The organism is Alteriqipengyuania flavescens, assembly GCF_030406725.1.
Classification (GTDB): domain Bacteria; phylum Pseudomonadota; class Alphaproteobacteria; order Sphingomonadales; family Sphingomonadaceae; genus Alteriqipengyuania_B; species Alteriqipengyuania_B flavescens.
The window spans coordinates 1332518-1386977 of sequence record NZ_CP129107.1 but is presented as its reverse complement, the minus strand read 5'-3'; the positions used below and the strand labels follow the sequence as shown (position 1 = coordinate 1386977).

Here is a 54460-nt window from a genome sequence, read left to right as displayed (position 1 = left end):
GTAGCAGGGTGGAGACATTTTCCTTCAGCGCATCGGCAACAGCGGCCTCCGGCCCCAGCTCGTCGCGGATCCAGCTGCGCACATAGGGCGCGGAAACGTCCCACATATTGATTTGAGGATTGAGCTGGGTGGCGATACCTTCGACCATCACCATCGTCTTCTGGAGCAGCAGCAGGTGCGGCTGGGTCTGCATATCGAAATCGCGGGTGATGGCGAACAGCCCGTCGAGCATCTGGCCGACCGACAGCTCGCTTACCGGCTTGCCGCGCATCGGTTCGCCCACGGCGCGCAGGGCGGTGGCGAATTCGTCGACCGAATGGTGCGAGGGGACGTATTGCGCCTCGAAATGGATTTCGGCGACGCGGCGGTAATTGCCGGTGGTGAGGCCGTAGAGGATTTCGGCGAGCCACTGCCGCGCCTGCCGGTCGATCCGGCCCATGATGCCGAAATCGATCGCCGCAATGGTTCCGTCCGCTTCCACGAACAGGTTCCCCTGGTGCATGTCCGCATGAAAGAAACCACTGTCGATCGCCTGGGTCAGGAAAGCGAGCACCAGCCGCTCGGACAGTTCCTCAAGGTCGTGCCCGGCTGCGCGAAGGTCGTCGCGCCGGCTGATCTTGATCCCGTCGATCCATTCGACCGTCATCACCCGGCCGTTGGTGCGGTCCCAATCGATATCGGGCACGCGGTAACCTTCGTAACCGCGCATCGCCTGCGCCAATTCGCTGGCGGCGGCGGCTTCGCGGCGCAGGTCCAGCTCGGTGTTTGACCAGCGCTTGAAATTGGCGATGGTGAGGCGCGGGCGCAGGCGAGCCGCTTCCCCGCCCAGCGCTTCCAGGTGGGCCGCAGCCCATTCATAGGTCGCGATATCGCGGGCGAACCGCTCGCGCACGCCGGGGCGCAGCACCTTGACGGCGACGGTGCGCCCGTCGGTCGTCACCGCCTTGTGCACCTGCGCGATGGAGGCGGAGCCGACCGGCTCTTCCTCGATGCTGGCGAAATAGTCGCTCCACGGCGCGGCGAAGCTGCGCTCTATTTCGGCGCAAATGGCGCTGAACGGCACTGGCGGCAGGTCGTCCTGCAGGCTGAGCAGGTTCTGCGCCGCTTCCTCGCCCACAAGGTCTGGCCGCGTCGCGAGCGACTGGCCGAGCTTGATTGCGGCCGGGCCGATATCCTGGAATGCGCCGGCATAGTCCGGCACGGCAGGCTGGATCGTCCCGAAGCGCGCGATGCGCACCATCCGGCGCACCGGCGGCGGCGTGTTGGGATCGCGCTCGATACCCCGCAACGCACCATGCTTCGCCGCGGTCCGGCCCCACTTCAGGAGCCGCCAGATATGCGTGCGCGGCGCGGTCATGCGATCAGATTTTCCACCCGGAGTGGATCGCAACCGCCCCGCCCAGGATCGCCTCGACCTTCGTCTGCTCGAAACCCGCACGGCGGATCATCGCTTCGAATTCGCCCATCCGCGGGAAGCGGCGGATGGATTCGGCGAGATAGCGATAGCTGTCCTCGTCCTTGGCGATCACGCGGCCCATCTGCGGCATCACCTTGTGCGAATAGACGTCGTAGATTTCGCGGAAGCCGGGCCATTCGGTGGTCGAGAATTCCATGCAGAAGAAGCGCCCGCCCCGCTTGAGGACACGGTAGGCCTCGCCCAGCGCGCGGCCGATATGCGTCACGTTCCTGATGCCGAACACGATGGTGTAGACATCGAAACACGCGTCGGGATAGGCAAGTTCCTCCGCGTTCTGGCGGCTCCAGACGAGGCCGTCTATCCCGCGCTCCATCGCGCGTTCGACGCCGACGTCGAGCATGTCCTGGTTGATGTCCGCCACCGTCACGTCCGCGCCGCGCGCCGCCATGCGGAAGGCGATGTCGCCGGTGCCGCCCGCCATGTCGAGGATCGCCTCGCCCGGCTGCGGCTTGACCCGCTTGACGAAGCGGTCCTTCCACAAGCGGTGCATCCCGCCCGACATCACGTCGTTCATCACGTCGTAGCTGGTCGCCACACTGGAAAAGACGCCGCCGACCCGCGCGGTCTTTTCTTCCGCGCTGACCTCTTCATAGCCGAAGGAAACCCGGTCGTTCATCGTGTCGTTCATGGGAAGGGGCCTTAGGGGAGTTTCTGACTTGCGCAAAGGCTGTTACGGGCTTGGGCCATGCCTGAACTTCCCGAGGTAGAAACGACCGTGCGCGGGCTGGCGCTCTATCTCGATGGCGCGCGGATAGAGCGTGTCACCGTCAACCGGCCCGGCATGCGCCGCCCCTTCCCGCCCGACCTGATGCAGGCGCTGACCGGGGCGACGGTGACGGGCCTTGGCCGCAGGGCGAAGTACGGGCTGATCCATACCGACCGCGCGCGCAGCGTCGTGTTCCACCTGGGCATGAGCGGGCGCTGGCGGATCGATCCGGCAGAGCCCGACCGCCACGATCATGTGGTCATCGACACCGCGACGAACCGCTTCGCGCTCAACGATCCGCGCCGCTTCGGCTGGCTCGACCTTGCCGACGAGGCCGCGCTCGAAAGCTGGGGGCCGTTCGCGGCGATGGGGCCCGAAGCGCTGGGAGAGGCGCTTTCGGCGCAGCACCTGCGCGCTGCCTTCCGGGGGCGAAAGCAGGCGGTGAAGCTGTGCCTGCTCGACCAGCGGATCGTGGCCGGGCTCGGCAATATATATGTGTGCGAGGCGCTGTGGCGCGCGCAGATCCATCCGCGCAAGGCCGCCGGCAAGGTGACCGGACCGCAGCTTGCCCGCCTGGTCCCGGCCATTCGCGACGTGCTGGGGGAATCGATCGCGGACGGGGGCAGCACCTTGCGCGACTATGCCCAGCCCGACGGTAACCTCGGCTATTTCGCCACCCGCTTCGATGTCTACGGTCGCACCGACGCGCCCTGCCATCGCTGTCATGAGACGCTGGGCGGGATTGTCCGCCGCATCGTGCAGGGCGGCCGCAGCACGTGGTTCTGCCCCAAATGCCAGAAATGAGGATACGCCCATGAGCACCCCCAAACTCTACAGCTACTGGCGCTCCACCGCGTCCTATCGCGTCCGCCTGGCGCTGGCGCTGAAGGGCGTCGGTTACGACCAGCAGCCCATCGACCTGCGCGCCGGCGACCAGCTGGACGAGGGCTTCGTCGCCATCAACCCGCAGGCGCAGATCCCGGTGCTGGATATCGACGGGGTGCGGCTGCACCAGTCGATGGCGATCATCGACTACCTGGAGGCGACGCGCAGCGATGTGCCGCTGCTGCCCACGGACCCGCAGGCCGCGGCGCAGGCGCGCGCCTTCGCCCTCACCATCGCGGCCGATATCCACCCGATCCAGAACCTGCGCGTGCTCAAATACGTGAAGAAAGAATTCAGGCAGGACCAGGACGGCGTCGACGCTTGGGCGCGGCACTGGATCGCGCTCGGCTTTGCGGCGCTGGAACGCATGGCGAGCCCGCGCGGAACCGCCTATGCCTTCACCGACGAGGCGCCGGCCTATGCCGAGTGCTTCCTTGTGCCGCAGGCCTATAATGCGGCGCGCTTCGGTGTCGACATGGCGCCCTTCCCGACCCTTGCCGCCATCGTGGAGCGCTGCGCCGACCATCCCGCCTTCGTCGCCGCGCATCCTTCGCGCCAGCCGGATGCGCCGGCGGCGGAGTGAGAACGCACCTGCGCGCTTGACGATTCGCGCCCACCGCCCTATGTGGCGCGCTTTCCGGCGGCCCTGGAGGCTGCCCATCCTGCTGACCGACAGAAATTTTGGGCCGATCCGGCAGGACGGCCGACAAGGGAACGAACGTACGATATGGCCAACACGCCGCAAGCCAAGAAGCGCATCCGTCGCAACGAGCGCCGCGCCGAAGTGAACACCGCGCGCACCAGCCGCATCCGCACCTTCATCAAGAAGGTCGAACTGGCGCTGGAAGGCGGCGACCAGAAGGAAGCCGCCGAAGCGCTGCGCGCCGCGCAGCCGGAAATCGCGCGCGGCGTCGCCAAGGGCGTGCTCCACAAGAACACCGCGGCTCGCAAGATGAGCCGCCTGAGCAAGCGCGTCGCTTCGCTCTGATTCGCCGATTCTCGCCGCTCGGCTATGGCCGGCGCGGAACGGATTGGGAACGCCAACGGAAACGGGCCGGTGCATTTTGCGCCGGCCTTTTTCGTCTTCGCGGCAGGCCCGCATGGTGCGCTGCGAAAACTCCAGTAGATTCCGCGATTCGCTCAGGCAATCAGCGTAAACCACTCATTAGACACACTATTAACGCAAGTCCGCGCCATAGACCCGAGTCAAGGCGGTATATTTCAAAAAAGTTACGCGGGCCCACTGGACAGCATCGCTCGCGTCTTCTTATTACTTCTCACGTCGAGGCGAGAGGGCATCGGCACCCGAAAATCGCGATCGCAAGATTGGCCCATCCGGATCGGGGGGGATTCCGGATGTCGGGAGAGCTGACTCTCGCCTCCACGGGACAACAACAGCCATCGGTGTCCACCGGCGCCGGCAACAAAGCAGACGGGGCTTAAATGATCAGGATGGGACCTCATGCCGAGCTTTCGGGCCAGGTACGAAAGCAGGCGGAAGACGACATGACCAATGAGGAAAAGGAAGCCATCGATCTCGCCGCAGACTGGGCGGACATAAGCCAGGGCCTGCGCAAGGACCTGGGCCACCAGCTGCACAGCCAGTGGATCAAACCGATCCGCCTCGGCAAGTTCTGCAAGGAGACCGGCACCCTCGATCTCTACCTGCCGACCGAATTCTCCGCCAACTGGGTGCAGGACCGTTTCCACGACCGCCTGTCGCTCGCCTGGAAGATCGCGCGCGGCGAAGTGCGCCAGGTCAATGTCGCGGTCCACCCGGGCCGGCGCCAGCTGGGCGACCTGCCGATGGGCCAGGCCGGCGGCCAGCGCAGCGCCGCGAACGACGGCGCGCCGATCATGCTCGGCGGCGGCATGGTGGAAGATGGCTTCACCAGCTCGGTCGGCCTCGACCCGTCGCTGACCTTTGCCGCCTTCGTCACCGGCAGCACCAACATCCTCGCCTGTAACGCTGCCCAGCGCATGGCCGCGCCGGAACAGCCGCAGTTCTCGCCGCTATATCTCAAGGCCGCGACGGGCCAGGGCAAGACGCACCTGCTGCACGCCATCGGCCACGCCTATCTCGCCAGCCATCCGCGCGCGCGCATCTTCTACTGCAGCGCCGAACGCTTCATGATCGAATTCGTGCAGGCCCTGCGCGAAAACCAGATGATCGAATTCAAGGCCCGGCTGCGCGGTTTCGACCTGCTGCTGGTGGACGATATCCAGTTCATCATCGGCAAGGCGAGCGCACAGGAAGAGCTGCTCTACACGATCGACGCGCTGCTGGCCGAAGGCAAGCGGCTGGTCTTCGCCGCCGACCGCGCGCCGCAGGCGCTGGACGGGGTCGAGCCGCGCCTGCTCAGCCGCCTCAGCATGGGCCTCGTCGCCGACATCCAGCCGGCCGATATCGAATTGCGCCGCGCCGTCCTGGAAGCCAAACTGGCCAAGTTCGCCCCGCTCGACGTGCCGGGCGACGTGATCGAGTTCCTCGCCCGCACCGTCAGCCGCAATGTCCGCGAACTGGTCGGCGGGCTCAACAAGCTGATCGCCTATGCCCAGCTGACGGGTCAGGAAGTCTCGCTCAACCTCGCCGAAGAGCAGCTGACCGATATCCTGTCGGCCAACCGCAAGCGGATCACGATCGACGAGATCCAGCGCACCGTGTGCCAGTTCTACCGTATCGACCGCAGCGAGATGTCGAGCAAGCGCCGCGCCCGCGCCGTGGTTCGCCCGCGACAGGTCGCGATGTACCTCGCCAAGGTGCTCACCCCGCGCTCCTATCCGGAGATCGGGCGCAAGTTCGGCGGGCGCGATCATTCCACCGTGATCCACGCGGTGCGCCTGATCGAGGACCTGCGCGAACGCGACGCTGACATGGACGGCGACGTGCGCAGCCTGCTCCGCCAGCTCGAAAGCTAGGGTCCCCCGCAGCTACGGGGACTATCGACAGGCCATCCACAGCCTGCCAACAGGCTTACCCATGGCCCTGACACCAGTCCCGCTTACCCCGGCCCGCATCGAGCGCTTCCAGCGCCAGATCATCGTGCCCGAAATCGGCGGTGCGGGGCAGGCGGCGCTGGCGGGGAAGCGCGTCGCCATCGTCGGGCTGGGCGGCATCGGCAGTCCGGCGCTGCAATATCTCGCCGCAGCCGGGATCGGCGCCCTGACGGTGATCGACGATGGCGACGTGGAGCTGTCCAACCTCCAGCGCCAGACCATCTATGCGCAGCGCGACATCAGCCACGGCAAGGCCGTGTCCGCCCGCCGCTGGCTCGCCAATTTCGATGCCGCGATCGACGTCGCCGTGCACGACGCACGGATCGATGCGGGCAATGCGAACACGTTGCTGCAAGGCCACGACCTCGTGCTCGACGGGACGGACAATTTCGCCACCCGGCTTGCCGTCTCCGATGCCTGCGTGCGTGGCGGTGTGCCGCTGATGAGCGTCGCCGTCGGGCGCTTCCAGGGGCAGGTGGGCGCCTTCGCAGGGCATCTCGAAGGTCAGGCGTGCTACCGCTGCTTTGTGGGCGATGCCTTCGACACCGACGACTGCGACACCTGCGCGGACGACGGCATGCTGGGCGCCATGGTCGGCTGGGCAGGCACGTTCGGCGCGCTGCAGTCTATCCGCGTGCTGCTGGCCGGCCACGCCACCCTCGGCGCGCCCGACTGGGGCCGGGTCTTCCTCATGGACGGCCTGAAGGGCGACATGCGCAACTTTGCAATCGCGAAGGACCCCGCCTGCAAGGGGTGCGGCACTCCGGGCTAGAAGCTTGCCCCGTCGATGAAGCGGCGCGGCAGGTCCTGCCATAACGACGGATTGAACATCCTCAGATTGACGCCCATCCGGTCGTATTCCAAATCGATGGACGTCCAGTGCGTCGTGCATCCGCACATGCCGCAATGCCACGTGGTGATCATGCAATCACCCTGAACGTAGCCCTCCGCATCGCCTTCCACTGTGACAAGTGAGGGCGAGCAATAGTGCCAGAGCCCGCCCGTGCGGCGGCACAGCGAACAGTCGCAATCGCCCGCTTCCTCCGGTTGGTCCCGCAGCGTCAGGCGGATGGCCCCGCAATGGCAACTGCCCTGGTGCTCGCTCATCGCAATATTTCCTCCACCCAAGCCGGCACCAGCTCGCCGGCCCGGCCCTGTCGCGATTCGTGGAACCAGTGGGAGCCCTCGCTGCGTTCGAGGTTTAATTCCAGTGTATGCGCACCCATTTCGCGCGCATCGCGTACGAAGCCTGCCGCAGGGTAGACCGCGCCGCTGGTGCCGATGCTGACGAACAGGTCGGCAGCGCGCAGCGCGGCGTAGATGCGGTCCATCTCGTACGGCATCTCCCCGAACCAGACGACATCGGGGCGCAGGCTGCGCGATTCGCACATCGGGCAGGCGGGCCGCTGACGCATCGTGCCCTCGAACGGCGTGCGGCGTTCGCAGATCCGGCACAGGGCGCTCTTCAGCTCCCCGTGCATGTGCAGCACGCGGCGGGCACCCGCGCGCTCGTGCAGGTCGTCGACATTCTGCGTGACGATCAGCAGCTCGCCATCGAATTCGGCGTCCAGTCGGGCGAGCGCTTCATGCGCCGGATTGGGCGCAACCGTCGCCAGCGCGGCGCGGCGCATGTCGTAGAAATTGAGCACCAGGTCCGGGTCGCGTTCGAAGCCTTCCGGGGTCGCGACATCCTCGATCCGGTGCTGTTCCCACAGGCCGCCCTCGGCGCGGAACGTGTCGATGCCGCTCTCCGCGCTGATTCCGGCACCGGTCAGGATCACGATATTGCGCGGGGCAGCCATGTCGCCCATGAAGCACGCAACACGAGGGGGTGGCAATGGCCGAAGACGGACTGCGCATTGGTATCATCGGGAGCGGGGGGCGCATGGGGCTGGCCATCCGCGCGGTCCTGGACGCGGGCGAGCACGCATTTGCGGGCGGGGTCGACCACGGCGAGCAGCCCGGCCCGCTGGCGACCGAATGCGATGCGCTGGTCGATTTCTCCGCGCCCGATGCGCTTGCCGCAAATATCGCCGCCGCCCGCGTCGCCGGCATCCCGATCCTGATCGGCACCACCGGGCTCGGCAAAGAGCATGACCGGATGATCGACGAAGCAGCGGGCGTGCTGCCCATCCTGCAGACCGGCAATACCTCGCTGGGCGTCACGCTGCTGGCGCACCTGGTCGAGGAGGCGGCGAGCAGGCTGGGGCCGGACTGGGACATCGAGATCGTGGAAATGCACCACCGGATGAAAGTCGATGCCCCCAGCGGCACGGCGGTGCTCTTGGGCGAAGCGGCCGCAGAAGGTCGCGGCATCGAGCTCGCCGCCAATCGCGAGAGCGGGCGTGACGGGCACTCGGGCAGGCGGGCCAAGGGCGCAATCGGATTTGCCGCCCTGCGTGGCGGCACGGTCGCCGGGGAACACAGCGTCATCCTGGCCGGGGAGCAGGAGCGCATCACCCTGTCCCACAGCGCCGAAGACCGCGCGATCTTCGCCCGCGGGGCCGTGGCCGGCGCGGCATGGCTCGTGGGCAAGCCTGCCGGCCGCTACACGATGAACGACGTGCTGGGGCTGTCCTGAGCATGGGCAAAGCCGCATGACCAAGGACCAGATCTTCGAGTTCTTCCGCAGGCTTGCAGAGGACAACCCGAACCCGGAGACCGAGCTTGAATACGGGAACTGCTACCAGCTCGTCGTCGCGGTGGCCTTGTCGGCGCAAGCGACGGACGTCGGGGTCAACAAGGCCACGCGGCGCCTGTTCGCCGAAGTCGAAACGCCGCAGCAGATGCTCGACCTCGGCGAAGAGGGGCTGCGCGAGCACATCAAGACCATCGGCCTGTTCAATTCGAAGGCCAAGAACGTCATCGCGCTCTCGCAATTGCTGGTCGACGAATATGGCGGAGAGGTGCCGGACACGCGCGACGACCTGGTCCGCCTGCCGGGGGTCGGCCGAAAGACGGCGAATGTCGTGCTCAATTGCTGGTTCCGGCAGGAAACCTTCGCCGTCGACACCCATATCTTCCGCGTCGGCAACCGCACCGGCCTCGCCAAGGGCAAGACGCCCGAAGCGGTCGAAGCGAAGCTGGAAAAGAGAGTGCCGCAGCCATTCAGGCTCGATTCGCACCACTGGCTGATCCTGCACGGCCGCTATGTCTGCAAGGCGCGCACGCCGGAATGCTGGCGCTGCAAGGTCGCCGACCTGTGCAGCTTCCGCAAGAAGACCCCGGAACCCAAGAGCCGCGCCAAGGCTTGATTAAGGTGGGCGCGCACAGGATGATGCCGCTTATGAGGAGACCGGCCATGATCCGCACCGCACTTGCCCTTTGCGCCCTACCCGCCCTTGCCGCCTGCGCCGCGCAGGCTGGCATGGAGGAGGAGCCCGATATCCGCGCCCCGCTGGCGGTCGCGACGGGAGAGGCGCAGCGCTGCCTGCCGAACGGGTCAATTACCCGCCAGACCGTGCATGACGACTATACGATCGATTTCCAGGTCGGCGGCAGGCTGTATCGCTCGACCCTGCCGCAGCGCTGCCCGCGCCTGGGTTTCGAGAAGGCGATCACTTACGAGGTGCGCGGCGGCCAGCTGTGCACGCCGCAGATCTTCTACGTCCTCGACGGCGTCGGCGGCGGCTTCCAGCGCGGCCCGGCCTGCGCCTTCGGCGACTTCGTGCCGATCGAGCTCTCCGAGGACGGCGTGACCAAAGCTGGCGACGCCCCGCGCATGATGGGAGCTGATTAGTTCGCCTTCTACAGACAATCCTTATTGAATGCACACGCTGCCCAAATGAGGACGAAGAGGACACCTGCTGACGCTAATGGGACGTAAATAGCCGTAAGGATCGCCTTTGTCGTCCGCCAGAGTGGCATTATCTCTATCCCGGCCAGTCCGGGCACCAAGCAAATCAGCAACAACAAGTACCAAGGTAGATCGACCGCCACTTCGCCGGACGCCGAGCCGATTGCCATAAATGCGCCGATTACAAGAGCCGGTCCGAAGAGAGCAAGCGCAATGCCCGCCCAAATCCGGCGGGACGCATACGGCTCCGGCTCGGCTCCGTCTTCAGACATCGTCCGCGCTGATCATCTCGGCGCGGTCGATCTCGTTCGTCAGGACCGCCACGGTCGTTGCCACGGCGGCATCTCCGCTGACATTGGTGGTGGTACGCATCATGTCCATGATCCGGTCCACCCCGGCGACGAAGGCGATCGTTTCCAGCGGCACGCCGACCGCGCCGAACACCAGCGCCATCATGATGAGGCCTGCGCCCGGTATGCCGGCCGCGCCCACCGCGCCCAGCGTACCGAGGATCGAGATCAGGAAATACTGCGCCCACGACAGTTCGACGCCGAAAATCTGCGCCCCGAACAGCGTGGCAAGGCCGAGATACATCGCGGTGCCGTTCATATTGATCGTGGCGCCGAGCGAGATGACGAAGCTCGCCACCGAATTGCTAACCCCCAGGTTCCGCTCCGCGCAGCGCAGCGTGACCGGCAGCGTGGCGTTGGAACTGGCGGTGGAATAGCTCACCGCGATCGCATCGATGATCCCGCGGAAGAAATCGATCACCGGCAGGCGCGCGATGAACTTGATCATCGCCGAATACATCACCCCGATGATCAGCAGGCAGCCGACGTAGTTCAGCAGCACCAGCTTGCCGAGCGCGGCGAGCGCATCGAGCCCCAGCGTGCCGGCCACCCATGCCATCAGCGCGAAGACGCCGAAGGGGGTCAGCTCCATCACGACGATGGTCACTTTTTGCATGATGACCGCGCCTGAATCGAAGATCTTCTGGACCGGCTTGCCGTCCTCTTCCGCCATCAGGATGCCGATGCCGATCAGCAGGGCGAAGACGATCAGCGGAAGGACGTTGACGTCGGCCATGACCTGCACCGGGCTTTGCGGGATCATGCCCATGACCATGTCGCGCCAGCCGGTCTCGTTCGGTTCGGGGATCGCCCCCATCTCGATGGCCGAGGTGTCCACGCCGACGCCGGGCTGGATCACCGTGCCGAGGAACAGGCCGAGCCAGACCGCGATCTGGCCGGTGACGACGAACAACAGCAGCGCCCGCCAGCCGACGCTGCCGAGCTTGCGCAAATCGCCGATCGCGGCGATCCCGGCGACCAGGCTGAAGAAGATCAGCGGGACCACCAGCATCTTGATGAAGGCGACGAACACGTCGCCGATGATCTTGATGCTTTCCGCGCCCGGCCCCCACAGCCAGCCGGTCAATATGCCGAGGACCAGCGCGGCGATGACGCGCTGCCACAGCGGAATGCGGAACCAGGTTTTCATGCGCGGCCCCCTATCGCCCTTATGCCTTCAGCGCCGCCTCGGCGATGCGCCTGTAGATGCGGCTTAGCGTATCGAGGTCGGCGATGGCCACAGCTTCGTCGCGCTTGTGCATCGTCGCGTTGACGAGGCCGAATTCGATCACCGGGCACACGGCGCGCAGGAACCGCGCGTCGGAGGTACCGCCGGTAGTGCTGGGCTCCGGCTCGACGCCCGTTTCCGCCTTTACCGCCGCCGCGACGATGTCGGAGAACGTCCCCGGCGGGGTCAGGAACGGCTCGCCGCTGATTATCGGCTTGGCGATGCCCCCGTGCTTTTTGGCGATTGCCATGATCTTTTCGGACAGCGACGCGCCCGAATGCGTGTCGTTGAAGCGGATCGAAATGCGCGCCTTGGCGAGCGCAGGAATCACGTTGTGCGCGCGGTTGCCCACCTCGATATCGGTAATCTCGAGGTTCGAGGGCTGGAACCAGTCGGTCCCTTCGTCGAGCACGAGCGCGTCAAGATCGGCCAGCATCGCGACGAGCCGGGGGATCGGGTTGTCGGCAAGGTGGGGGTAGGCGACGTGGCCCTGCGTGCCCTCCACCTCCAGCCAGATGTTGACCGAACCGCGGCGCCCGATCTTCATCATGTCGCCCAGCCGGTTCACGCTGGTCGGTTCCCCGACGAGGCACAGGTCCGGCCGCTCGCCCACTTCGGCCATGTGGTCGATCAGCGCGCGGGTCCCGTGGAGCGCAGGGCCTTCCTCGTCGCCGGTAATGATGAAGCTGATGGTGCCGGCGTCGGCAGGCACATGGGCGACCGCCTCCACCATGCAGGCGATCGCGCCTTTCATGTCGACGGCACCACGCCCGTACAGCAATTCGCCGCGCTCTTCCGGCGCGAACGCCCCGCTCGACCAGCCTTCGCCCGGCGGCACCACGTCGAGATGCCCGGCAAAGGCGAAATGCCTGCTGCCTTCGGGTCCGCGGCGGATGGCGAAAAGGTTCTCGACCGCTTCTTCGGGCGAGCCCTCATCCCCCTCGCCGCGCGTGAAGCGATGGATTTCGAAGCCCAGCGGCGCGAGCATCGCCTCCATCGCATCGAACACGGCCCCGCGTGCCGGGGTCACGCTCTCGCAGGCGATCAGGCGCTTGGCATGGTCGAGCGCGCTCATCGGGCAGGCTCCGGCAGGGGTCCCGGCGCGAAGGCGGCGTCGAGATATTCGGCCATGCGAATACCGGCCTGGCGGATGCGGCGATTGGCCACTGGTGCCGCCGCCACGATGGCGCGCTGGGTCAGGACGGTGCTGTCCGGCAATTCCTGCCCGCAGGCATCGTCTACCTCGAAGGCGTTGGGATAGACAATCTCGCGCGCGATGGACCAGCTTTCCCGGCCCCATTCCGCGCTGTCGCCGCCGCCGAGTGCCGCGCGCTCTTCCGCCGTGTAGCGCCGCACCACGTTGTCGCGCGTGTCGGTGATGGCGCGTTCGGCCAGCGGCCCGTCCCACACCCAGTGAAGGTTCAGGCCCGGGACGATGCCGTATTGCGCCGCGCGGTCGTTGCCGCCGCGATCGTCCTTGTCGCCCGAGTGCAGCGGCATGTGCACGTCGCCGATAAAATGGACGAGGAAGGCCATGGCCTCCAGCCGCACGTTGGCGGGCAGGCTCTCGTCGGCAAGGATGCGCTGGTTGCGCTCGATCTGGGCGAGGATACAGTTGCCGCCGCTGCAATTGGCGCGCGGGTTGTAGGCCTCGCAGATCGGGGCGGTGCGGTAATGCCAGGCGAAGGTGTAGCCCCAGCGCCAGCCGTCGCGGCGCAGGCAATCGGGCCAGTAGCTCGCGTCGGCGAGGGTGCGGATAGCGCAATCCGGCGTGCCGAGTTGGCTGCTCGCCTTGACGAGGTCGAAGATGCCGGCGCGCGTCTGCGGCTGCACGTTGGCCCAGGCGATTTCGCCGGTGGTGCGATGGCCGAATTCGCCCCAGGCTGCCGCGGGCTGCGGCGCCAGCATGGCGAGAAATGCGATCAGGGGAAGGAGCAAGCGCAAGGCGATCATCCCGTCAGCGCCGTGTCGTATTGCGCGATGGTCCATTCCTCGTCCTCCGCCGCGTTGATCCATGCCTGCATCCAGTCGTGCTCCCACACCGCTTCCATATAGGCTTCGGCAAAGCCCGGCACCTTGACGCCGTAGGTGACGAAGCGGCTGACCACCGGGGCATAGAATATGTCGGCGGCGCAGAAACTGCCGAACAGGAACGGTCCGCCCTTGCCGAAGCGCGCGCGGGCTTCCGCCCACAGGCCGAGAATGCGAACGATGTCGCTGCGGGTGCGGGCGCTGATGGTGGCGCCTTCGACCCGGCGGCGCACGTTCATCGGCAATTCCTGCCGCAGGTCGGCATAGGCGCTGTGCATTTCGGCCACCAGCGAGCGCGCCATGCCGCGCGCGACCGGATCTTTCGGCCAGAACCGGTCCGCGCCCACCTTGTCGCCGAGATATTCGAGGATGGCGAGGCTGTCCCACACCACGACCTCGTCGTCCCACAGGATGGGCACCTTGCCGCTGGAAGGCTGGAGGTCGTCCTCGTCCTTCTGCGCTTCCCAGTTCTCGCCGAACAAGGGGACGATGATTTCCTCGAACGAGAGGCCGGATTGCTTCGCCGCGAGCCAGGCGCGCAGACTCCAGCTCGAATAGTTGCGGTTGCCCAGAATCAATTTCATCGCGCTGCCCCTGCTGAATGGTCCGCGCCTAAGCGTTCAGGGATGCGCTGTCGAGACTGAACGGACGGCGCCGCCGCCTAGAGTTCCACATCGGATAGGATCGCGGCCCGCAGGTCGTCGATCCCCATGCCCTTCTCGCTGCTGGTGACGTGGATTTCGGGAAATGCGGCCGGATGCTTGCGGGCGGCCTCGGCCACTTTCTCGCGCATTTCGGTGAGCGCGCTCGCCTTGATCTTGTCGGCCTTGGTGAGAACGACGCGGTAGCTTGCCGCCGCCTCGTCAAGCATCTTCATCATCTCGATATCGACTGGCTTCAGCCCGTGGCGGCTGTCCACCAGCACCAGCGTGCGCTTCAGCACCGCGCGGCCGCGAAGGTAAGTGCGGACCAGCTGCTTCCACCGCTCGACCACCTTCACCGGCGCCTTGGCAAAGCCATAACCCGGCATGTCGACGAGGCGGAACTGCGTCGGCTCGCCCACCTCGAAGAAATTGAGTTCCTGCGTGCGACCCGGCGTCACCGAGGTGCGGGCAATCGAGCGTCGTCCGGTAATGGCGTTGAGCAGCGAGGACTTGCCGACGTTCGAGCGGCCACAGAAGGCGATTTCCGGCACCGTCGGTTCGGGCAGGAATTTCAGCTGCGGCGCCGAAAGGAGGAAGTCGACCCGGCGCGAGAACAGCTTGTTCGCCTTGTCGACCAGCTCCTGTCCGATCTCTCCGTTCGCTCCTTCCATGGCCTTACGACTTGCCCTTCGCTTCGCGCGCGGCGGCACGTTCCGCGTCGGCCTTGTCCTTGTCGGCCTGGGCCTTCAACTGCGGATGGCGCGAATAGAGGAACCACTGCTGCGCGATGGTGAGGATGTTCGAGGTGGCCCAGTAAAGCAGCAGGCCGGCCGCGAAGGGTGCCATGACGAACATCAGGATCCATGGCATGAACATGAAGATCTTCTGCTGCGCCGGGTCCATCTGGCTCGGATTCAGCTTGAACTGCAGATACATGGTGATGCCCAGGATCAGCGCCAGCACGCCGATGCCGAAGAAGAACATCAGGAAGCCCGGAACGGTGACCCCGATAGCTTCCATCAGATTGGCCAGGTTCGCCGGATCGCGCGCGGACAAGTCCTTGATCCAAAGTGCAAACGGCTGGTGGCGCATCTCGATGGCCAGGATCAGCACTTTATACAGTGCGAAGAAGATCGGCATCTGGATGATCAGCGGCAGGCAGCCGGCCAGCGGGTTCACCTTTTCCCGCTTGTACAGCTCCATGATTTCCTGCTGCTGCTTCTGCTTGTCGTCCTTGTAGCGTTCCTGGATCGCCTTCATCTTCGGCTGGATGGCACGCATCGCGGCGAAGCTCTTGAACTGCTTCTGTGCGATCGGGAACATCAGCCCGCGGATGATGAAGGTCAGCGCAATGATCGCGACGCCGAAGTTGCCGAACAGGTAAAACAGCTGGCGCAGCACCCAGAAGATCGGCTTTTCGAACCAGCGGAACCAGCCCCAGTCGATGGCGAGTCCGAAATTGGGAATGCCCTCCGCCTCGTACATGTCGAGGACTTCGGTTTCCTTGGCCCCGGCGAACAGCTTGGTGGTGCGGCTGACCTGCCGGCCGTCGGCCACAGTTACCGGGTCGTAGATCATGTCGGAGCGGAACATGCCGTTGCCGAGACCGCGGAAGCTCGCCTCGGTGCGGGCTCCGCTTTCGGGCACCAGCGCGGAAAGCCAGTAGACATCCGTGAAGCCGAGCCAGTCGGCGCGGCCTGCGGGCCTGACCTGCCCAGCCTCGGCCACGTCGTCGTAATCGTTGCCGAATTCGACCGAGCCATCGAAGGCACCGATGGGGCCGGAATGCACCAGCCAGAGATCCTGGCTGGCGCTCGCGCTGTCGCGATTGATGGTGGCATAGGGCCGCAGCACGATCGAGCCGCCCGATATGTTGGCGACCGTTTGTTCGGCCGTGATCATGTAATGCTCGTCGATCGCGAGCGCGATGGTGAAGAGCAGGCCCTGGCCGTTGTTCCAGCGCAGCGTTACCGGATTGCCGGGCGCAAGCGTGCCGCCCTCCGCCGTCCACACGGTCTGCCCGTCGGGCACGCGAACGCCTTCGCCTACCCAGCCGAACTGCGCGAACTGCTGCGCAGGCGTGCCGGCGGGCGCGAACAGGCGCACCGGGCCGCTGTCCTTCTCGACCTCCTGCCGGTGGGTCTTGAGCGAGATATCGTCGATCCGCGCGCCAACGGGGTTGATCGAGCCCGTGACCTCCGGCGCATCGATCCGCACCCGGCCCGCGCTGCCGAGCGCCTGGCTGAGGTCGACCGGTGCGGCCACCGGCGTGCTGCCCACATCCCCTGTATCGGTGTTGGCCGCGGCCCGCTCCACCGGCGTGTCGGCGCGGCCTTCTGTCGCCGTCACTTCGGGCTGGGGATAGAGCCGCTGCATGACCAGGTCCCAGCCGAGCAGCAGGGCCGCGCATAGCGCGATGGTCAAGAACAGGTTACGCTGGTTGTCCACTTCGGGTCCTTCGAATTCGGTCGATCGCGTGCGGGGTACGGGGCCGGTCGCTGCCGCGTGCCTTACGGCACCGGGTCGTGGCCTTGTCCCCCCCAGGGATGGCAGCGCCCTATACGCTTAAGCGCCAGCCATCCACCCTTGATCGCGCCATATTTGCGCAAGGCCTGGATGGCGTATTCGCTGCAGCTGGGGGCATAGCGGCAGCTGGGCGGCAGGATGCGGCTGGGGCCGATCTGCCAGAACCGCGCGATCAGGATGAAGACCTGCTTCATGCGCGCCTGCTGCGCGGTTTCGTGCGGCGGCGGCGGGGCGGATCGGGACGGCCCGCCTTCATCCGCTCAAGCGCGGCCACGAGCTCACAGCGCAGCGCGTCGAAATCCCGCTCGACCCCGCCGTCGCGGCCGATGAGGATATGGTCGTGATCGTCCAGGCCGTTATCCGGCAGGAGCTCGCGGGCGACGGCGCGGAAGCGGCGCTTCATCCGGTTGCGCACCACCGCATTGCCGATCTTCTTGGTGACGGTGATGCCCAGCCGCTTGCCGCGCTCGCCATTGGGTTTCGCCAGCAGCACGAAGCCTGGCCGCGCGACCCGCATGCCCGAATTCGCGGCAAGAAAATCGCTGCGCTTGGTAATTGTGGTGAGGCTGTCGGGCACGATTACCCCTCATACGACAACGGGCCCCCCGATGGGAGCCCGCAGGGGCCGACCGGCCCGTGGTGCCAAATGCGGGAAGGAATCATCCCGCCAAATACCGGCACCGGTAAGCGCGCCGCTCAGGGCGCGCGGGAAATCAGGCGCAGAGGTTCTTGCGGCCGCGGTTGCGGCGGGCGCGCAGGACCTTGCGGCCACCCGGGGTTTTCTTGCGGGCGAAGAAACCGTGGCGACGGGCGCGGACGAGGTTGCTGGGCTGGAAAGTACGCTTCATGATTGCCTCTGATCGAAAACTTCGAAAGTGCCCCGGCATGGCCGATGCGCACCAATAAAAAGGGCCGCCCGCGAAGGCAGCCGCCTGTATGGACCGCGCGGTTAGGGCAGGCCCTTGCGCGAGTCAAGCCGTTTAGAGCGCGGCATAGGCGATCTGCGGCGCGTTGTCGGCCTCCCCTTCCAGCCCGAGCCAGCCGCGCATTTCCGACGCATCGAGCCAGCGCGGGGCTTCGAACGGGGCGGCATTGGTCATCGCGTAGAACGCCTGCGCCTGCGCCGGATCGAGGCCCATTTCGGCATAATAGGCGAGGTACTTGTGATGCTCCGGTGCGTCGGCGGCATAATCGGACGCGCCCTGCCCCAGGTCGTCCTGCCACGCGTGGACGGCGAATTCCGCCCCTTCGTCGATCCGCCACGCGGTTCCGGCGAACACCAGCTCGACCGCGCCCGACCGGACCGAGCCGCCTGCCGGCACGTGGGTTTCCAGCCCTGCTGCACGGATCATCCGCCCCAGTGCAAGGTTCGCGCGGTCATCGTAAGTGCCCGGCGCCTCGACCAGCCGGAGCACCTGCAATCCCGGATAGGCTGCCATCATCGCGCCGAACGCCGCCGGGCTCGCCTCGTCGGTGACGCCGACCAGCGCTGCGTGCTTGCCGTCGATAACGCGGAAGGGACCGAACGTGTCGATCGGCGCAGGGGCGAGGTCTACCCCCAAATTCTCTGGCGTGACGAAGCGTGTGGCCGGCACTTCCACCCATTCCTCGACGATGACCGTCCCGGTCTCCCGCTCGTCGGCCCGGGCAGGCGCGGCGATCAGGACCAGTGCGGTGGCGAGCACGGTGAAGATGCGGGCGAATTCCTTCATCGAACGCCGGTGTGGAGCCCCGCGCGCTACCGCCTCGCAAACAGAAAGCGTTACTTTGGAGTGAATCACTCGACATCGCGGCGCGGGCCGCTAAGCCTCTCGGCCACAGGGGGAATTCGTACGTGGTCGCACTCGTCAGGACGGTCGCCTATCTCGGGCTCGATGCGCGCAGCGTGGAGGTGCAGTGCCAGCTCGCGCCCGGACTGCCGCGCTTCAATATCGTCGGGCTTGCCGACAAGGCCGTCGGCGAAAGCCGCGAACGCGTGCAGGCCGCCCTTGCCGCGATGGGCCTCGCGTTACCGCCCAAGCGGATCACCATCAACCTCTCGCCGGCGGATTTGCCGAAGGAAGGCAGCCATTACGACCTGCCGATCGCGCTCGCCCTGCTGGCGGCGATGGGCGTCACCGATGCGGAACAATTGGAAGATTACGTCGTGGTGGGCGAGCTCGCGCTCGATGCGCGGGTGGTGCCCTCGCCCGGCGTCCTCCTCGCCGCGATCCATGCGAGCGAGGCGGACAAGGGCCTGATCTGCCCGGCAGCGCAGGGGGCGGAGGCGAAATGGGCGAGCGACGTGCCGGTCCTCGCCGCGCCGGACCTGCTTGCCCTGCTCAACCACCTCAAGGGCGAAACGCAGCTGGCGCAGCCCGAACCGGGCGAAATCGACGAACCCGCGCCGGGGCCGGACCTCAAGCGCGTGAAGGGGCAGGAAACCGCCAAGCGCGCGCTGGAGATCGCGGCGGCGGGCGGCCACAACCTGCTTATGCTGGGGCCGCCGGGTTCGGGCAAGAGCCTGCTGGCAAGCTGCCTGCCGGGTATCCTCCCCCCGCTCACACCGGGCGAGGCGCTGGAAACCAGCATGATCGCCAGCGTCGCAGGCACGCTGGAAGGCGGCCGGATCAGCCGCGCGCGGCCGTTCCGCGATCCGCACCATTCGGCGAGCATGGCGGCGCTGACCGGCGGCGGGCTGAAGGTCAAGCCGGGCGAAGTCAGCCTCGCGCACCTGGGCGTCTTGTTCCTCGACGAATTGCCCGAATTCCAGCGCGCCGTCCTCGATTCCCTGCGCCAGCCGCTCGAAACGGGCGAAGTCAGCGTGGCGCGGGCCAATGCGCATGTGACGTTCCCGGCGCGCGTGCAGCTGGTCGCGGCGATGAACCCGTGTCGCTGCGGCCACCTCGGTGACCCAGCGCTGGCGTGCAGCCGCGCACCGCGCTGCGCCGCCGATTACCAGAGCAAGGTATCGGGCCCGCTGCTCGACCGGATCGACCTGCATGTCGAAGTCGACCCGGTCAGCGCCGCCGACCTCTCCTTGCCGCCGCCTGCCGAAGGAAGCGCCGAAGTTGCAGCCCGCGTCGCCGCCGCGCGCGCCGTGCAGACCGCGCGTCTCGAAGGCATTGGTGCGCGCACCAATGCGGAGATGGACGGCGACACGCTGGAAGCCCACGCCACGCCCGACGAGGCGGGCCAGAAGCTGCTGCTGCAGGCCGCCGACGCGATGCGCCTATCTGCGCGCGGATATACCCGCATGCTCAGGGTCGCCCGCACCATCGCCGATCTGGCCGGAGCGCAGCAGGTCGGCCGCATCCACGTGGCCGAAGCGCTCAGCTACCGTAGGCAACCGCCGAGGGCTTGAAACCATCGCCGAATACGGCGGTTAGGGACCTATGACGGACTATCTCACACCAAACACCCTGGCCTGGACCGACGCCCTTATCCGGATCGGGGCTGCGACTTTCCTGCCGTTCCTGATCGGATTGGAGCGTTTCCTCCGGAACAAGCCCATCGACTTCCGCCCTTTCATCATCATCTCGGTGAGTGCGGCAGGCCTGCTCATGTCGGCAGTCGAGCTGCTGTCGGCGTCGACGGATTCGAACACGCAGATCGACCCGACCCGGGTCATCGAAGGTGTCATCACCGGGATCGGCTTCCTAGGCGCAGGTGCCATGTTCCGGCAGGGTAATTTCGTCCAAGGCGCCGGTTCGGCAGCATCGATCTGGAGCGCGGGAGCCATCGGCCTCGCTTGCGGAATGGGCGAGATATGGCTCGCGATCCTCATGGCGCTGGTCGTCCTGATCGTGCTGGTGTCGAGCGGTCCTTTTACTGCCAAGTGGGATGCCCAACACGGCCCGGACGAGGGCGATGGTAGCGGTTAGCTTCGGCACCGGTCACTTCGCGTAAGGCGTATTCTCCACCATCTTGCGGTTGTAGTCCGGCGCGGAGTCGGTCCACCAAACGGGGCCGCGTTCGCCCAACGCTACCTTCGCTGCATGGACATCGACCCGGGCAGCCTTCAGCACCGCATCGTCGCCCGAAGCCTTGGCGGCCTTCACGGCGCGGCGGGCGTCCATCAGCGTGTCGACGAGGCGCTGGCGCTCTTCTTCCGGCAGGTTCGGATTGGCGGCGCGCCACAGGCGGCCCCTTACGATGATATAGCGACCGTCCGGCGTTCGCTCCGGGCCGCCGTCTGACTGTCCGGCCAATCTATTCGGCCGCCTCGGCGACGTCATCGCCCCCGTCTTCGGGCACGATGCCGATGCAATCGCAATCCTGCAACCACAGGTCTTCGTGCGTGAGTTCGCGCCCGTCATGCGCGGTGATGATAACGGGGCCGATGGGCAGGCGGTCGCGCTTGTCCACCAGCACCGGGTTCTCGCTGAACTCCGCGCCGTATTTCATGCCCCACTGGCGCAGCGCGAGCATGGCGGGCAGCAGGTCGAAGCCCTTCTCGGTCAGACGGTATTCGATCTTGCGTCGGTCGTCCGGGCACGGCGTGCGCGCGAGAATGCCATGCTCGACCAGCTTCGTCAGGCGACTCGAGAGGATGTTGCGGGCGATGCCCAGTTCGTCGAGAAATTCCTCGAAATGATGCACGCCGTTGAAGCTGGCGCGCAGGATCATGAAGCTCCAGCGTTCGCCCATCACTTCCAGTGCACCGGGCAGGCCGCACGCCGCAAGCTCGCCCAGGGGTTCTCTCAACTCGCCCATAAAATTCCTTTCCCGGGCCGCGATATAGCGCGCAAAGCGCCGGGCTGCACAATTATTCCAGTTTTAGGTTGCAACTTAAAATCTATTGAAATAGGTAGCGGTTCGCAACTGGAAATTGCGGTCGACGCAGAATCGGCCGGAGGACCGGTTGGCGCCCTCTCCAAAACCCTCTTTCAGGGAGCTGACCATGACTGCATCGAAGATTTTTCGCCCCACCGCCGGCCTGGCCATCGCCGCGCTATATACTGCCGCCAGCTTCGGCATCGTGACCACGCCCGCCGAAGCCAAGGCCCCGGAGGTGTTCTACCGCGCCGAGCTGGCACAGCCGGTTTCCGAAGGCCGCACCGAAATCGTCCGCGGCGTAATGTGGCGCTGCGAAGGGACCAAGTGCATCGGCACGCAGGGTCGCTCGCGCGCGGTGATCGATTGCGAGCGGTTCGCCCGCGAATTCGGCGAAGTGACCGCGTTCTCCGCGAAAGACGAAGCGCTGGATGCCGCCGACCTGGCGCGCTGCAACGGCTGAGCCGCTTCCATCTCCGCCGCGCCTCCCTCTCTCGCGCGGCGACCTCGTGGCCCCTCGCTGGCAGATCGCCGGCGAGGGGCTTTTTCTATGCGGACAGGAATCCGCGCGCGACGAGGTCCGCTTCCAGAGTGTCCGCATCGGCGAACAGGTGGCCGGTCCAGCCCCGCGCCTCGGCAGCGGCGATGTTCGCGGCATTGTCGTCGATGAAGAAGATGTCCGCAGGCGCGCGGCCGCTGCGCTGCTCGACGATGCGGTAGATCGCTTCCTCGGGTTTCGCGACCCGTTCGGTGCCCGAAACGATGATGTCCCGGAAGCGGTCGAAGATCGGGGCGGTCGGGCGGAAGTCGGCCCAGAATTCCTCGCCGAAATTGGTCAGCGCGAACAAGGGGACGCCCGCCGCGTCCAGCCGCTCGACCAGCTCGTGCGAGCCTTCCACCGGGCCCGGAATGGTTTCGTTGAAGCGCGTCGCGTAGGCGTGGAGCGCGTCCTCGTATTCGGGGAATTCGGCGATACGCTGCGGCACCATGTCGGCCAGCCGCTCGCCCTGGTCGGCGCGGAAATGCCATTCCTCGGTGACGACATGCTCCAGCGCGAAGGCGAGGCGCACGGGATCGTCCACCACCTTTTCGAGCAGGCCCGAAAGCTGCCAGCGATACAGCACCCGCCCGACATCGAAGACCACCGTGTTTGGCTGGCTCATATGCACTCTCTCCAAACACAAAAAGCCCCCGCACGCGCGGAGGCTCTTCGTTCAACCATCGCCGCGACGAACGCGCGGCGGGCGTCGGTCAGCCCTGGCGGGCCTTGAAGCGGCGGTTGGTCTTGTTGATCACATAGGTCCGCCCGCGACGACGAATCACGCGGCAATCGCGGTGGCGGTTCTTGAGCGACTTGAGGCTATTGCGGATTTTCATGGTCTTTTTCCAAAAAGTTACGCGCCAGAAATGGGGTCCGGCGCGTCAAATTCAAGGCGGGCTGCTAAGGTCCGGTCGCGGATAAGTCAACCGGAAGAGCGAATATCGGCGAGTTTGCGTTCCCACTGCAGCGCATGGGCGACGATGGTTTCGAGGTCGTCGTGCTGCGGACGCCACGGCAGCGTTGCCAGGATGCGCGCATTATCGGCGGTGAGCGCGGGCGGATCCCCGGCCCGGCGCGGCTGCATCCGCCGCTCGGTCCTGGAATTGGTCACGCGGTCCACGGCGTCGAGAACCTCCAGCACGGAAAACCCGCGCCCATACCCGCAATTCATCGTCAGCGAGCGGCCGGGCTGCGCCAGCAAAGCCTCCAGCGCATGGACATGGGCGGCGGCAAGATCGCTGACATGGATGTAGTCGCGCACCCCCGTCCCGTCGGGCGTGTCGTAATCGGTCCCGAACACGTCGACCCCGTCGCGCTGGCCGAGCGCAGCCTCCACCGCCACCTTGATCAGGTGCGTCGCGCCCGCCGTAGACTGACCCGTCCGCCCCTGCGGATCGGCGCCCGCCACGTTGAAATAGCGCAGCGCGCAAAACGAGAAATCGTGCGCGGCGGCGGTATCCGCCAGCATCGCCTCGCTCATCAGCTTGGACATGCCGTAGGGGTTGATCGGGCGCTGCGGTGCATCCTCCGCCACGGGCGTTTCCTCCGGGATGCCATAGGTCGCGGCGGTGGAGCTGAAGATCATGTGCGGCACGCCGGCAGAAACTGCGCTTTCCAGCAGGTCGCGCGTGCGCGCAGTGTTGTTGCGATAATACTTGAGCGGATCGGCGACCGATTCCGGCACCACGACGGAGCCGGCGAAATGCATGATCGCACCCCTGCCTTCCCCCTGACCGCCGCCCATCCCCTGTTCTGCAAAGATACGCTTCAGCAGCGCGCCGTCGCCGATATCGCCTTCGTAGAACGGCACATCGTCCGGCACGGCGAAGCGAAAGCCGGTGGCAAGGTTGTCGATCACCGCGACCGGCCAGCCGGCATCGTTCAGCGCCAGCACCGCGTGGCTGCCGATGTACCCGGCCCCGCCGGTAACCAGAACGGGTGTTTTCGAACTCATCTGCCTATCCTGCTCCAATCAAACGCGAATTGCGGCAAGCGGTGGCCGGCGCTATGCACGCGCCATGAAAGCCTACCTCCCCCTGGCGCTTGCCGCCCTTACCGTCCTTCCCGGGTGTACGACACCCTATACCTCCCCCGTCGCGGTCGACCGCTTCGTGGCCGATGATCGCAGCGCCCTGACGGCGAACGATTCTATCGTCGTTGAGGCTGCCAACCTCAACGTCCCGCCCGAGTTCGTCAGCGCCGTAGCACGCGAAGTCGAAAAATCCGGTTACGCCATCACCAATCGCAGCGGCCGCTATCTGACGGCGCGGGTGACCGTGGACGTGACGCCGATCGACGGCGCCTATCGCCGCTCCCCCGTCACCGTGGGCGCGGGCGGGTCCACCGGCACCTATGGTTCGGGCGTGGGCGCAGGCGTCGGCATCTCGCTCGGCGGGCGCGAGGCCCCGAACCGGGAGACGCAGCTTTCGGTCTCGATCCGCGATTCGCTGGGCGCCGCCGTGTGGGAAGGCCGCGCCACGCTCGCGACCGGGCCCAACTCCGACTACGCCAGCCAGGCCGCCGCGGCCGATGCGCTTGCCGCCGCGCTGTTCGAAGGATTCCCCGGCGACAACGGCGTCTCCTACGAAGTGGAGCTCGACTGATGGCCGGCATTGCAATCAATTCCGCTTTCGACAGCGGCAATATCGAAGTGCTGTCGATCGACGGCGACAACGCGAAGCTCGCCATTCCCTATGACGCGGGCGGCGAATTCAAGCAGTGGTTCCATTTCCGCGTCTCCGGCGCGGGCGGGCGCGAATTGACGCTGAAGATTACCGGCCTCAACGACAGCGCCTATCCCAAGGGGTGGGAGGATTACGACGCCGTCGTGTCGGAAGACCGCGATTACTGGACCCGCGCGAAAAGCAGCTTCGACGCTGGCGAGGACGGCGGCACGCTGACCATCCGCCACGCGCCCGCAGGTGACATCGCCTGGTTTGCCTATTTCGCGCCCTATTCGATGGAACGGCACCATGACCTGGTGGCCGAAGCGGCGGCGAGCGAAGGCGTGACGCACCACAATATCGGCAACTCGGTCGACGGCCAGCCGCTCGACTGCCTCGAGATGGGCGAAGGCGACACGACCGTGTGGCTCTATGCCCGCCAGCATCCGGGCGAAACGCAGGCCGAATGGTGGATGGAAGGCGCGCTCGATTGCCTGACCGATCCTGCCGATCCGGTCGGCATGCAACTGCGCAAGCGCTGCCGTTTCTTCGTGGTGCCGAACGTCAACCCCGACGGATCGCGCCGCGGGCACCTGCGCACCAATGCCGCGGGCCGCAACCTCAACCGCGAATGGGTCGAGCCGAGCGAGGAGCATTCGCCCGAAGTCTTCCATCTGCTGAAGGCGATGGATGCCAACCCGCCCGTTTTCGCGATGGACGTGCACGGCGACGAGGCAATTCCGGTCAGCTTCCTGGCCGGCTACGAAGGCATTCCCGGCTGGACCGACGAGCACGGCCAGCGCTTCTACGACTACGAGGCCATCCTCGACCGCCGCACGCCGGACTTCCAGACCGAGCAGGGCTACACCAAGTCCGCGCCCGGCAAGGCGAACCTTTCCATGAGCACGAACCAGGTGGCCGAGCGTTTCGGGGCAACCGCGATGACGCTGGAAATGCCGTACAAGGACAATCCCGCCAGTCCGGAGCCGGAGCAGGGCTGGAGCCCGGAACGCTGCCGCATGCTGGCGCGCGACTGCCTGGCCGCGCTGCTTGAATGGCTGGACCGGAAATAGCGTTCTGAAAAGTGTATTGGCAGTCTTTATCGGTGTGCCCTTGCTAGCATTCGGGAGCGCCGCCGCGCAGGACAGCGCCAGCGATAATGCGCGCCAGGAAACCGGCATTCGGGTTTCGCCGCCGATTGCAAACGCTGTTCCACCCCACCCTGCCCCGCGCATGGTGACCCAGTGGCATGTGGTCGCGGGGACTTACGAATGCAGGCTCCAGACATATCTCGATCGCGCTGGCATCCACAGCATCGTGCTGACGAAGCCGTTCCGGGGCCTCGCCTCCATGGATTTGCAAACGCAGCCGGTAGGCTTCCAAGAGGACGGTAATTTCCGGCCCGTTCCACAGCTTCCTACGATCTCGGTTTGGGAAGGTGAGCCCATCGTTACAGGGCGCGGTCAATACAAGACGTTCAGTCCCCCCGTTTTTCGAATTCGGTGGAATCTGGATGAAATGGTGATGGATAAAATCCGCGCCGTCACCGATGATCGAAAAGGCCTCTACGTCGACCTGCCCGGTCTGCGCGAGAAGCCGTTCCCGCTCGACATCAACAGTGCTTATATCACCAGCCTCGATGAATGCGCATCAAGCCTTGGTGAGCGTCTCAAACAGGCGCGCCCGCCGGGGGAAACCGCTGGCGTTACCGATCGCGATCCGGTGCTCAACGTCAATGAGAGCCAGCTCGATCGCATTCAGTATCCTTCTCGCGCGTTGCGCGAGGATATCGAGGGTACGGTAAAAGCCAGAGTGGCCGGCGACGTCTACGGCTTCCCGATCGACTGCGACGTCGTGGTGACTTCCGGCTCGACCTATCTGGAAGAGGCGACCTGCAAGGACCTGAAGCGCTTTACTCGCTATTATCCGGCGCTCGACTTGGACGGCGAAGCCACGACGGGGAGCTATGTACGCAACGTGCGCTGGCAGCTGGAGGACTAGGTCAGGCTGGCCGGGCCGAAGGCGCGGGGAAGCAGGCCGGACAGCTGCGTCTCGCGTACTTCCTCGCCGCCGACGCACAGCACCAGCGGATCCGTATTCCCGAGCGCCGCTAGTTCGTTCAGAACCTGGCGGCAGCGTCCGCACGGGGTGATCGGTTCCACCGCCGGTCCGGTGACGGCGACCGCAATCAGCCCGCCCCGCAACCCATCGTTCATCGCCTTCGAAACCGCCACGGTTTCCGCGCATAGCGAAAGGCCGTAGCTCGCGTTCTCGACATTGCTGCCGGTCACGATGCTGCCGTCGGCAAAAGCGAGCGCAGCGCCCACGTTGAAGGCGGAATAGGGCGCATAGGCCCGCGTCGCCGCGTCACGCGCCGCTTCGATCAGGGCCTGCTTGTCGAAATTCATCGGGGCATCATCCTCAAAGGCGAAGCTGTACTACGGTCGCGCCACGACCCAGCGCAGCGCATCCTCGCTCGCTTCGGTCTGCAGCATGGTGTTGGCGGTCCATAGCGTGAAGGGCCGCCCGGCGTAATCGGGCGGCACATACTCGCCCGTCAGCCACAGGTTCCGCTCGATCATGGCGACCTGCGGATGCTTCGCGGCAAAGGCGGGCGAAAGTTTCAGGATCGCTGGCTGTCCGGTGTGGCTTTCGATCTGGTTGAGGAGCGTCATCAACTCGCTTTCGACCGCCGCGTCGCTGATCCGCACCTCGCAGACCTCCGCCCCGTCCTCCAGCGCGACTGCCGGGGGCAGAAGATCGCCATCTCGCGGGACGACGGTGACGAAATTCGCCGCCTGCCGCTCTGCCGGAGTGCACGGGTCGAAAGCGTGCACAGCGCCATAACGCAAGCCCGCAGCGCGCGCGGCGTCATAGTTGCGCGCGAAGGAGGGATCGCGCCCAATCGCGCCGCGGCTGGCATCGAGATAGACGAAATCGGCCCCCACCGCTTTCAGCGAGCCGAGGTTGATCCAGCCGTCGCCTTCGCCGATCTCCGCGCCCTGGGCGGGAAATGCGCTGCGCTCCGGCGTCCAGTGGACGAAGCGCCAATAGGCGTATGCGCCGCCGACGATGGCGACGAGCAGCAGCAGCGCGAGCAGGCGCAGCCCCCAGCGCGGTTTCGATCGTCCCTTGCGTCCCATGTGTTCCTGCCGCCCTGCCCCTCAGCCCCGGATATGCAGCACGCAGATCAGCGTGAACAGCCGCCGGGCTGTCGGAAAGTCGGTTTCGATCTTGCCGTCGAGCTTGTCCATCAGCAGCTGCGCGGCATCGTTGTGGATGGCGCGGCGGGCCATGTCGATGGTTTCGATTTCCGCCGCCGTGGCCTTGCGGATCGCCTGGTAATAGCTGTCGCAAATGGCGAAATATTCGCGGATCGGCCGGCGGAAGCGCGCAAGGCCAAGGATGATCGTGTCGAGCGGCTGCTCGCCGCCCTCAGCCGAAATCGCCAGCGCCAGCCGGCCTTCGGGCACCGACAGCTCCAACTTCCACGGCCCGTCGTGGTGCTCGGCAGCGCGCAGCGGCTTGAACGTGTTCTCCTCGATCAAATCGAAGATCGCGACGCGGCGTTCCTGCTCGATATCGGCGTTGCGCCACAGGATCGTGGCATCGTCCAGCTCGATCGTCGCGATCCGGTGATCGCCTTCGGTCGGGGGGGAGGAATCGGTCGCCATGATGCTCGGGCAAGCCTTCGCACCTGCAGCGAATCCCGGCAAGGGTGCATCCATCCCCGCTATCCACAAGGACAGCGGCGCGTTGCCCTGTTGCACACCTCGGACGGCTCACGCATCAGGGGCGGATGGCCGAAACCGATCTCATCACCCGCCCCGCCAATGATTCGGACAGCGCGAAACCCGTCGAACCTGGCGGCCGCGCGCTGCCGACCAATGTCGAGGCGGAAGCCGCCTTCATCGGCGCGGTGCTGATCGACAACAAGGTGCTGGAAGAACTGCCCGTGCCGATCCACGCGGACCATTTCTTCGAGCCGGTGCACCAACGCATCATGGGCCGCATCATGCTGCTGATCGAACGCGGCGCGATCGTGACGCCGGTGACGCTGAAGCCCTATTTCGAAGCGGACGAGGCGCTGAAGGAACTGGGCGGGGCGAGCTACCTCGCCAGGCTGACGGGCGACGGGGCCGGCCTCCTCGCGCCGCGCGAACTCTCCCAGCAGATCTACGACCTCGCCTTGCTGCGCGAGCTGGTAACGGTCGGCCGCAACCTGGTGGAAGGGGCGACCGATACGTCGGAAGAGGTCGCCCCGGTCGAACAGATCGAGCAGGCCGAACAGGCGCTCTACAAGGTGGCCGAAGGGGCGACGACGGGGGCCGAAGCCCAATCGTTCCGCTCCGCTGCGCTGTCCTCGCTGAAGATGGCCGAGGCCGCGCTCAATTCCGGCGGCAAGTTTTCCGGCAAGACCACCGGGCTCGACGACCTCAACGCCAAGGTCGGCGGCCTGCACGACAGCGACCTCATCATCCTCGCCGGGCGTCCCGCCATGGGCAAGACCTCGCTTGCGACCAACATCGCCTTCAACTGCGCGGCGCGGTACCTGCGCGACATCAATGACGGGATCGCGCCCGAAGACAGCTACGGCGCGCCGACGGCTTTCTTCAGCCTGGAAATGAGCGCCGACCAGCTTGCCACGCGTATCCTGTCAGAACAGGCCGAGGTGTCGAGCGAGGGCATCCGGTCCGGCCAGATCAGCAAGGACCAGTTCCAGAAATTGTCCTTCGCCAGCCAGCAGCTGATGGAACTGCCGCTGTATATCGACGACACGCCCGCGCTCACTATCGCCGGCCTGCGCACACGTGCGCGGCGGCTGAAGCGGCGCCACGGCATCGGCCTGATCGTGGTCGATTACCTGCAGCTGCTGCAGGGCAGCGGCCGCGCGCAGGACAACCGCGTCAACGAAATCTCGGAAATCAGCCGCGGGCTCAAGACACTCGCCAAGGAGCTGAGCTGCCCGGTGATCGCCCTGTCGCAGCTCAGCCGTGCGGTCGAGCAGCGCGAGGACAAGCGGCCAATGCTGTCCGACCTGCGCGAATCCGGGTCGATCGAGCAGGACGCCGACCAGGTATGGTTCATCTATCGCGGCGAGTACTACCACAACGCCATCCGGCCGGAAGAGCCGAGTGAAACGAGCAGCGCCGATGCCATCGCCAAGTACGACGAATGGATGTCCCGCCACATGGAACTGGTGAACAAGGCCACGGTCATCGTCGCCAAGCAACGCCATGGCGCGACCGGCATGGTGGACCTGCTGTTCGAAAGCGAATTCACCCGCTTCGGCAATCTCGAACGGCGCGAGGCGCCCGGTTACTAAAGCCCCAGGTTCAGGCGCCGGCTGACGGTGTAGTCGGCAACGGAGACGAGGAACCAGCTGGCGTTCCAGCGGATCCGGTTCCACAGCGTGTTGCGCTTCGCGTGCAGTTCTTTCGAGATATGCCGACTGGCCGGCAGGTGGCCCTCGATAAAGCTGCGCATCCGGTCGGCGAAGGCGGCGTCCTCCACCCGCAGCATGATTTCCAGGTTGATGAACAGGCTGCGCATGTCGAAATTGGCGCTGCCGATATAGGTAACGTCGTCCACCACCAGCAGCTTCGTGTGCATCTTGCAGGCCATGAACTCGTGCAAATGCGCGCCGCTTTCGAGAAGATCGTGATAGAGGGAACGCGACGCCCCGATGGTAGCGCCGTTGTCCGACTTTCCGGCCATGATCAGCGTAGCCTCGCCCCGCTTCGCAATACCGCCGATGCGCTGCATCAGCGATTTGGGCGGGGAGAAATAGGCCATCATCAGATGCAGGCTGTTCCCGCTCGACAGGTCTCGGCCGACCTGTTTCGCCCAGGACGAAATGCCGCGCGTCGGCCCGCCCACGACCCAGCGCACATCGCCATCGCCCTGCGACCAGCTCTTGACCTCGCGACGGACTTGTCGCCACTCCACCCCGTCGGCATCGGTCCATTCGATGAGCTTCGCATACCAGTCCAGCAGCGGCTTCATCGCATCGCCGGTGATGCGCACGGCGAGGTCGTTCCAGCCGTTGACCGCCGGCGGGGCGAAGTAATCGTCTTCCACGTTGAAGCCGCCGATGATGGCCTGCTCATCGTCGGCGATGGCCATCTTCTGGTGGTTGCGGACGAGATAGCGCAGCGACCGGCGCGGGGAGAAGCAGCGAAAGTCGCCGCCCGCATCGCAGAAGGGGCGCATGAACTCCTCATCCGCTTCCGCGCCGTAGCCGTCGACGATCAGCGTTGCCGCGACACCGCGTTCCGCCGCGCGGGCGAGCGCATCGCGTACCGCGGTGCTGGTATCGTCCTTGGCAAAGATGTAGAAACACAGCTTGAGCGAGGATTGCGCGCCGTCGATCAGCTCCAGCAGCGCGCGCAACCGCTCCTGCCCGTCGGGGATTACCAGCAGTTCGAGGCCATCGACCGATGCCGGAAACGCGCCCGGGTCACGGTAGTCGTAAGTCTTGGTTTCCTGCCCCATGGCCGCGCTCTATCGGGCACGCGGCGGCACCGCAAGCGAGGCCGATTTCCTTGACTCCGTGGCGTACCCCGCCTAGGTAGCCCGCTTCCCGAGCTTTAGCCGAATTTGGAGTAGCCGCATGGCGCGCGTGACCGTCGAAGACTGCGTCGACAAGATACCCAACCGTTTCGACCTGGTGCTGCTGGCAGCACAGCGCGCCCGCGAGATTTCCGGCGGTGCCGAACTCCTCGTCGAACGCGACCGCGACAAGAACCCGGTGGTCGCCTTGCGCGAAATCGCCGACCAGCAGATCAAGCCGGGCGAACTGAACGAAGCTCTCGTCCAGTCGCTGCAGCGCGTGTTGCCGGAAGACGACGACGAATTCGACGAAGTCGGCTCGCTGAGCCAGTCGGCCGAAGCCATGCGGATCACCGCCGCGGCACCGGCCCGCTCGACCTCGATCGGCGGCGACTACGAAGGCTGAGCGGTCGTCGATCTCCGTATGAAAAAGGGCCGCCCGGTTGGGCGGCCCTTTTCGTTTCGGCTGGCCAAGACCGGACCTATTCGCCCCGACCGGTTTCCGATTGCAATTCGTCGATCCGCTTCGATGCTTCCGCCTTGGTAAGCTCCGCATCGTAGGCGTCGGGCTTGCCGGCCTCTTCGCTCAGGGTTTTCAGATAGCTCGCCTGCGCGCCGGTCATGCGCTCGTCGCCGGTCGTCCAGTTGTCTGGATCCTTCTGCGCGTTCCCGACGGAATCGCTTTTCGGGGCTTCGGTTGCCTGCGGTGCACTCATCGTTCGTCTCCTTTCCCGATCAACGACTTCGTTCGCCTAATGTTCCGAGTTGCGGCGCGCCCGAACCGCCCGATGCTTGGCCGCATGACGGGGGCAGCGGCATAATCGATATCGGTGACACATTGGGCACGGCAGCCGAAGGCGGTCTGTTCGCCAGGGCCGTCAGCGCCGAGAAGGGCCCGGCGCGCGACGCCACGGGACATTTCGCGGAAGGCCAGTGCCTGAATTGCGGAACCGAGCTGATCGGTGATCACTGCCACGACTGCGGGCAGAAAGCGCACCTGCACCGCACGCTGGGCGCCTTCCTGCACGACCTGCTCCACGGCGCATTGCATTTCGAAGGCAAGACCTGGCGCACCGTGCCCGAACTGGCCTTGCGGCCCGGCAAGCTCACCCGCCGCTATATCGAAGGCGAACGGCGCGAGTTCGTCAGCCCAATGGCGCTGTTCCTGTTCTCGGTCTTCCTGATGCTCGCGGTGTTCCAGGCGGCCGGCTTGTCGGTCCCGCCGGACATCGAGAACACCCAGATGGCGGCCGAAGTGCGCGCGATCGATGCCATCGGCCTGGCGCGCGACGAACTCGAGGACTTGCCTGCCGAGGATGCCGAAGCGAGGGCCGAGGCCAAAGCGCGGATCGACGAACTCGAAGCCACACTCAAGAAAATCAAGGAGGGAGAAAACTACGAATTCGTCGATGCAGAGGGCAATCGCGCTTACCAGCAATTCAATCTAGCCGGCCTCGATTTCATCGACCGGACTATCGTCAAGAAGTGGCGCACCAACCCCAGCCTCATGCTCTACAAGCTGCAGGCCAACGGCTACAAATTCAGCTAGCTCCTGATCCCGCTATCGATCCCGTTCGTGTGGCTGCTGTTCGCATGGAAACGCCGTTTCCGTGCCTACGACCACGCGATTTTCGTGACCTACTCCATCGCTTTCATGTCGCTACTGTTTATTATCGTATCGCTGTTGGCGGTAGCGGGGCTGAAAGCCGGAAGGCTGGTCTGGGCCGTGCTGCTGATCCCGCCGATTCACATCTACAAGCAATTGCGCTACGCTTACGACCTATCGCGCCTGTCGACGATCTGGCGGCTCGTCTTCCTCCTGCTTCTCATCTCGGTCGTGTTGATCCTGTTCCTGCTGATCCTGACGGTGCTGAGCGCCTTCTGAACAAAGAAGGGCGCGGAAGCCGAAGCCGCCGCGCCCTTGTTGTCAATTTTCCGCAAAAGGTCAGTCGGTTCCGTCGAGCGCGCCGTCGCCCTGGTCAGGATCGGTCGCCTCGTCCTCGGCCAATTCGGCCTGCAGGTTGTCGGCGCCCTGGCTGATGCCCTCGGCGGCGTCTATCGTGCCTTCGCGGACTGCATTCTCGATCACTTCGGCATTCGCCTCGGTATCGGCGGCAGCACGCTCAAGCGTATCCTGCGCGTTGCTTTGCGTTTCCTCGGAACAGGCGGCCGCGAAGACCAGCAGCGACGCAGCCCCGGCAAGTTTGAGATAAGTCATCGGCAATCTCCCTTTCGCAAGGGCAAACTACGCGCCTTGCGGGGCCGTTCCCCCGTCGCCGAACTTCTTGCCGGCTTTCGGGATGGCGGACCCGCGGATCGGGCGTGCGGGCGCGTTGCCGCCGGCCGGCTGGTCGGGCCGGTCGAGCTTGCCCGTTTCCATCAGCTGGTTGATCTCGTCGCCGGTCAGCGTCTCGTATTCGAGCATCGCCTGGGCGAGGAGGTGGAGCTTGTCTTCCTGGTCGGTCAGGATTTCCGTCGCACGCTTCAGGCCGCCTTCAACCAGCGCCTTGATCTCCGCATCGATCAGCTTGTTGGTCTCGGCGCCGCCCATCGTGCGGGACGACTGCCCCATGCCGAGATAGCCTTCCTGCTGCTGTTCGTACTGCAGCGGGCCGAGCTTGTCCGACATGCCCCACTTGGTGACCATGTTCTTGGCAAGGTCGGTGGCGTACTGGATGTCTCCACTGGCCCCGCTGGACACCTTGTCGTGGCCGAAGATGATTTCTTCGGCCACGCGGCCACCCATAGCCACGGCAAGGTTCGCGTGCATCTTGTCGCGGTGATAGGAATAGCTGTCGCGTTCCGGCAGGCGCATCACCATGCCCAGCGCGCGGCCGCGCGGGATAATCGTGGCCTTGTGGATGGGATCGGAAGCAGGCTCGTTCAGGCTGACGAGGGCATGACCTGCCTCGTGATAGGCGGTCATCTTCTTCTCGTCCTCGGTCATGACCATGCTGCGGCGTTCCGCGCCCATCATGACCTTGTCCTTGGCGTCCTCGAATTCCTGCATCGCGACCAGGCGCTTGTTGCGCCGCGCGGCCAGCAGCGCCGCCTCGTTAACGAGGTTGGCGAGGTCCGCACCGGAGAATCCGGGCGTACCGCGCGCGATCGTGCGACTGTTCACGTCGGGTGCCAACGGCACCTTCTTCATGTGGACTTCGAGAATCTTCTCGCGCCCGTCGATATCCGGCACCGGAACCACGACCTGGCGGTCGAAGCGGCCCGGGCGCAGCAGCGCGGGGTCGAGCACGTCAGGGCGGTTGGTAGCGGCGACGATGATGATGCCTTCGTTGGCCTCGAAGCCGTCCATCTCGACCAGCAGCTGGTTCAGCGTCTGCTCCCGCTCGTCGTTCGAATTGCCGAGGCCGTGGCCGCGGCTACGGCCGACCGCGTCGATTTCGTCGATAAAGACGATGCAGGGCGCGTTCTTCTTCGCCTGTTCGAACATGTCGCGCACGCGGCTGGCGCCGACGCCGACGAACATCTCGACGAAGTCGGAACCCGAAATGGTAAAGAACGGCACGCCCGCCTCACCCGCGATGGCGCGGGCGAGCAAGGTCTTGCCGGTACCGGGGCTGCCGACCAGCAGCGCGCCCTTGGGGATCTGCCCGCCGAGCTTGGAGAAACGCTGCGGGTCTTTCAGGAACTCGACGACTTCCTCCAACTCCTCGCGCGCCTCGTCGATGCCGGCGACATCGGCAAAGGTCACCTTGCCCTGCTTTTCGGTCAGCATCTTGGCTTTCGACTTGCCGAAGCCCATCGCCCCGCCGGCGCCGCCGCCCTTTTGCATCTGGCGCAGGGCGAAAAAGGCGATGCCGAGGATGAGGATGAACGGCAGCGACTGGGCCAGGATCCACAGCAGCATGTTCGGTTGCTCGCTTGCCTCGACCGAATATTCGACCCCGTTCTGGGTCATCAGGTCGGGCAGGTTGACGTCGCTTTCCAGCGGCACGGTCGTGAACGTCTCGTCGTTCTTGAGCTTGCCGGTGATCAGGTCCTGCGAAATGTCGACCGATTCCACCGACCCTTCGGCCACGCGGTTACGGAAATCGGAATAGGCGATGCGGTTGCCGGCATCGGCGTTGTTGTTGCCGAACAGCGAAACGACCAGGAGCAGGCCGAGGAAGATCCCGCCCCATACGAACAGGCTTTTCACCCACGGATTGCCGCCATTTTCCGGCTCGCCGCCGGGCCGATTGTCGTCGCTCATCGCAATAAATCCCTTTCAGGCAGCCAATGTAGGCGCAGGCACATGAATGACAAGCTAAGCGGCGCCGTAAGGGACGGCGATCAGGCCAGACGCGCCTTGTCCGGATTCAAGTGCCGCGGCATCGTGGGTCCAAGCGCATTCGCCCGGCATCACCGGGCCGATCATACCCGTCGTGGGCAGCACGAGCGCCCGGCGACCCGCCAGCCGCTCGCGCGCAGGCCCGGATAGCGGACCGTCGTAGCGCAGGAGATGGAAGTGCGGACCTTCCACAAGCCAATCCTCGCCCGTCGCCGCAATCTTGCGCCGCAGCGCGGTGGGATGCGGCCCGCGCCGGGCTATGGGGAGCGCGGCATCGAGGTGCAGTTCTCGCGGGCGGCCGTAGTCGTAGAGGCGATAGGTCACGTCGCTGTTCTGCTGGATTTCGATCAGGCTGACGCCCGCGCCGATGGCGTGGATTGTCCCCGCCGGGATGTAGAAGAAATCGTTCGCTTCGACCCTGTGCCATTCGAGGAGGTCCTCAATCCGGCCATCGAGCGAAGCGACGCGCAACTCTTCTTCGCTCACCGCTTCGCGCAAGCCAACGCCAAGCCGGGCATCGCCGTCAGCCGCGATGACCAGCCAGCATTCTTCCTTGCCCGTCCGGCCCAGCCCCGCGGCTTCCGCCTGGTCATCGTCGGGGTGAAGCTGGATCGAGAGTTTGTCGCAGGCGAAAATGTACTTGGCGAGTAACTCGGGGAGCTCGTCCGGTGGCTCGAACCAGATTTCGCCGGTCGGTTCGGCGCAGGCGCGGTCGAACGGCGTGGGCAAGTGCTTGCAGCCCCATATCTTGGCCACTTCGCGCGTCGGCAGGCGCTTCACTTGCCGTTCGCTCCGTCCAGCTTGCCGACGGCTTGCGCGCCGTCCATCGTCGTCACCAGCACCTCGCCGCCGTTCACGACGATGATGATGTTTTCCAGACCGATCGCCGAAACACGTGGCCCGTCGCTGTCGATAGCGACATTGCGGCAGTCGGCCAGTTGCGCGCTGCCTGACACCGAGTTGCCGGAAGCGTCGTGTGGCCGGGCGTCATGAAGCGCCTGCCAGTTTCCGATGTCGGACCAGCCCATATTGACCGGCACCACTGCGGCGCGGTCGGTCCGTTCCATTACGGCGTAGTCGATCGACGTGCCTTCGATCCGGGTGAAGCTATCATCGTCGGGCCGAATGATTCGTCCGTCGCGTGTCGCGCTTTCCATCGCTACCTTGGCCAGGTCGGCGATATCGGCGCGGTTGGCAGCCAGTTCTTGGAGGAAGCGGTCGGCGCGGAACATGAATATCCCGCCATTCCAGTCGTGCCGCCCGCCGGCGAGGAATTCAGCCGCACGCGCGGCGTCGGGCTTCTCGGTAAATTGCGCGACCCGGTAAGCGCCATCGCCAAGGCTTTCGCCGCGCGCGATATAGCCGAAGCCGGTCTCGGCCCGTGTCGGTTCTATCCCGAACGTCACGAGCCACCCCTCTTGCGCCAGCCCGGCAGCCCGCGAAATGGCAGCGTCGAAAGCTGCGGTATCGGCGATATGCTGGTCGCTGGGGCAAACGAGCAGCAGCGCGTCTCCCGGCACACACAGCGCTGCGAGCGCGATCGCCGCAGCGGTGTTGCGCGCGCACGGTTCGACGATGATCGAAGCGTCGGCGTGGCCGCATTGCGCCTCCACGAGCGGCTGGTGCGCCGCTCCGGTGACAATGACCGGCGGGCCGAAACGCGTTGCATCGACGCATCGCGACAGGGCCTCTTCGAACAAAGTCGCTTCCCCGACAAGTGTCTGGAAAGGCTTGGGATTGTCCGCCCGACTACGCGGCCACAAACGCGTGCCGCTGCCGCCGCAAAGGATCACCGGGGTAATGCGCGCTTCGTCCATGGGCGGGTGATAGCGCAAAACGGGCAACAAGCGGTAAATGTGTCGTGAACCATCGCACGCCCCGAGGGCGGTAGCCGCCTCGCTTCAAATGCTCGCGACGAAGCGGGTGTCCGGATGCGCGGCCAGGAGCCTGCCCACCCAGTCCTCCCTCGCGCCTTTTTCGACCAGCGCGTCGATGCACCCGCCGAAACCGCCGCCGGTCAGCCGGGCGCCGTCCGCCCCCATCGCCATCGCATCGGCAACCAGCGCGTCGATAGAAGGCAGCGACACGGCGAAATCGTCGCGCATCGAGGCATGGCTTTCCCGCCGGCGCTACCGATGCCGTAATCGGGCTGGGCCTCCGAAATTTCGCCCGCGAGATCGAAGCCGTCGGTAAAGGCTGAAATGGCGCGCTGCTGCGCTTCGGGCACCCGCTCGAAGCCGTAGATCTGGCCATGCGGATGGTGGAGCGTCTTGTCAGAACAACCCGGAATCCCCCATCTGGCGCTACAACAAAAACTCAACATCACGCTCAGTCCACAAAATGGATTGACTCGGTCCATAATCTGAACTTAACTGTTGTCCGAAGATAAGGAGGCGTTGGATGTCGGATGAGCAGGGTTCGGGCGAAGTCCGGTCGGAAGTTGATGGGCGAGTTCTAAAAATCACGATTGCGAATGCTCAGCAGCGCAACGCGGTAACGCCGGACATGATGCATCAGCTTTCCGATGCATTGACCGAGTTGGATGAAAATCCCGACCTGTGGGCCGGCGTCATCTGCGCGGAAGGCGATCATTTCACGTCCGGACTGGATATGGCGAAGTTCTTCGCTCCGGGAGCGGAACCCAAGCCAATCCCCGTCGACAAGGTCGATCCGCTCGGATTGACAAAGCGTTGCCGCAAGCCTGTCGTCACGGCGGTGCAGGGCATCTGCTACACTGTCGGCGTCGAGATCATGCTCGCAGGGGACATCGTCGTCGCAGCCGATGATGTGCGCTTCTGCCAGATGGAGGCCAAGCGCGGCATTGCTCCTCTTGGAGGGGCGCATTTCCGCTATCTAACGCGAGCCGGCTGGGGCGATGCGATGTATCACCTGCTGCTGTGTGATGAGTTCGGCGCGTCCGAAGCGCATCGCATTGGCCTCGTGCAGGAAGTCGTCGCTCCGGGCGAGCAGGTAGAGCGTGCCATGGAACTTGCCCGAACGATCGCAAAGAATGCACCGATCGGAATCCAGGCCACAAAGGCCGCCGCAAACAGCTTCATCGCCGAGGCCGAGAAGGCAGCCATCGCGGCAATCCCCGAAATCCGGGAGAAGGTGATGAAGTCGCAGGATATGATGGAGGGGATCGCGTCCCTCATGCAGCGCCGCCCTGCCGAGTTCAAAGGCCAGTAATGACGATCATCACTGTCAACGCCCCCACAGGAAGGATCGCCCGAGACGCTCGGGCAGCTCTGGCCGAAACGCTCACCGACGCGGTTCTTGTGCCGGAGATCGGCCAGAACGTTCCGGCAGCGCGCGTAGGCTTTCAGGTCCTGTTTAGCGAATACGATCCCGATATGATGGCCATCGGCGGGCAGCTGGTTGCCGACACGGGTGCGGATGCAATGGTGATTGATATCGCCGTAATGGAAGGCGACTGGCCGGACGAGACGCGCGCCGAAGTCATCCGCAGCACGCTCGGCGCGCTGGCAGACGCTCTGGGCCTGTCCGACCCCTCGCCTTCCTGGTGCGTGACCTTCCGGGTCATCAAGGAAGGCAGCTGGGGATCGCATGGCGACGTCCTGTCGATCCATGATCTGGTTGGCACCGAGGTGTTCAGCGATGCCAAGGCCAAGGCGATTAGCGCGAATGTGAAGAAGCGTGGGTGAGGACGCAGCCTTGACCAACCCAGCCCCACGCAACTTTCCCTACGACAGCGAAAGGCGCTACCACTTCCACCATGTGCATCTTTTCGCATCCGATCTGCAGGCGACGCTCGACTTCTATCGGACCTGGTTCGACGCCGAAATTGTCTGGGATGGCGATGTGGCCGGGGCGCGGAACATCTTCATGAAGGTGGGTATCGGTGCGATCCACTTCTACGAGCAGCCCCCGCAGGAAAGCGCGCGCAACGCCGTGCATCATCTGGGTTTCCAGGTCGTGGACATCGAAGAGCTTTACCACCGCATGAAGGCCGCTGACCTCAGCATTCCGAACCCGATCCGCAGGCTGAATGGCGGCGGAGGTTATTTCATGCTGGGCGCGCCGGACAATGTGTTGATCGAAGTGTTCGAGCCGGGGATATCGCACGAGCCGGTTGTCCGAAATTACTACGGGTTTGGGGAGGCAGGAAATGCGGAGGACGCATGAAGTGGGATGAACTCTCTGAGCAGCCCTGCCTGATTTCGCGCAGCCTGGCCGTCATCGGCGACCGCTGGACGCTGTTGATTCTGCGAGAACTGTTCTTCGGCGTGCGTCGTTTCGATGTGATCAAGGAGAACCTCGGAATCTCGCGCACCGTGGTAGCAGAAAGATTGTCGGTGCTGGTCGAGGAAGGCGTGCTTCGCAAGGAAGCGTATTGCGAGCGTCCGCTTCGTCACGAATATCGGCTGACCCGGAAAGGACTGGACCTTTACCCGATCCTGCTCACTCTCTTCGACTGGTCGCGAAAGCACTACCCCGTGGAGGAGGGCCTCCCGGTCATTCATGTGCATCGGTCATGCGGAAAGCCGACAACGCCTCTACTCACCTGCAGCGAGTGCGGCGAGGAACTGACTGCTCGCAATGTCGAAGCGCGCCCTGGACCGGGCCATCGGCCGCTGACTGAACTTAGGCTCAGGACTCATTGATCACAGCCAGTAGCAGACGGTAGCGGCGATGCAGATGGCGGACATGAATGTGTGGGCGCATCGGTCATAGCGGGTGGCGACGCGACGCCAGTCTTTGATCCTGCCGAAGACATTTTCGATCTTGTGGCGCTGTCGGTAGAGCTGCTTGTCGTAGTGATATTGGATTTTCCGGTTCTTGCGCGGCGGGATACAGGCGGCGATGCCCTGGTTGTCGAGTGCGGCACGGAACCAGTCGCTATCATAGCCTTTGTCGCCGAGCAGCACCTTGGCGCGCGGCAGGATGGGAAGCAGCAAAGCAGCGCCCTTGTGATCGCTCATCTGGCCTTCGGTGAGCAGCAGGATTATCGGCCTGCCCAGCCCGTCGCAGACAGCATGGAGTTCAACCCGCCCTTGGTGCGCCCGATACGTCTGGGAAGAGCCCCCCTTTTAAGAGGCTTGCCGCCGTGCGGTGGGCCTTCAAATGGGAGGCATCGATCATAACCGTGTCCGGCTCGCCCGCCTTGCCCGCCAGCTCGGCGAAGATGCGGTTGAACACGCCCATTTTGCTCCAGCGGATGAAGCGGTTGTAGATCGTCTCGTGTGGGCCATAGCCCTTGGGCGCATCACGCCACATCAGCCCATGCTTGATGACATAGATGATCCCCGACACGATCCGCCGGTCATCGACCCTTGGGATGCCGTGCGACAGCGGGAAATACGGCTCGATCCGGCGCATCTGTGCACGGCTCAGCAGAAACGGAACATCCATCAACAGCGTCTCCTTGACGCTGTCCTTGAATCAACCAATCATGCTTCATGCAAGCGATTTAATAGGTCCTGAGCCTAGGTGGGAGCGGACTGTCTGGTGTTAATCCGAACTTTCCACCTTGGCTGGTCGAACATAATCGACGATTAGCACGTTCGGAAAGAACTCCGAACATGCGTACGACGTTGTTGATGGATTGGCGAAAGTGCCAGTGAACTCCGATCTCTCGCCTATACGAGTTTCTCCAAATTCCGTGAAAAGGGCCTGACCATCAAATGAAAAAGCGCTTGGCACCACCAGTCCGGTGTTTACAACACTCGTCGAGAGATAAAGGCAACCTTCGCGATAAGAAAGCACACCGGACGCCCCTTCGGTATGGGGAGTTTCGTGTTCATTAACTTTTCACTTATCAATTTGGACGTGGGTTTCCTTTTGGGACACTGGCTTAGTCGCAGTGCCACATGAGGCCAGGACCGGTCCCAAAACCGCTAGATAAGCGCAGGCAATTTTCATAAGGCCCATCGGTGCATCAATAAAGAAGAGATTAGCCCTTGCGGTAAACTTCATCGATTGGAGTATACCACATTACTTGGGCAGTGCCGGTCGCCTCATCCACCGATTGAAGCGTTCCCTGTGTCGCACTTGCGTGGGTCATAATGCCAAACGCAACGTCCCAAGCAAAGATAGGTCAACCACTATCGCCCGGGCCGGCAATGAAAGATGATTTGCTTGCTTTGGGAACGACTTCCACCCGCGTATAGTCGCAAGTAAGATTTTTTGAGGTCCGCAGTAGTTCATGCGAATATACTTTGCGTTGACCTCGCCGCATTGTTGACGTGCTGCGCTATGGCCGGTGCTGTGTGTACCGTGCCTACCTGCCCAACCGGGGCCAAAATGACCGCCATACCAGCATACAAAAGTGCCGGTCGATGCACCGGAGCAATAGCTCGAATCATTCGCGCTCAGCAATTCCCCGAGTCATCAAATTGCAATCAAACCGTAAATCGACTGTCAAAATCAGTTCCTAACGCCCGTTCCGAACAGAGACGGAGTCTAGATCAATGATTACCACCCGGCTGCTGGCAACCATGTCGCTGCCCGCTTTTGCCATTCTGGCTGCTTCGCCTGCATTTGCAGGCGAAGTCGTTGGCACCGTGATCGACGCATCGCAAACGGTTGCGCTGCGTGCCGCAGAGGTGCGCATTGTGGAGCTTGGCCGCGTCGCTACGACGAATGCCGACGGTGGTTTCTATCTGGCTGACGTTCCGGCAGGGGACTACACGTTGGAAGTCCGCTACGTCGGTGCCGAAACCGTGCGGCAGCCTGTGTCGGTTCCCGAAACGGGCGAGGTTGACGTCACGATCACCGTCGGCGTTACCACTGGCAGAGAAATCCTGGTCATCGGGCAGAGCGCGAACCTGGCCAGCGCGCTCTCGCGCAAGCGTTCGTCGGACACTGTCAGTGATGTCCTGACCCGTGATGCGATCGGCCAGTTCCCCGACCAGAACGTGGCCGAATCGATGCGCCGACTGCCGGGCATCAACATCCTCAACGACCAGGGCGAAGGCCGCTTCGTTTCGATCCGTGGTCTTGATCCGGAACTCAATTCCACTTCGCTCAACGGCGTGCGTTTGCCTGCGCCGGAATCGGATGTGCGTTCGGTCGCGCTCGATGTCGTGTCGAGCGATATCATCGAATCGATCGAGGTGAAGAAATCGCTTACGCCCGATATGGACGCCGACACCATCGGCGCCTCGGTCGAGATCGAGACCACCAGCGCCTTCGCGCGTAGGAAGGACCTGCTGGCCGCGAAACTGGAAGGAAGCTACAACGAATATTCGGGCGAGGTAACGCCCAAGGGTAGCTTTGATTTCGCAACGAAGCTGTCCGACACGGTCGGAATTTCAGGCGGTGTTTCTTATTACAAGCGCAAGTTCGAGACGGACAATATCGAAGCGGATGACTGGGTGGATGCCGATGGCGGCGTATTCCCGCTCGAAGTGCAGTACCGCGATTACGATGTCGAACGTGAACGCATCAGCGGGACGCTAGGCCTCGATTTTAAGGTGGGTGATAACACCGAGCTCTATGTGAAGAGCGCCTTTAGCCAGTTCGACGATCAGGAATACCGCCGCCGGACAACCTTCGATCTCGGCGATTTCGAGGACGACGGCCCGAGCAGCTTTGACGGCGTGAGCGCGACCTTCTCCGATGCGGATCAGGAATTCACGGTCGAGCGCGACATCAAGGATCGCTTCGAGCGCCAGCGGATCTGGTCTGTCGTCGCAGGCGGTGAAACGCACAGTGATGGTTGGCACCTGGAATACCTCGCCAGCTATGCCAGGGCCTCGGAAAAGGAAGCCGGTTCGGTCGATCCCGCCCAGTTCGAGCGAGACTTTGAAGATGATGGTGTGGTCGTCGGCTTCGACTACGCCGATCCGCGCGTTCCGCTTTATTCCGTTGCGGGCAATGTCGCAGCATTTGCCGACCCTGCCGGCTATGGCTTCAAGGACATCGAGCTGACCGCGCTGTCCGATGCGCAGGATGAGGAATGGTCCGCCAAGTTCGACATCGGCCGCGAGATGTTCCTCGGTTCAGCGACGTTCACTGTGCAGGCCGGTTTCAAGGGCCGCTGGCGCGAGAAGAGCTACGCCAAGGATGTCGAATTCTACGAGATTGACGATTACACGCTGGCCGATGTGTTTGGAGAGCAGACTTACCGGATCACCGATATCGGCCCGGTAGCGGATTTCACGAGTCCGACGCGCTACTTCTTCGACAACTTTGACCAGTTCGAGTTGCAGGACATCGACACACAGTTCGATTCGGCTACTGACGACTACGCGGTCAGCGAGGACATCATGGCCGGATACCTGCTCGGCCGTTACGAAAATGCCGCGCTGCGCGTCATCGGCGGTGTCCGCTACGAAGGCACCTCGAACGACATTTCGGGCAACCTCGTCACACTTATCGAGGAAGGTGGCACCCTGCCCGACAGCTCCATCGCTGATGACGACACCGTGATCGTTATGCCCGTCAGTTTCGAAAAGGACTACGATGATTGGCTGCCGAGCCTCAATGTCCGCTACGAGGCGCAGCCCGACCTGATACTGCGCGTTGCCGGGTACAAGAGCCTGGTGCGCCCGAAACTGTCAAAGCTCGCGCCGCGCTTCATCGTCGAGGAAAATGATGAGGGTGAGCGCGAGGGCGAATTCGGCAATCCGGCGCTCAAGCCCTACAAGGCATGGAACTTCGACGCCTCGGCAGAATACTACTTCGGTCGCAATGCCGCGTTGACAGCCGCGGTCTTCTACAAGGACATCGAGAACTACATCGTCGACACTGTGCGCGAAGACGATACGTTCAATGGCATAGCCTTTACCGAGGCCGTGATCCCGATCAACGGGCCGAGCGCGGAGGTCTGGGGCATCGAACTGGGCTTCTCCAAAGCGTTCACAGAACTGCCCGCGCCATTCGACGGGCTGCTCGTCCAGGCCAACTACACCTACACCGACGCCAGCGGCATGGTCCCGATCGACGGCGATGCGGCCGATCTGCGCAAGATCAGCCTCCCGTCGACATCGAAACATACCGCCAACGCCACCCTGGGTTACGAAAAGGGGCCATTCTCGATCAGGCTGGCCGGCACCTACCGCGACAAATATCTTGATGAGCTGGGCGACGAAGCGGACTTCGACCGTTACGTAGACGATCACTTCCAGCTCGATCTAAGCGCGAAGTACCGCGTCAGTGACATGATCCAGCTCTACTATGAATGGGTGAACATCAACGACGCCAAATACTTTGCTTACAATACGTTTGGTGGCGGCAAGAATCTCTATCAGTACGAACGCTACAACTGGACGATGAAGTTCGGCGCGAGGTTGACGTTCTGATGCGCGGGCTTGTTTCTCTTGTGGGCGCAGTGTCACTTGCGGGTTGCGCCACCACGCCGCCAGTGGTTTCGCTTCCGGCCTCGGTCGTAGCCGCGTCGGGTGAAACGGAGCCGGTCGGCACCGCCAACGAAGACGCCGCCGACGACCCGGCAATCTGGCGCAATCCCGCTGATCCGGCGCAAAGTCTGATCGTCGCAACCGACAAGAAAGCGGGTCTTTACGTCTACGGGCTGGACGGAAAGCGACGCGGATTCTTTGCAGCCGGCCTCGTCAACAACGTCGATCTCGTCGACCTTGGCGAAGAAGGCGTAATTGTTGCGGCGAGCGACCGCAACGATCCGGCCAACGCGGCAATACAAGTGTTCCGCCTCGACACCGCGACCGGCGAACTCTCGCTGCTGGGCAAAGCGCAGGCGGGCGCAGGCGAAGGGTACGGTTTCTGCATGGCGAATATCGGCGGGGAGTTGCGCGCCTATTCCCCGTTGAAGAACGGCACTGTCACCGAGATTGCGATCGATCTTGCGCCGACGCTATCCTTCCGCTCCCTACGCAGCTTGCGTGTTGCCACGCAACCGGAAGGTTGCGTCGTCGATCCGCGCGACGGCACGCTGTATGTCGGCGAGGAGATGCGCGGCATCTGGCGTTTCGCGCCGGGTGAAACCGAAGGTGAACTTGTCGCTGAAACCGACGGCAGGCAACTGGTTGCCGATGTCGAGGGGCTGGCGATCTGGCCCGAGGCCACGGACGGGGGATTCCTCGTGGCCTCGAGCCAGGGCGACAACGCCTATGCGCTCTACCGACTGCCGGACATGGCACCTGCGGGCCGCTTTCGCATCGGTGCAGGCACGTTCGGCGCAACGCAGGAAACGGACGGGATAGATCTCGCCCCCGGAAGTTTCGGAGCCGACTACCCGGACGGCCTGTTCGTTGCGCAGGATGGCGACAACAGTCCGCAAGCGCAGAATTTCAAGCTGGTATCCTGGGAGGCGATCCTGGATGCGACAGGCAACAGGTAGTTGCGACAAGGCCATGAACGCTGACAGGCGCACATTCCTGGCAACGGGGAGCGCGTTTGCCGCGCTGCTGGCGAGCGGCTGCGTTGCGCGGCAGTCCGGGTTGACCGGTGCAACGGCGCCAAGCCCCTACGGCGCCTTGCAGGCGGACCCGGCGGGTCTGCTCGATCTGCCAAGGGGCTTTTCCTACCGACTGATCTCGCGGCTTGGCGATGCGATGGACGACGGCGGCACCGTGCCCGATCGCGCCGATGGCATGGGCTGCTTCGGCCTTGGCAAGGGCAAGCTCGCCCTTGTGCGCAATCACGAACTCAAGGTGCAGCATGATGCGGGCGGCGAGCTTGTTTCGGGCTTCGATAGGCGCAGCGGCGGCGGAGTGCTTCCCGGCGGGACGACCACGCTGGTGCTCGATGCCGCGAGCGGCAAGGTCGAGCGTCAATATCGGTCGCTCGCTGGCACAATTCGTAACTGCGCGGGGGGCGTTACCCCGTGGGGGAGCTGGCTGAGCTGCGAAGAAGACATGACACGTGCGGGGGACGGTGTCGGGCGCGACCATGGCTGGGTGTTCGAAGTTCCCGCCAGCGCTCCGGGCCTGGTGGACCCTGTCCCCCTGGAGGCTATGGGCCGCTTCAACCACGAAGCCGCTGCAGTCGATCCCGAAACCGGTATTGTCTATATGACCGAGGACCGCGACGACAGCCTTCTCTATCGCTTCATTCCGGCCTTGCCCGGCAAGCTTCTCGCTGGCGGCAAGCTTCAGGCGCTGGCTGCCGACGGCATTGCAGACAGCCGCAACTGGGATGGTCGCGGCATGGCGCCGGGCGGTGCGGCAAAGGTGCGGTGGATCGATCTCGAAAATGTCGCCAGCCCCGAAGACGACTTGCGGCAGCGCGGAGCGGCAAAGGGGGCGACGCTCTTCGCGCGGGGCGAAGGCATCCATATGGGAACCGGAGAGCTCTTCTTCTGCTGCACATCGGGCGGCGCGGCAAAACTCGGGCAGGTGTTCCGCTTTAGCCCCGGCAAAGGCCGGCTGGACCTGTTTTTTGAAAGCACCTCGCCCGACCAGTTCAATTATGGTGACAATCTGACAGTGGCGCCCAACGGCCACCTCATTGTCTGTGAAGACCAATACACCGACGTGGTCGACAATCACTTGCGCGGGATCACGCCGGACGGACACGCCTATCCCTTCGCGCGGTTGCGGACGCAGACCGAACTGGCCGGGGCCTGCTGGTCGCCTGACGGCATGACGCTCTTCGTCAATGCCTATAGCCCCACGGCGACGCTGGCGATCACGGGGCCGTGGCTGCGCTGACGACGGAATAGCAGCTGCAGACACTCAACGTGCCGCTAATGGCAGCTCCAGAGCAATATTTGTTCAAAACCGACGTTCCGCTCCCGGCCCATTTTCAGTCAACCGACTGAGTCGTACTGCCGGACGCTGAACAGGCTACCGATGAACGAAATTGTCAAAGGCTTTGCATTGCGCGGCCGCGCTAGTGACGTAAGCCCGTTGCGGACCAGATTTGCCGGGTCTATCGGCTTCCTGAGGACGTCTGCACGAGGATGGCCAGCAATTCCGAGTCTCGCCGTCTGCGCAGCGAACTACGCGGTGGCCAAATACTCGATCACGCGCAGCTGCTCGTTCTCGTCTTCTTCGAGCCGAAGAGCCTGCAGCGCGAGGAAGGTCCCGAAGTGCTGCATGAGGAGGCGACCGAGAAGACGGGCCCAGCCATAACCCTTTTTGTCCGCCAGCGGCAGGGTTCCCGCCCCGACGGCGGTTCCGTCCGCGGGCTCGGCGTAGTTCAGGACAAGTTGTAGCAGGAGCCTGAGCCAGACCAGCTCGGTCGTTGTGATCGGCCTACCACGGAGCGCCTTGGTTCTCGTCTCGAAAGCTGCGATCGCTTCGACGATCTTGTCAGATCGAGCCTCTCGTAGCGCCCTCTCCTCGGGCATTTGCGTGGGTCGCTGTGCCTTTGGGACTTCTTCCCACACCGCTTCTTGTTCGGTTATTGCGCTAGGTTCGTTTGCGGTAGGATCCTGTGAGGCAGTTCGCCTCAGCTCCGCGTCCTCTTCCTCGGAGAGATCCCGCGAGACAAGGTCGATGAGCCGGTTGAAGCTTCCCTTCTTTCTCGCGCTTTCACGTAGTCGTCGTAAGACAAGGTGGAATAGGTCCGCTCTTCTTCCCTCGTGTCGCCCACCCTGGCCTTGGCAAACTTCGTCGAGGGCGACCCGATCTCGTGGAGCTCAATGGTCTCTAGCTCGGCGAGGAAGCCAACGAGCTCGAGGTCTTCTTGGGTGGCTCCCAGCAAACGGTCAGCAACTTTTGCCTTTCTGCCACCGCTCGAGGGGAGCGTGGAGGGAGCAAGGACGTCGAAGTCGAGCACCATGGTCACGGCTGATAAGCTGCCGTTCGGCGAACTGGACTCGGGCTGCCCGGGGCCGCTCGGGCTCGAGGGCGATGGACCAGCCGGTTTCCTCGAGGGCACTTATGGCGAGGTCACCCCACGGGCTTGCGCCTAGCCTGTCGAGGAGGCAGGCGCTCGTTGGTACGAATTTCAAGCCCGGCGCAGGCTTCCACGTGATCGTGCTGCGACGAAGCTGGAAGGTGCCCGCCTCGCGGGGGCCTCTTTCCTCGGCCTTGACCTTGGAGTAGACCGGTTCCGGCAACGAAGAGGGATCAAGTTGAGCCCCGCGATAGCCGTCCAGCTCGAGCCGCGCGAGCGCCGTGCCCGGCGCTACCCGCTGGTAAACGGCCGCCTCCGCGTTACCGTTGGCAACCGTAGGCCCGAGCAGGGCAGGGACGGTGCAGTTGACGCTTCCCGACATGACGTGGTCCCAGTCGCGGCCGAGCGCGACGACCAGTTTCGCGTGGTTGAAGCGCCCGTTCCCTTCGCCCTCTATGTCAAACGACTCAATGCCGGCAGAAGCGTCGTAAGCGCTTGTCGGGAACTCGCCCCTGCTCTTCTCGATGAGGAGATCAATGGCTGGCGTGCCCAGCGCCACGCGGAGCCGCCTGAGGCCCTCGAGCTTGCGGTCCCAGTAGGGGGACATGACGATCAGTCGGCTAATCTCGTCGTCGCCGACGTTGGCGACCAGTTGCTCGAGGATAGTCGCGGGGCCTCGGTCTAGTAGTAGCGCGAGTCCGTCGGGAGCATCCTCTCCGTCCGCCGACCCTTCACCGGCGAGCCACGGCGAAAGCGACAGGGCGCGGTGGCGGGCGACCGGGAACCACGGGTCGCTGGCCGGGGTGTAGGGCTCGATGTATTCGAAGGCTTCCCGGAATAGCGGCAAGAACCTAGGATCCTCCCGCGCGTACGAGAGGTCAGCGACGAGCTCCCTGTTTCCCGCGATCCCCAAGGCGGTAAGGTTGGCCGACCCCACCAGCAGCTGCCCCTTCTCCTTGCCGAGCAGGAGTGTGACTTTAGGGTGAAAGGCGCCGGGCACGTCGACCTTTGCCAAGTGGTAGAGCGAACCCGCGAAACGCGGGAGGCCAAACTCCTCGAGGCTTAGGTTGGGCATCGACTGGTCCGCGAGGACAGTGACGTTCCGGCAACCCGCTCCCCTGAGCTTGGGGAGCGGGACTTCCTCGAACGCCTGCGCGGTAAAAGAGAAGGTCGTGAGGAATGCCGAGTGGTAGCCGGTGTCACCGAAGACGTCGTAGTATTTCATGCCTTCGCGAGCTCCGCCCTACCTAGCGGGGTTATGCCGCTCTCATCTATGAGGCCGCCGTCGACGAGGAACTGGATCGCCTGGTCGAGGCGGGGGCTGCTCGGCGGAATCCGGAAGTCGTCACGATAACGCAACGTGCCCTCGTCGGGCTCCAGCAGAAAGGTGTATGCCTTGTATCGAAGCTTGCGCGAGGCGACCCACAGGTGTCTCTTAATGTCGCGATCGGTGACGATCCGGCCGAGTGCCTCGCTCGTCGGGAGGCGTAGCAGGGTCTCGTAGAACTTTACCTCCGTCACGAGAGACTGAAAGTACTCGTCGATGTTCAACCACTCGAGGACTCCTGGGCTAAATTCTCCAGTGCGCCTGTAGAGCCGGGCAAGGAGGCGAACCGCGCCCGCCACCATCTCGTCAGTCTCACCCCTTTTCTGGGCCGAGAGCATCGCTTCGGTCAGCTCTCTCGTCGTCTCGTTTTTTCCTGAGTTTGCGAGGAAGTCCTCGAAACTTGTCTCGCGCCGGGCCTCCGCTGCCTCAACCAAGCTGGCCACGGTCGCGCCGATCGTGAGCCCTCCACCTACCCCGCCGCGCACTTCGACTAGAGACGCCTTGAGCAGGCACTCGTAGGCCAGCCGGAGGAGGTCGCTCGCCTGGTAAAGCGCCCACGCCTCGCAGACCTCGCTCGACAAATTGTTACCGGGCTAGTCAGCGAGCTCGAAGAACTCCCACTTGAGCTCTTCGGTCCTCGGCCTCTTCGCCGCCGCCTCGGCCCGCGCCAACACCAGCCTGAGCGTTTCACGGCGGCGGGCGTTCTCGATCGACGCCTTGCCAAGCCGACCGAGCAAAGCATCGACGAGTGCGGCCTGCTCCGTGCTCCCAGGTTCGACCCTCGATGGCAGGAAGACAGCGAGGTCGTCGAGCTGGGAAAGCGAGGCCTTTCCGTCGTTGAGCGCTTCGAGGAACTCACCCGACCGGGAGCCTACCGCTTCTTCGAACGATTCCGCCAGCGGCAGCAGCGCCGCGCTGGTGCAATAGGGGATACCGATGTCCTCGTCGTAAAGCTCGACGAGGTCCATGTCGTACATCTGCGTCGAGTAAATGGCGCCGAACGCACCGCCCTTGTTGCGAAGGTAGCGGTCCTCGAGGGGCGCGTCCGGTGCGGCCGCCAGGTCGAACGCGATCACCTGACCATTGTCCTCGTCCTCTCCCGCCTCCGAGAGCCGGCGCCATGCCCAGTCAATACCGGTTACGCCGACCTCGCTGCCTTCTCGGGCGCTTGCGAGTGCCAGCAAGACCTCAGCCCGCCTATGGAACGTGTTGAACGCGCGCGGGTCGTTTTTCTGCTCGACTTTCGCGAAGGCCTCGAGCACCCAAGCGAAGAAGGAATAGTAGCGCAGGCGAAGCGTGATCGTGCTGATGCCAGGTACGAGCGACTGGAAGAGGACCTCGACCGGTCGCTGCATTCCCAACGGATCCAACCCGCTATCTTGGCCGATCTGTGTCCACTGGGGAAACCCGGGAGCGCGCAGGATCACCACCGCGGCCTATCTCCACCCGCGCCTCGTCGCGCAGCAAGCGTGCTTCTTTGAGCCCGACCTCGGGATAGCGCCCGAACGACAGCTTCTTTTCCTTGCCGTAGTAGCGATATTTCATCCGCCATAGCTTAGAACCATTGGACCGCACCAGCAGGTCCAGGCCACCGCTGTCAAAGATCTTCCAGTCGCGTTCGCGCGGGCACGCTTGTCTCACTTGGAGGTCGGATAACGCCATGGGGCCTCGGGCAAAAAAGGCCCCCGAGGCCCCCAGGTCGAAACCGATCTTCAGCGATCGCCAGCGGTCAACACTGACGATTTTTATATGCTATTTCAGAGACTTTCGCAATCTCCCGCGAGCTTTGGCGAAAGAACAGATGGTGCCCCATAGAGGACAAAGATGGGCACTCTAATCATTGGAGAATTTTCGTGACACTCTGACAGTATAGAGGGAGAGTGCTGTTCGTCGTTAGCTACCACGACGTGGCTAGCAGTTCGGCCTGCTGGATCACGGTATGCACAGCCGCGTCCTGGAGGTCCGGCGGATAACCGTATTTGCGCAAGATGCGTTTCACAAGGACGCGCATCCTCGCTCGTGCCGATTCACGGTGCGCCCAATCGACGCTTGCATTCGCTTTGAGGTTCTCGACGAGTTCAGCAGCAATGATCTTGAGGCTGTCATTGCCCATAATATCGACGGCACTCTCATTGTCCGCCAAGGCTTCGTAGAAGGCAATCTCCTCATCGGACAAACCTCCCTCTTCTCCTCGCGCCAATTTCTCGCGTATTTCTTTTGCGAGTTCGATCAGCGTCTGCAGCACCTCGACGGTGCTGACTGCATTCGTGTGATAGCGCGCGATGGCGACCGTAAGCCGTTCGGAGTATTTCCGACTTTCGACAGCGTGGGTTTGCGACCTGGACCGGATCTTGTCGGCCAGCAGCTTCTTTAGGGCATCAAGCGCCAGATTGGGCCGCTCGCTATCGCGCATTTCTGCCAGAAATTCATCGGATAGGATTGAGATGTCTGGCGAGGCCATACCCGCCGCTTGCAGAATATCGATAATTTCCGTCGAGACGACAGATCTGTCGATCAGCTGTTGAACCGCGAGTTCGCGATCCTTCTTGGATTTCGTAGCACCGCTACTTTTGACCAGCGCGGCTCGCACAGCCTGATAGAAAGCTACCTCATCGCGGATGGCCTTTGCCTCATCACTTGCGGATGCCAAGGCAAAGGCCTTGCTTAAGGCTAAGACCGAGTCTTGAAAGCGCCGATGCGCGGTCTTCCTTGCTTCGTCGGCTGTTTCCTTCTGCGCCGCTTCGTGCTGACGAGCCAAAATCCATTCGAGCGCTTCGGCGAGACATTTCAAACGCTGGCTCGGCGTTCCGCGCATTCCGGGCCCACAATCGAAACCGTGGAACATGGCACTTACGATTTCGAACCGCTCGAGCATCACGCGGATAGCCAGCTTTTCGTCGATACCGGTCTTTTCGCGGTCGGATGGCGAATAGATGCCAAGCGCTGCTTTCAGGTTTTGGGCGATACCGATGTAGTCGACAACAAGTCCGGCTTCCTTATCGCGGAAAACGCGGTTCACCCGCGCGATGGCCTGCATCAGACCATGGCCGCGCATCGGCTTATCGATATACATCGTATGCATCGACGGAGCATCGAAACCGGTTAGCCACATATCGCGCACCAATACGAGCTTGAGGGGGTCACTCGCATCCTTGGCACGTTTCGCCAGCTCATCCCGGCGTGCCTTCCCGCCTATGTGCGGCTGCCATTCCTGAGGGTCCGAGGCGCTGCCGGTCATCACAACTTTCACCGCGCCCTGCGACACATCGTCGGAATGCCATTCCGGACGAAGAGCGACAATTTCGTCGTAGAGCGCCACGCAGATACGGCGGCTCATGCACACGGCCATTGCCTTGCCGTCTAACGCCTCAAGCCTTCGTTCGAGATGCTCGACCAGATCGGTTGCGACGAGCTTCAACCGTGCTTTGGAGCCCACCAAACGCTCGACTGCGGCCCAGCGGGCCTTCAGCTTTTCCTGATCCGAGGCTGCCTCGTCCTCAGTCAGTTCCTCCACCTCGGCATCGATAAGTGGCATCTGATCTTCCGGCAGCTCGATGCGCGCCAATCGGCTTTCGTAATAGATCGGCACTGTGGCACCGTCTTCGACCGCACGGCTGATATCGTAGATATCGACATAGTCGCCGAACACCGCTGGCGTGTTCACATCGTCCTTTTCGATAGGCGTCCCGGTGAACCCAATAAATGATGCGTTCGGAAGGGCATCGCGCAGATACTTTGCGTGGCCATAAGCGCGTTTGCCGGTCTTGGGCTCGATGCGCGCGCGGAAGCCGTATTGTGACCGGTGCGCTTCGTCCGCCATCACAATAATGTTTTGCCGCTCACTAACTGGTGCGAGTTCGTCCTCACCCTCGGCCGTCGCGAATTTCTGGATCGTAGTGAAAATCACCCCGCCCGCCGCTCGGTCAAGCTGCACGCGCAGATCATCGCGGCTGTCGGCCTGAACCGGCTTCTGACGGATGAGATCGCTGCACATGGAGAAGGTGCCGAACAGCTGGTCGTCGAGGTCGTTGCGGTCCGTGATGACTACAACGGTGGGATTTTCCAATGCAGGATCGCGGACGAGAAGGCCGGCATAGAACGCCATCAGCAGGCTCTTGCCCGATCCCTGGGTGTGCCAGATTACCCCGATCTTCTTGTCGCCAGGCGCCTGCTCTGTCTGACTTGGCAGGCCATAGTTGAGCGGACTTTCACGTAACGGGCCGTCGCCTCTAGCAGTCGCATAGGGCAAAGCACGAAGCGTTGCTGACAAGGCGTTTTTGGCAGCGAAGAACTGGTGATACGCCGCGGCAATTTTGACAATCCCGCTGCCGGTATCGCCAAATACTGTGAAATCGCGCAGCAGTCTAATCAGGTTGCCCCGGTCCAATACCCCTTTGATGAGAGTTTCGAGCTGGGGATCGCTTGTAGGCGCGATGGTTTCGCCGTCGACCGAACGCCAAGGCATGAAGCGCTCTTCATCTGCTGTAAGCGAACCGACACGCGCCTTGATGCCGTCAGAGGTGACCAAGACAGCATTGGTTCGAAACAGGGCCGGTATTTGCGCCTTGTAAGTCTGGAGCTGGTTGAAGGCGCCGGAGAGTGTCGCGTTCTCATCGCCTGGGTTTTTCAGCTCGAGCACGCCGAGCGGCAAGCCGTTGACGAACAGCACCACATCTGGACGGCGATTGTGTCCCTGCTCGATAACCGTGAACTGGTTCACGGCCAGCCAGTCATTCTGATCGAAACCGCCGCTGCCACCGAAATCGATCAGGCGAACACGGTCTCCGCGCATCTTTCCGTCGTCGTAGAATTCGACAGGCACGCCCTCGACCAAGTATTGATGAAGCCGCCTGTTCTCCTCCACCAACGATGGCGTTTCGCTTGCCAGAATGCGACGAATGGCCTCTTCGCGCGTGTCAGCGGGGATTGATGGGTTCAACCGCTCCACTGCATCGCGCAGACGGTCGA

60 protein-coding genes and 1 pseudogene (2 of these 61 cut by a window edge) are annotated in these 54460 nt (G+C 63.9%); 25 read left to right on the top strand and 36 right to left on the bottom strand.

Going from position 1 to position 54460, the window contains the following annotated elements:
- Both ubiB and QQW98_RS07170 read right to left on the bottom strand, forming a co-directional pair.
- Positions 1–1357, bottom strand: the 5' portion of a protein-coding gene (ubiB, locus tag QQW98_RS07175) for a 2-polyprenylphenol 6-hydroxylase (protein WP_290134308.1). The gene continues 200 nt to the left of window position 1, outside the view; the window shows 1357 of its 1557 coding nt (coding positions 1–1357); it begins with the start codon at positions 1355–1357; its stop codon lies beyond the left edge, outside the window.
- Between the two features lie 4 nt (positions 1358–1361).
- On the bottom strand, positions 1362–2093 hold the full coding sequence (locus tag QQW98_RS07170) for a class I SAM-dependent methyltransferase (RefSeq protein ID WP_290136888.1): 732 nt from the start codon (positions 2091–2093) through the stop codon (positions 1362–1364).
- Positions 2094–2162: 69 nt separating this feature from the next.
- On the opposite strand from QQW98_RS07170, the gene mutM reads away from it, so the two are divergent.
- The 5 genes from mutM to QQW98_RS07145 all read left to right on the top strand — a co-directional run bounded on the left by mutM (position 2163) and on the right by QQW98_RS07145 (position 6837).
- A complete protein-coding gene (gene mutM / locus QQW98_RS07165) occupies positions 2163–2987 on the top strand; it encodes a bifunctional DNA-formamidopyrimidine glycosylase/DNA-(apurinic or apyrimidinic site) lyase (RefSeq protein ID WP_290134307.1) in 825 nt (274 codons plus the stop codon).
- A gap of 10 nt (positions 2988–2997) precedes the next feature.
- Positions 2998–3651: a maleylacetoacetate isomerase gene (gene maiA / locus QQW98_RS07160; protein WP_290134306.1), complete on the top strand. Its 654-nt coding sequence runs from the start codon at positions 2998–3000 to the stop codon at positions 3649–3651.
- A gap of 144 nt (positions 3652–3795) precedes the next feature.
- Complete coding sequence (gene rpsT / locus QQW98_RS07155) at positions 3796–4056, top strand: 30S ribosomal protein S20 (RefSeq protein ID WP_290134305.1); 261 nt, start codon at positions 3796–3798, stop codon at positions 4054–4056.
- Between the two features lie 518 nt (positions 4057–4574).
- Complete coding sequence (gene dnaA / locus QQW98_RS07150) at positions 4575–5987, top strand: chromosomal replication initiator protein DnaA (RefSeq protein WP_290136887.1); 1413 nt, start codon at positions 4575–4577, stop codon at positions 5985–5987.
- A 61-nt stretch (positions 5988–6048) separates the two neighbouring features.
- Positions 6049–6837: a HesA/MoeB/ThiF family protein gene (locus QQW98_RS07145; protein ID WP_290134304.1), complete on the top strand. Its 789-nt coding sequence runs from the start codon at positions 6049–6051 to the stop codon at positions 6835–6837.
- Here QQW98_RS07145 and QQW98_RS07140 read toward each other — a convergent pair.
- Together QQW98_RS07140 and QQW98_RS07135 are read right to left on the bottom strand one after the other, a co-directional pair.
- Positions 6834–7172 carry a GFA family protein gene (locus tag QQW98_RS07140; protein WP_290134303.1) on the bottom strand — a complete coding sequence of 113 codons (339 nt, stop codon included), beginning with the start codon at positions 7170–7172 and terminating at the stop codon, positions 6834–6836. The genes QQW98_RS07145 and QQW98_RS07140 overlap by 4 nt on opposite strands.
- Entirely contained in the window at positions 7169–7867 is a 699-nt protein-coding gene (locus tag QQW98_RS07135) for an NAD-dependent deacylase (RefSeq protein WP_290136886.1), read from the bottom strand. Before QQW98_RS07135 ends, QQW98_RS07140 begins: the two co-directional genes overlap by 4 nt.
- 35 nt (positions 7868–7902) lie before the next feature.
- Here QQW98_RS07135 and dapB point away from each other — a divergent pair, with 35 nt between their 5' ends.
- Genes dapB through QQW98_RS07120 form a run of 3 tightly spaced genes read left to right on the top strand, consistent with a single transcriptional unit; the run spans position 7903 to position 9804 of the window.
- Entirely contained in the window at positions 7903–8646 is a 744-nt protein-coding gene (gene dapB, locus QQW98_RS07130; protein ID WP_290134302.1) for a 4-hydroxy-tetrahydrodipicolinate reductase, read from the top strand.
- Between the two features lie 16 nt (positions 8647–8662).
- The gene (nth, locus tag QQW98_RS07125; RefSeq protein ID WP_290134301.1) at positions 8663–9319 is read left to right on the top strand and encodes an endonuclease III; all 657 of its coding nucleotides are present in this window, start codon (positions 8663–8665) and stop codon (positions 9317–9319) included.
- Positions 9320–9366: 47 nt separating this feature from the next.
- Complete coding sequence (locus QQW98_RS07120) at positions 9367–9804, top strand: hypothetical protein (protein WP_290134300.1); 438 nt, start codon at positions 9367–9369, stop codon at positions 9802–9804.
- 321 nt (positions 9805–10125) lie between these two features.
- On the opposite strand, the gene QQW98_RS07115 is transcribed toward QQW98_RS07120, so the two are convergent.
- The 10 genes from QQW98_RS07115 to QQW98_RS07070 form a co-directional block, all read right to left on the bottom strand.
- Positions 10126–11361, bottom strand: coding sequence for a dicarboxylate/amino acid:cation symporter (locus QQW98_RS07115; protein ID WP_290134299.1), 1236 nt, complete (start codon positions 11359–11361; stop codon positions 10126–10128).
- Between the two features lie 19 nt (positions 11362–11380).
- A complete protein-coding gene (dapE, locus tag QQW98_RS07110; RefSeq protein WP_290134298.1) occupies positions 11381–12514 on the bottom strand; it encodes a succinyl-diaminopimelate desuccinylase in 1134 nt (377 codons plus the stop codon).
- A complete protein-coding gene (locus QQW98_RS07105; protein WP_290137046.1) occupies positions 12511–13428 on the bottom strand; it encodes a S1/P1 nuclease in 918 nt (305 codons plus the stop codon). Before QQW98_RS07105 ends, dapE begins: the two co-directional genes overlap by 4 nt.
- A complete protein-coding gene (locus tag QQW98_RS07100) occupies positions 13389–14054 on the bottom strand; it encodes a glutathione S-transferase family protein (RefSeq protein WP_290134296.1) in 666 nt (221 codons plus the stop codon). The genes QQW98_RS07105 and QQW98_RS07100 overlap by 40 nt, the downstream gene beginning before the upstream one ends.
- 77 nt (positions 14055–14131) lie before the next feature.
- Positions 14132–14785, bottom strand: a complete 654-nt coding sequence (yihA, locus tag QQW98_RS07095) for a ribosome biogenesis GTP-binding protein YihA/YsxC (RefSeq protein WP_290134295.1) — start codon at positions 14783–14785, stop codon at positions 14132–14134.
- Positions 14786–14789: 4 nt separating this feature from the next.
- Positions 14790–16562 (bottom strand): membrane protein insertase YidC, encoded by a 1773-nt coding sequence (gene yidC / locus QQW98_RS07090; protein ID WP_290134294.1) that lies wholly within the window; start codon positions 16560–16562, stop codon positions 14790–14792.
- A 62-nt stretch (positions 16563–16624) separates the two neighbouring features.
- Complete coding sequence (yidD, locus tag QQW98_RS07085; RefSeq protein WP_290134293.1) at positions 16625–16834, bottom strand: membrane protein insertion efficiency factor YidD; 210 nt, start codon at positions 16832–16834, stop codon at positions 16625–16627.
- Entirely contained in the window at positions 16831–17217 is a 387-nt protein-coding gene (gene rnpA, locus QQW98_RS07080; RefSeq protein WP_290134292.1) for a ribonuclease P protein component, read from the bottom strand. The genes yidD and rnpA overlap by 4 nt, the downstream gene beginning before the upstream one ends.
- Before the next feature lie 136 nt (positions 17218–17353).
- Positions 17354–17488 carry a 50S ribosomal protein L34 gene (rpmH, locus tag QQW98_RS07075; protein ID WP_108788882.1) on the bottom strand — a complete coding sequence of 45 codons (135 nt, stop codon included), beginning with the start codon at positions 17486–17488 and terminating at the stop codon, positions 17354–17356.
- Between the two features lie 132 nt (positions 17489–17620).
- Positions 17621–18352, bottom strand: a complete 732-nt coding sequence (locus QQW98_RS07070) for an alpha/beta hydrolase (protein WP_290134291.1) — start codon at positions 18350–18352, stop codon at positions 17621–17623.
- A gap of 122 nt (positions 18353–18474) precedes the next feature.
- On the opposite strand from QQW98_RS07070, the gene QQW98_RS07065 reads away from it, so the two are divergent.
- Together QQW98_RS07065 and QQW98_RS07060 are read left to right on the top strand one after the other, a co-directional pair.
- Entirely contained in the window at positions 18475–19983 is a 1509-nt protein-coding gene (locus QQW98_RS07065; protein WP_290134290.1) for a YifB family Mg chelatase-like AAA ATPase, read from the top strand.
- A gap of 31 nt (positions 19984–20014) precedes the next feature.
- Positions 20015–20503: an MgtC/SapB family protein gene (locus QQW98_RS07060; protein ID WP_290134289.1), complete on the top strand. Its 489-nt coding sequence runs from the start codon at positions 20015–20017 to the stop codon at positions 20501–20503.
- A gap of 12 nt (positions 20504–20515) precedes the next feature.
- Here the strand turns inward: QQW98_RS07060 and QQW98_RS07055 are convergent, their stop codons facing one another.
- Positions 20516–20857, bottom strand: coding sequence for a hypothetical protein (locus QQW98_RS07055; RefSeq protein ID WP_290134288.1), 342 nt, complete (start codon positions 20855–20857; stop codon positions 20516–20518).
- On the bottom strand, positions 20832–21335 hold the full coding sequence (locus tag QQW98_RS07050) for a winged helix-turn-helix transcriptional regulator (RefSeq protein WP_290134287.1): 504 nt from the start codon (positions 21333–21335) through the stop codon (positions 20832–20834). The genes QQW98_RS07055 and QQW98_RS07050 overlap by 26 nt, the downstream gene beginning before the upstream one ends.
- A 187-nt stretch (positions 21336–21522) precedes the next feature.
- On the opposite strand from QQW98_RS07050, the gene QQW98_RS07045 reads away from it, so the two are divergent.
- The gene (locus tag QQW98_RS07045) at positions 21523–21858 is read left to right on the top strand and encodes a CC_3452 family protein (RefSeq protein WP_290134286.1); all 336 of its coding nucleotides are present in this window, start codon (positions 21523–21525) and stop codon (positions 21856–21858) included.
- Between the two features lie 85 nt (positions 21859–21943).
- Here QQW98_RS07045 and QQW98_RS07040 read toward each other — a convergent pair whose 3' ends face one another.
- The 3 genes from QQW98_RS07040 to galE all read right to left on the bottom strand — a co-directional run bounded on the left by QQW98_RS07040 (position 21944) and on the right by galE (position 23890).
- Positions 21944–22558 (bottom strand): HAD family hydrolase, encoded by a 615-nt coding sequence (locus QQW98_RS07040; RefSeq protein ID WP_290134285.1) that lies wholly within the window; start codon positions 22556–22558, stop codon positions 21944–21946.
- An 88-nt stretch (positions 22559–22646) separates the two neighbouring features.
- Positions 22647–22772: a type B 50S ribosomal protein L36 gene (gene ykgO, locus QQW98_RS07035; RefSeq protein ID WP_007165381.1), complete on the bottom strand. Its 126-nt coding sequence runs from the start codon at positions 22770–22772 to the stop codon at positions 22647–22649.
- Positions 22773–22858: 86 nt separating this feature from the next.
- Entirely contained in the window at positions 22859–23890 is a 1032-nt protein-coding gene (gene galE / locus QQW98_RS07030) for a UDP-glucose 4-epimerase GalE (RefSeq protein WP_290134284.1), read from the bottom strand.
- 64 nt (positions 23891–23954) lie between these two features.
- Between galE and QQW98_RS07025 the strand changes: the two genes are divergently transcribed.
- From QQW98_RS07025 to QQW98_RS07015, 3 genes are read left to right on the top strand one after another with little or no spacing between them, the layout of a single operon-like run.
- Complete coding sequence (locus QQW98_RS07025) at positions 23955–24539, top strand: hypothetical protein (protein ID WP_290134283.1); 585 nt, start codon at positions 23955–23957, stop codon at positions 24537–24539.
- Positions 24539–25672 carry a M14 family metallopeptidase gene (locus QQW98_RS07020; RefSeq protein WP_290134282.1) on the top strand — a complete coding sequence of 378 codons (1134 nt, stop codon included), beginning with the start codon at positions 24539–24541 and terminating at the stop codon, positions 25670–25672. The genes QQW98_RS07025 and QQW98_RS07020 overlap by 1 nt, the downstream gene beginning before the upstream one ends.
- A 16-nt stretch (positions 25673–25688) precedes the next feature.
- Entirely contained in the window at positions 25689–26600 is a 912-nt protein-coding gene (locus tag QQW98_RS07015) for an energy transducer TonB (RefSeq protein ID WP_290134281.1), read from the top strand.
- On the opposite strand, the gene QQW98_RS07010 is transcribed toward QQW98_RS07015, so the two are convergent.
- Genes QQW98_RS07010 through QQW98_RS07000 form a run of 3 tightly spaced genes read right to left on the bottom strand, consistent with a single transcriptional unit; the run spans position 26597 to position 28273 of the window.
- Positions 26597–27007, bottom strand: coding sequence for a cytidine deaminase (locus tag QQW98_RS07010; RefSeq protein WP_290134280.1), 411 nt, complete (start codon positions 27005–27007; stop codon positions 26597–26599). The two genes, QQW98_RS07015 and QQW98_RS07010, sit on opposite strands and share 4 nt — an antisense overlap.
- A 30-nt stretch (positions 27008–27037) precedes the next feature.
- The gene (locus QQW98_RS07005; protein ID WP_290136805.1) at positions 27038–27742 is read right to left on the bottom strand and encodes a glycoside hydrolase family 25 protein; all 705 of its coding nucleotides are present in this window, start codon (positions 27740–27742) and stop codon (positions 27038–27040) included.
- A gap of 21 nt (positions 27743–27763) precedes the next feature.
- On the bottom strand, positions 27764–28273 hold the full coding sequence (locus tag QQW98_RS07000) for a UPF0262 family protein (protein ID WP_290136804.1): 510 nt from the start codon (positions 28271–28273) through the stop codon (positions 27764–27766).
- A 125-nt stretch (positions 28274–28398) separates the two neighbouring features.
- On the opposite strand from QQW98_RS07000, the gene QQW98_RS06995 reads away from it, so the two are divergent.
- Entirely contained in the window at positions 28399–29925 is a 1527-nt protein-coding gene (locus QQW98_RS06995) for a replicative DNA helicase (protein WP_290136803.1), read from the top strand.
- On the opposite strand, the gene QQW98_RS06990 is transcribed toward QQW98_RS06995, so the two are convergent.
- Positions 29922–31094: a phospholipase D-like domain-containing protein gene (locus QQW98_RS06990; protein WP_290136802.1), complete on the bottom strand. Its 1173-nt coding sequence runs from the start codon at positions 31092–31094 to the stop codon at positions 29922–29924. The genes QQW98_RS06995 and QQW98_RS06990 overlap by 4 nt on opposite strands.
- Positions 31095–31212: 118 nt before the next feature.
- On the opposite strand from QQW98_RS06990, the gene rpoZ reads away from it, so the two are divergent.
- A complete protein-coding gene (rpoZ, locus tag QQW98_RS06985) occupies positions 31213–31557 on the top strand; it encodes a DNA-directed RNA polymerase subunit omega (protein ID WP_290136801.1) in 345 nt (114 codons plus the stop codon).
- 76 nt (positions 31558–31633) lie between these two features.
- Here the strand turns inward: rpoZ and QQW98_RS06980 are convergent, their stop codons facing one another.
- Positions 31634–31867: a DUF3072 domain-containing protein gene (locus tag QQW98_RS06980; RefSeq protein ID WP_290136800.1), complete on the bottom strand. Its 234-nt coding sequence runs from the start codon at positions 31865–31867 to the stop codon at positions 31634–31636.
- Positions 31868–31989: 122 nt separating this feature from the next.
- Here QQW98_RS06980 and QQW98_RS06975 point away from each other — a divergent pair, with 122 nt between their 5' ends.
- Both QQW98_RS06975 and QQW98_RS06970 read left to right on the top strand, forming a co-directional pair.
- The gene (locus QQW98_RS06975; RefSeq protein WP_290136799.1) at positions 31990–32700 is read left to right on the top strand and encodes a DUF3667 domain-containing protein; all 711 of its coding nucleotides are present in this window, start codon (positions 31990–31992) and stop codon (positions 32698–32700) included.
- Positions 32701–32727: 27 nt separating this feature from the next.
- A complete protein-coding gene (locus QQW98_RS06970; RefSeq protein WP_290136798.1) occupies positions 32728–33036 on the top strand; it encodes a hypothetical protein in 309 nt (102 codons plus the stop codon).
- Between the two features lie 60 nt (positions 33037–33096).
- Here the strand turns inward: QQW98_RS06970 and QQW98_RS06965 are convergent, their stop codons facing one another.
- The 5 genes from QQW98_RS06965 to QQW98_RS06945 form a co-directional block, all read right to left on the bottom strand.
- On the bottom strand, positions 33097–33369 hold the full coding sequence (locus QQW98_RS06965) for a hypothetical protein (RefSeq protein ID WP_290136797.1): 273 nt from the start codon (positions 33367–33369) through the stop codon (positions 33097–33099).
- Positions 33370–33396: 27 nt separating this feature from the next.
- Complete coding sequence (gene ftsH / locus QQW98_RS06960; RefSeq protein WP_290136796.1) at positions 33397–35361, bottom strand: ATP-dependent zinc metalloprotease FtsH; 1965 nt, start codon at positions 35359–35361, stop codon at positions 33397–33399.
- A 54-nt stretch (positions 35362–35415) separates the two neighbouring features.
- A complete protein-coding gene (locus QQW98_RS06955; protein WP_290136795.1) occupies positions 35416–36219 on the bottom strand; it encodes a class I mannose-6-phosphate isomerase in 804 nt (267 codons plus the stop codon).
- The gene (locus tag QQW98_RS06950) at positions 36216–37256 is read right to left on the bottom strand and encodes a mannose-1-phosphate guanylyltransferase (protein WP_290136794.1); all 1041 of its coding nucleotides are present in this window, start codon (positions 37254–37256) and stop codon (positions 36216–36218) included. The genes QQW98_RS06955 and QQW98_RS06950 overlap by 4 nt, the downstream gene beginning before the upstream one ends.
- 84 nt (positions 37257–37340) lie before the next feature.
- The gene (locus QQW98_RS06945) at positions 37341–37544 is read right to left on the bottom strand and encodes a hypothetical protein (RefSeq protein ID WP_290136793.1); all 204 of its coding nucleotides are present in this window, start codon (positions 37542–37544) and stop codon (positions 37341–37343) included.
- A 295-nt stretch (positions 37545–37839) separates the two neighbouring features.
- Between QQW98_RS06945 and QQW98_RS06940 the strand changes: the two genes are divergently transcribed.
- Genes QQW98_RS06940 through QQW98_RS06925 form a run of 4 tightly spaced genes read left to right on the top strand, consistent with a single transcriptional unit; the run spans position 37840 to position 40064 of the window.
- Positions 37840–38628: a crotonase/enoyl-CoA hydratase family protein gene (locus QQW98_RS06940; RefSeq protein ID WP_290136792.1), complete on the top strand. Its 789-nt coding sequence runs from the start codon at positions 37840–37842 to the stop codon at positions 38626–38628.
- Positions 38628–39104 (top strand): tautomerase family protein, encoded by a 477-nt coding sequence (locus tag QQW98_RS06935; protein ID WP_290136791.1) that lies wholly within the window; start codon positions 38628–38630, stop codon positions 39102–39104. The genes QQW98_RS06940 and QQW98_RS06935 overlap by 1 nt, the downstream gene beginning before the upstream one ends.
- 10 nt (positions 39105–39114) lie before the next feature.
- The gene (locus tag QQW98_RS06930) at positions 39115–39585 is read left to right on the top strand and encodes a VOC family protein (RefSeq protein WP_290136790.1); all 471 of its coding nucleotides are present in this window, start codon (positions 39115–39117) and stop codon (positions 39583–39585) included.
- Positions 39582–40064, top strand: a complete 483-nt coding sequence (locus QQW98_RS06925; protein ID WP_290136789.1) for a winged helix-turn-helix transcriptional regulator — start codon at positions 39582–39584, stop codon at positions 40062–40064. Before QQW98_RS06930 ends, QQW98_RS06925 begins: the two co-directional genes overlap by 4 nt.
- Here QQW98_RS06925 and QQW98_RS06920 read toward each other — a convergent pair.
- Positions 40065–40812, bottom strand: a pseudogene (locus QQW98_RS06920) (IS5 family transposase).
- Between the two features lie 1058 nt (positions 40813–41870).
- On the opposite strand from QQW98_RS06920, the gene QQW98_RS06915 reads away from it, so the two are divergent.
- The 3 genes from QQW98_RS06915 to QQW98_RS06905 are packed head-to-tail and all read left to right on the top strand — an operon-like array spanning position 41871 to position 47033.
- Positions 41871–44705: a TonB-dependent receptor gene (locus QQW98_RS06915; RefSeq protein WP_290136788.1), complete on the top strand. Its 2835-nt coding sequence runs from the start codon at positions 41871–41873 to the stop codon at positions 44703–44705.
- Positions 44705–45721, top strand: a complete 1017-nt coding sequence (locus QQW98_RS06910; RefSeq protein ID WP_290137090.1) for a phytase — start codon at positions 44705–44707, stop codon at positions 45719–45721. The genes QQW98_RS06915 and QQW98_RS06910 overlap by 1 nt, the downstream gene beginning before the upstream one ends.
- A 13-nt stretch (positions 45722–45734) precedes the next feature.
- On the top strand, positions 45735–47033 hold the full coding sequence (locus QQW98_RS06905) for an alkaline phosphatase PhoX (RefSeq protein ID WP_290136786.1): 1299 nt from the start codon (positions 45735–45737) through the stop codon (positions 47031–47033).
- Positions 47034–47323: 290 nt separating this feature from the next.
- Here the strand turns inward: QQW98_RS06905 and QQW98_RS06900 are convergent, their stop codons facing one another.
- From QQW98_RS06900 to QQW98_RS06875, 6 genes are all read right to left on the bottom strand, one after another.
- Complete coding sequence (locus tag QQW98_RS06900; RefSeq protein ID WP_290136785.1) at positions 47324–47674, bottom strand: hypothetical protein; 351 nt, start codon at positions 47672–47674, stop codon at positions 47324–47326.
- A 360-nt stretch (positions 47675–48034) separates the two neighbouring features.
- Positions 48035–49390: a phospholipase D-like domain-containing protein gene (locus QQW98_RS06895; protein WP_290136784.1), complete on the bottom strand. Its 1356-nt coding sequence runs from the start codon at positions 49388–49390 to the stop codon at positions 48035–48037.
- The gene (locus QQW98_RS06890; protein ID WP_290136783.1) at positions 49387–50073 is read right to left on the bottom strand and encodes a hypothetical protein; all 687 of its coding nucleotides are present in this window, start codon (positions 50071–50073) and stop codon (positions 49387–49389) included. Before QQW98_RS06890 ends, QQW98_RS06895 begins: the two co-directional genes overlap by 4 nt.
- A gap of 12 nt (positions 50074–50085) precedes the next feature.
- A complete protein-coding gene (locus QQW98_RS06885) occupies positions 50086–50847 on the bottom strand; it encodes a hypothetical protein (RefSeq protein WP_290136782.1) in 762 nt (253 codons plus the stop codon).
- Between the two features lie 19 nt (positions 50848–50866).
- Positions 50867–51154 (bottom strand): Arm DNA-binding domain-containing protein, encoded by a 288-nt coding sequence (locus QQW98_RS06880; protein WP_290136781.1) that lies wholly within the window; start codon positions 51152–51154, stop codon positions 50867–50869.
- 235 nt (positions 51155–51389) lie between these two features.
- On the bottom strand, positions 51390–54460 hold the 3' portion of the coding sequence (locus QQW98_RS06875; protein ID WP_290136780.1) for a type I restriction endonuclease subunit R. Its footprint extends 142 nt past the window's final position; only the last 3071 of its 3213 coding nucleotides appear in the window; its start codon lies off the right edge, out of view; the stop codon is at positions 51390–51392.

Bases quoted from the DNA above. Each gene is read 5' to 3' on its own strand.
- dnaA (WP_290136887.1), top strand. From the start codon at position 4,575: ATGACCAATGAGGAAAAGGAAGCCATCGATCTCGCCGCAGACTGGGCG.
- QQW98_RS06925 (WP_290136789.1), top strand. From the start codon at position 39,582: ATGAAGTGGGATGAACTCTCTGAGCAGCCCTGCCTGATTTCGCGCAGC.
- QQW98_RS07005 (WP_290136805.1), bottom strand. From the start codon at position 27,742: ATGGGACGCAAGGGACGATCGAAACCGCGCTGGGGGCTGCGCCTGCTC.
- QQW98_RS07170 (WP_290136888.1), bottom strand. From the start codon at position 2,093: ATGAACGACCGGGTTTCCTTCGGCTATGAAGAGGTCAGCGCGGAAGAA.
- maiA (WP_290134306.1), top strand. From the start codon at position 2,998: ATGAGCACCCCCAAACTCTACAGCTACTGGCGCTCCACCGCGTCCTAT.
- QQW98_RS06915 (WP_290136788.1), top strand. From the start codon at position 41,871: ATGATTACCACCCGGCTGCTGGCAACCATGTCGCTGCCCGCTTTTGCC.
- QQW98_RS07000 (WP_290136804.1), bottom strand. From the start codon at position 28,273: ATGGCGACCGATTCCTCCCCCCCGACCGAAGGCGATCACCGGATCGCG.
- nth (WP_290134301.1), top strand. From the start codon at position 8,663: ATGACCAAGGACCAGATCTTCGAGTTCTTCCGCAGGCTTGCAGAGGAC.
- yihA (WP_290134295.1), bottom strand. From the start codon at position 14,785: ATGGAAGGAGCGAACGGAGAGATCGGACAGGAGCTGGTCGACAAGGCG.
- QQW98_RS07060 (WP_290134289.1), top strand. From the start codon at position 20,015: ATGACGGACTATCTCACACCAAACACCCTGGCCTGGACCGACGCCCTT.
- QQW98_RS07120 (WP_290134300.1), top strand. From the start codon at position 9,367: ATGATCCGCACCGCACTTGCCCTTTGCGCCCTACCCGCCCTTGCCGCC.
- QQW98_RS06885 (WP_290136782.1), bottom strand. From the start codon at position 50,847: ATGCAGCGACCGGTCGAGGTCCTCTTCCAGTCGCTCGTACCTGGCATC.
- QQW98_RS06965 (WP_290136797.1), bottom strand. From the start codon at position 33,369: ATGACTTATCTCAAACTTGCCGGGGCTGCGTCGCTGCTGGTCTTCGCG.
- QQW98_RS06945 (WP_290136793.1), bottom strand. From the start codon at position 37,544: ATGCGCGACGATTTCGCCGTGTCGCTGCCTTCTATCGACGCGCTGGTT.
- mutM (WP_290134307.1), top strand. From the start codon at position 2,163: ATGCCTGAACTTCCCGAGGTAGAAACGACCGTGCGCGGGCTGGCGCTC.
- QQW98_RS07115 (WP_290134299.1), bottom strand. From the start codon at position 11,361: ATGAAAACCTGGTTCCGCATTCCGCTGTGGCAGCGCGTCATCGCCGCG.
- QQW98_RS06895 (WP_290136784.1), bottom strand. From the start codon at position 49,390: ATGAAATACTACGACGTCTTCGGTGACACCGGCTACCACTCGGCATTC.
- QQW98_RS06905 (WP_290136786.1), top strand. From the start codon at position 45,735: ATGAACGCTGACAGGCGCACATTCCTGGCAACGGGGAGCGCGTTTGCC.
- QQW98_RS07140 (WP_290134303.1), bottom strand. From the start codon at position 7,172: ATGAGCGAGCACCAGGGCAGTTGCCATTGCGGGGCCATCCGCCTGACG.
- QQW98_RS06940 (WP_290136792.1), top strand. From the start codon at position 37,840: ATGTCGGATGAGCAGGGTTCGGGCGAAGTCCGGTCGGAAGTTGATGGG.
- QQW98_RS07010 (WP_290134280.1), bottom strand. From the start codon at position 27,007: ATGAATTTCGACAAGCAGGCCCTGATCGAAGCGGCGCGTGACGCGGCG.
- QQW98_RS07045 (WP_290134286.1), top strand. From the start codon at position 21,523: ATGACTGCATCGAAGATTTTTCGCCCCACCGCCGGCCTGGCCATCGCC.
- QQW98_RS06995 (WP_290136803.1), top strand. From the start codon at position 28,399: ATGGCCGAAACCGATCTCATCACCCGCCCCGCCAATGATTCGGACAGC.
- QQW98_RS07070 (WP_290134291.1), bottom strand. From the start codon at position 18,352: ATGAAGGAATTCGCCCGCATCTTCACCGTGCTCGCCACCGCACTGGTC.
- QQW98_RS07055 (WP_290134288.1), bottom strand. From the start codon at position 20,857: ATGACGTCGCCGAGGCGGCCGAATAGATTGGCCGGACAGTCAGACGGC.
- QQW98_RS07145 (WP_290134304.1), top strand. From the start codon at position 6,049: ATGGCCCTGACACCAGTCCCGCTTACCCCGGCCCGCATCGAGCGCTTC.
- QQW98_RS07100 (WP_290134296.1), bottom strand. From the start codon at position 14,054: ATGAAATTGATTCTGGGCAACCGCAACTATTCGAGCTGGAGTCTGCGC.
- QQW98_RS06950 (WP_290136794.1), bottom strand. From the start codon at position 37,256: ATGGACGAAGCGCGCATTACCCCGGTGATCCTTTGCGGCGGCAGCGGC.
- QQW98_RS06880 (WP_290136781.1), bottom strand. From the start codon at position 51,154: ATGGCGTTATCCGACCTCCAAGTGAGACAAGCGTGCCCGCGCGAACGC.
- QQW98_RS06935 (WP_290136791.1), top strand. From the start codon at position 38,628: ATGACGATCATCACTGTCAACGCCCCCACAGGAAGGATCGCCCGAGAC.
- QQW98_RS07040 (WP_290134285.1), bottom strand. From the start codon at position 22,558: ATGAGCCAGCCAAACACGGTGGTCTTCGATGTCGGGCGGGTGCTGTAT.
- dapB (WP_290134302.1), top strand. From the start codon at position 7,903: ATGGCCGAAGACGGACTGCGCATTGGTATCATCGGGAGCGGGGGGCGC.
- dapE (WP_290134298.1), bottom strand. From the start codon at position 12,514: ATGAGCGCGCTCGACCATGCCAAGCGCCTGATCGCCTGCGAGAGCGTG.
- QQW98_RS07135 (WP_290136886.1), bottom strand. From the start codon at position 7,867: ATGGCTGCCCCGCGCAATATCGTGATCCTGACCGGTGCCGGAATCAGC.
- QQW98_RS07020 (WP_290134282.1), top strand. From the start codon at position 24,539: ATGGCCGGCATTGCAATCAATTCCGCTTTCGACAGCGGCAATATCGAA.
- QQW98_RS06900 (WP_290136785.1), bottom strand. From the start codon at position 47,674: ATGCCCGAGGAGAGGGCGCTACGAGAGGCTCGATCTGACAAGATCGTC.
- QQW98_RS07050 (WP_290134287.1), bottom strand. From the start codon at position 21,335: ATGGGCGAGTTGAGAGAACCCCTGGGCGAGCTTGCGGCGTGCGGCCTG.
- rpsT (WP_290134305.1), top strand. From the start codon at position 3,796: ATGGCCAACACGCCGCAAGCCAAGAAGCGCATCCGTCGCAACGAGCGC.
- QQW98_RS06990 (WP_290136802.1), bottom strand. From the start codon at position 31,094: ATGGGGCAGGAAACCAAGACTTACGACTACCGTGACCCGGGCGCGTTT.
- galE (WP_290134284.1), bottom strand. From the start codon at position 23,890: ATGAGTTCGAAAACACCCGTTCTGGTTACCGGCGGGGCCGGGTACATC.
- QQW98_RS06910 (WP_290137090.1), top strand. From the start codon at position 44,705: ATGCGCGGGCTTGTTTCTCTTGTGGGCGCAGTGTCACTTGCGGGTTGC.
- yidD (WP_290134293.1), bottom strand. From the start codon at position 16,834: ATGAAGCAGGTCTTCATCCTGATCGCGCGGTTCTGGCAGATCGGCCCC.
- QQW98_RS07105 (WP_290137046.1), bottom strand. From the start codon at position 13,428: ATGGACCATCGCGCAATACGACACGGCGCTGACGGGATGATCGCCTTG.
- QQW98_RS06980 (WP_290136800.1), bottom strand. From the start codon at position 31,867: ATGAGTGCACCGCAGGCAACCGAAGCCCCGAAAAGCGATTCCGTCGGG.
- ykgO (WP_007165381.1), bottom strand. From the start codon at position 22,772: ATGAAAATCCGCAATAGCCTCAAGTCGCTCAAGAACCGCCACCGCGAT.
- QQW98_RS07025 (WP_290134283.1), top strand. From the start codon at position 23,955: ATGAAAGCCTACCTCCCCCTGGCGCTTGCCGCCCTTACCGTCCTTCCC.
- ftsH (WP_290136796.1), bottom strand. From the start codon at position 35,361: ATGAGCGACGACAATCGGCCCGGCGGCGAGCCGGAAAATGGCGGCAAT.
- rpmH (WP_108788882.1), bottom strand. From the start codon at position 17,488: ATGAAGCGTACTTTCCAGCCCAGCAACCTCGTCCGCGCCCGTCGCCAC.
- rpoZ (WP_290136801.1), top strand. From the start codon at position 31,213: ATGGCGCGCGTGACCGTCGAAGACTGCGTCGACAAGATACCCAACCGT.